The organism is Achromobacter sp. MYb9 (assembly GCF_002975275.1).
Classification (GTDB): domain Bacteria; phylum Pseudomonadota; class Gammaproteobacteria; order Burkholderiales; family Burkholderiaceae_B; genus Achromobacter.
Map to the genome: position 1 here is coordinate 55,654 of NZ_PCOQ01000011.1, position 57,671 is coordinate 113,324.

General features: G+C 61.5%; 48 protein-coding genes. 47 read left to right on the top strand and 1 reads right to left on the bottom strand.

The features are described 5' to 3' along the window. Nucleotides 1-115 precede the first annotated feature (115 nt). Nucleotides 116-1,144, top strand: coding sequence for a glycosyltransferase family 9 protein (locus tag CQ050_RS17095; RefSeq protein WP_233214124.1), 1,029 nt, complete (start codon nucleotides 116-118; stop codon nucleotides 1,142-1,144). Nucleotides 1,145-1,285: 141 nt separating this feature from the next. Here the strand turns inward: CQ050_RS17095 and CQ050_RS17100 are convergent, their stop codons facing one another. Further along, nucleotides 1,286-2,200 (bottom strand): LysR substrate-binding domain-containing protein, encoded by a 915-nt coding sequence (locus CQ050_RS17100; protein ID WP_105558026.1) that lies wholly within the window; start codon nucleotides 2,198-2,200, stop codon nucleotides 1,286-1,288. Nucleotides 2,201-2,335: 135 nt separating this feature from the next. Between CQ050_RS17100 and CQ050_RS17105 the strand changes: the two genes are divergently transcribed. The 46 genes from CQ050_RS17105 (at nucleotide 2,336) to CQ050_RS17340 (ending at nucleotide 57,484) form a co-directional block, all read left to right on the top strand. Next, nucleotides 2,336-2,923, top strand: a complete 588-nt coding sequence (locus tag CQ050_RS17105) for a cysteine dioxygenase family protein (protein WP_105558027.1) — start codon at nucleotides 2,336-2,338, stop codon at nucleotides 2,921-2,923. Nucleotides 2,924-2,944: 21 nt separating this feature from the next. After that, nucleotides 2,945-4,144: a cystathionine beta-lyase gene (metC, locus tag CQ050_RS17110; RefSeq protein ID WP_105558028.1), complete on the top strand. Its 1,200-nt coding sequence runs from the start codon at nucleotides 2,945-2,947 to the stop codon at nucleotides 4,142-4,144. Between the two features lie 178 nt (nucleotides 4,145-4,322). Further along, nucleotides 4,323-5,933, top strand: a complete 1,611-nt coding sequence (locus CQ050_RS17115; RefSeq protein ID WP_105558146.1) for a rhodanese-like domain-containing protein — start codon at nucleotides 4,323-4,325, stop codon at nucleotides 5,931-5,933. A 115-nt stretch (nucleotides 5,934-6,048) separates the two neighbouring features. Continuing rightward, nucleotides 6,049-7,062: a tripartite tricarboxylate transporter substrate binding protein gene (locus CQ050_RS17120; protein WP_105558029.1), complete on the top strand. Its 1,014-nt coding sequence runs from the start codon at nucleotides 6,049-6,051 to the stop codon at nucleotides 7,060-7,062. 38 nt (nucleotides 7,063-7,100) lie between these two features. Continuing rightward, on the top strand, nucleotides 7,101-9,422 hold the full coding sequence (locus tag CQ050_RS17125; protein ID WP_233214129.1) for a molybdopterin-dependent oxidoreductase: 2,322 nt from the start codon (nucleotides 7,101-7,103) through the stop codon (nucleotides 9,420-9,422). A gap of 87 nt (nucleotides 9,423-9,509) precedes the next feature. After that, nucleotides 9,510-10,487, top strand: a complete 978-nt coding sequence (locus CQ050_RS17130) for a tripartite tricarboxylate transporter substrate binding protein (protein ID WP_158266054.1) — start codon at nucleotides 9,510-9,512, stop codon at nucleotides 10,485-10,487. 57 nt (nucleotides 10,488-10,544) lie between these two features. Further along, complete coding sequence (locus tag CQ050_RS17135; RefSeq protein ID WP_105558031.1) at nucleotides 10,545-11,555, top strand: M14 family metallopeptidase; 1,011 nt, start codon at nucleotides 10,545-10,547, stop codon at nucleotides 11,553-11,555. A gap of 459 nt (nucleotides 11,556-12,014) precedes the next feature. Next, a complete protein-coding gene (locus tag CQ050_RS17140; RefSeq protein ID WP_158266055.1) occupies nucleotides 12,015-13,493 on the top strand; it encodes an integrase arm-type DNA-binding domain-containing protein in 1,479 nt (492 codons plus the stop codon). Nucleotides 13,494-13,708: 215 nt separating this feature from the next. Continuing rightward, on the top strand, nucleotides 13,709-13,984 hold the full coding sequence (locus CQ050_RS17145; RefSeq protein ID WP_105558033.1) for a hypothetical protein: 276 nt from the start codon (nucleotides 13,709-13,711) through the stop codon (nucleotides 13,982-13,984). Beyond that, nucleotides 13,968-14,294 carry a hypothetical protein gene (locus tag CQ050_RS17150; RefSeq protein ID WP_050445763.1) on the top strand — a complete coding sequence of 109 codons (327 nt, stop codon included), beginning with the start codon at nucleotides 13,968-13,970 and terminating at the stop codon, nucleotides 14,292-14,294. Before CQ050_RS17145 ends, CQ050_RS17150 begins: the two co-directional genes overlap by 17 nt. 597 nt (nucleotides 14,295-14,891) lie before the next feature. Continuing rightward, entirely contained in the window at nucleotides 14,892-15,626 is a 735-nt protein-coding gene (locus CQ050_RS17160) for a toxin co-regulated pilus biosynthesis Q family protein (protein WP_105558035.1), read from the top strand. A gap of 24 nt (nucleotides 15,627-15,650) precedes the next feature. Next, nucleotides 15,651-17,339, top strand: a complete 1,689-nt coding sequence (locus CQ050_RS17165) for a type II secretion system protein GspD (RefSeq protein ID WP_105558036.1) — start codon at nucleotides 15,651-15,653, stop codon at nucleotides 17,337-17,339. A gap of 1 nt (nucleotide 17,340) precedes the next feature. Then, nucleotides 17,341-18,699, top strand: a complete 1,359-nt coding sequence (locus CQ050_RS17170; RefSeq protein ID WP_105558037.1) for a hypothetical protein — start codon at nucleotides 17,341-17,343, stop codon at nucleotides 18,697-18,699. Beyond that, a complete protein-coding gene (locus CQ050_RS17175; protein WP_146121040.1) occupies nucleotides 18,683-19,204 on the top strand; it encodes a hypothetical protein in 522 nt (173 codons plus the stop codon). The genes CQ050_RS17170 and CQ050_RS17175 overlap by 17 nt, the downstream gene beginning before the upstream one ends. Beyond that, complete coding sequence (locus tag CQ050_RS17180; protein WP_105558039.1) at nucleotides 19,201-20,994, top strand: ATPase, T2SS/T4P/T4SS family; 1,794 nt, start codon at nucleotides 19,201-19,203, stop codon at nucleotides 20,992-20,994. Before CQ050_RS17175 ends, CQ050_RS17180 begins: the two co-directional genes overlap by 4 nt. Next, nucleotides 20,991-22,091 (top strand): hypothetical protein, encoded by a 1,101-nt coding sequence (locus CQ050_RS17185; RefSeq protein WP_105558040.1) that lies wholly within the window; start codon nucleotides 20,991-20,993, stop codon nucleotides 22,089-22,091. The genes CQ050_RS17180 and CQ050_RS17185 overlap by 4 nt, the downstream gene beginning before the upstream one ends. A gap of 61 nt (nucleotides 22,092-22,152) precedes the next feature. Beyond that, nucleotides 22,153-22,779 carry a prepilin-type N-terminal cleavage/methylation domain-containing protein gene (locus CQ050_RS17190; RefSeq protein WP_105558041.1) on the top strand — a complete coding sequence of 209 codons (627 nt, stop codon included), beginning with the start codon at nucleotides 22,153-22,155 and terminating at the stop codon, nucleotides 22,777-22,779. Between the two features lie 66 nt (nucleotides 22,780-22,845). Next, a complete protein-coding gene (locus tag CQ050_RS17195; RefSeq protein WP_105558042.1) occupies nucleotides 22,846-24,123 on the top strand; it encodes a type II secretion system protein in 1,278 nt (425 codons plus the stop codon). A 60-nt stretch (nucleotides 24,124-24,183) separates the two neighbouring features. Beyond that, nucleotides 24,184-25,014, top strand: a complete 831-nt coding sequence (locus CQ050_RS17200; protein ID WP_105558043.1) for a hypothetical protein — start codon at nucleotides 24,184-24,186, stop codon at nucleotides 25,012-25,014. 15 nt (nucleotides 25,015-25,029) lie between these two features. Continuing rightward, nucleotides 25,030-25,641, top strand: a complete 612-nt coding sequence (locus CQ050_RS17205; RefSeq protein WP_105558044.1) for a TrbM/KikA/MpfK family conjugal transfer protein — start codon at nucleotides 25,030-25,032, stop codon at nucleotides 25,639-25,641. A gap of 3 nt (nucleotides 25,642-25,644) precedes the next feature. Next, nucleotides 25,645-26,343, top strand: coding sequence for a lytic transglycosylase domain-containing protein (locus tag CQ050_RS17210; protein ID WP_105558045.1), 699 nt, complete (start codon nucleotides 25,645-25,647; stop codon nucleotides 26,341-26,343). A gap of 76 nt (nucleotides 26,344-26,419) precedes the next feature. Continuing rightward, the gene (locus tag CQ050_RS17215) at nucleotides 26,420-26,749 is read left to right on the top strand and encodes a TrbC/VirB2 family protein (protein ID WP_105558046.1); all 330 of its coding nucleotides are present in this window, start codon (nucleotides 26,420-26,422) and stop codon (nucleotides 26,747-26,749) included. After that, on the top strand, nucleotides 26,749-27,150 hold the full coding sequence (locus CQ050_RS17220) for a type IV secretion system protein VirB3 (RefSeq protein WP_105558047.1): 402 nt from the start codon (nucleotides 26,749-26,751) through the stop codon (nucleotides 27,148-27,150). Before CQ050_RS17215 ends, CQ050_RS17220 begins: the two co-directional genes overlap by 1 nt. Then, nucleotides 27,147-29,633, top strand: coding sequence for a VirB4 family type IV secretion/conjugal transfer ATPase (locus CQ050_RS17225; RefSeq protein ID WP_105558048.1), 2,487 nt, complete (start codon nucleotides 27,147-27,149; stop codon nucleotides 29,631-29,633). The genes CQ050_RS17220 and CQ050_RS17225 overlap by 4 nt, the downstream gene beginning before the upstream one ends. A 2-nt stretch (nucleotides 29,634-29,635) precedes the next feature. Then, nucleotides 29,636-30,385, top strand: a complete 750-nt coding sequence (gene virB5 / locus CQ050_RS17230) for a P-type DNA transfer protein VirB5 (protein WP_105558049.1) — start codon at nucleotides 29,636-29,638, stop codon at nucleotides 30,383-30,385. Next, nucleotides 30,385-31,278 carry a type IV secretion system protein gene (locus CQ050_RS17235; protein ID WP_105558050.1) on the top strand — a complete coding sequence of 298 codons (894 nt, stop codon included), beginning with the start codon at nucleotides 30,385-30,387 and terminating at the stop codon, nucleotides 31,276-31,278. The genes virB5 and CQ050_RS17235 overlap by 1 nt, the downstream gene beginning before the upstream one ends. Before the next feature lie 628 nt (nucleotides 31,279-31,906). Next, complete coding sequence (locus CQ050_RS17240; RefSeq protein WP_105558051.1) at nucleotides 31,907-32,602, top strand: virB8 family protein; 696 nt, start codon at nucleotides 31,907-31,909, stop codon at nucleotides 32,600-32,602. A 5-nt stretch (nucleotides 32,603-32,607) separates the two neighbouring features. Next, the gene (locus CQ050_RS17245; RefSeq protein WP_105558052.1) at nucleotides 32,608-33,195 is read left to right on the top strand and encodes a hypothetical protein; all 588 of its coding nucleotides are present in this window, start codon (nucleotides 32,608-32,610) and stop codon (nucleotides 33,193-33,195) included. Further along, complete coding sequence (locus CQ050_RS17250) at nucleotides 33,192-34,010, top strand: TrbG/VirB9 family P-type conjugative transfer protein (protein WP_105558053.1); 819 nt, start codon at nucleotides 33,192-33,194, stop codon at nucleotides 34,008-34,010. Before CQ050_RS17245 ends, CQ050_RS17250 begins: the two co-directional genes overlap by 4 nt. After that, nucleotides 34,007-35,173 carry a type IV secretion system protein VirB10 gene (gene virB10 / locus CQ050_RS17255; RefSeq protein WP_105558054.1) on the top strand — a complete coding sequence of 389 codons (1,167 nt, stop codon included), beginning with the start codon at nucleotides 34,007-34,009 and terminating at the stop codon, nucleotides 35,171-35,173. Before CQ050_RS17250 ends, virB10 begins: the two co-directional genes overlap by 4 nt. A 117-nt stretch (nucleotides 35,174-35,290) precedes the next feature. Continuing rightward, the gene (virB11, locus tag CQ050_RS17260; protein ID WP_105558055.1) at nucleotides 35,291-36,310 is read left to right on the top strand and encodes a P-type DNA transfer ATPase VirB11; all 1,020 of its coding nucleotides are present in this window, start codon (nucleotides 35,291-35,293) and stop codon (nucleotides 36,308-36,310) included. Nucleotides 36,311-36,699: 389 nt separating this feature from the next. Beyond that, complete coding sequence (locus tag CQ050_RS17265; RefSeq protein ID WP_105558056.1) at nucleotides 36,700-37,380, top strand: hypothetical protein; 681 nt, start codon at nucleotides 36,700-36,702, stop codon at nucleotides 37,378-37,380. After that, complete coding sequence (locus CQ050_RS17270; protein WP_105558057.1) at nucleotides 37,364-37,849, top strand: hypothetical protein; 486 nt, start codon at nucleotides 37,364-37,366, stop codon at nucleotides 37,847-37,849. The genes CQ050_RS17265 and CQ050_RS17270 overlap by 17 nt, the downstream gene beginning before the upstream one ends. A gap of 155 nt (nucleotides 37,850-38,004) precedes the next feature. After that, a complete protein-coding gene (locus tag CQ050_RS17275) occupies nucleotides 38,005-38,274 on the top strand; it encodes a hypothetical protein (RefSeq protein ID WP_046804256.1) in 270 nt (89 codons plus the stop codon). A 64-nt stretch (nucleotides 38,275-38,338) separates the two neighbouring features. Next, the gene (locus tag CQ050_RS17280; RefSeq protein WP_146121042.1) at nucleotides 38,339-39,388 is read left to right on the top strand and encodes a helix-turn-helix domain-containing protein; all 1,050 of its coding nucleotides are present in this window, start codon (nucleotides 38,339-38,341) and stop codon (nucleotides 39,386-39,388) included. Nucleotides 39,389-40,121: 733 nt separating this feature from the next. Further along, nucleotides 40,122-41,000 carry a hypothetical protein gene (locus CQ050_RS17285; RefSeq protein ID WP_105558059.1) on the top strand — a complete coding sequence of 293 codons (879 nt, stop codon included), beginning with the start codon at nucleotides 40,122-40,124 and terminating at the stop codon, nucleotides 40,998-41,000. A gap of 44 nt (nucleotides 41,001-41,044) precedes the next feature. Further along, a complete protein-coding gene (locus CQ050_RS17290) occupies nucleotides 41,045-41,473 on the top strand; it encodes a hypothetical protein (RefSeq protein ID WP_105558060.1) in 429 nt (142 codons plus the stop codon). Nucleotides 41,474-41,482: 9 nt separating this feature from the next. After that, on the top strand, nucleotides 41,483-42,190 hold the full coding sequence (gene stbB, locus CQ050_RS17295; RefSeq protein ID WP_105558061.1) for a StbB family protein: 708 nt from the start codon (nucleotides 41,483-41,485) through the stop codon (nucleotides 42,188-42,190). A gap of 8 nt (nucleotides 42,191-42,198) precedes the next feature. Beyond that, nucleotides 42,199-42,606, top strand: a complete 408-nt coding sequence (locus CQ050_RS17300) for a hypothetical protein (protein WP_146121043.1) — start codon at nucleotides 42,199-42,201, stop codon at nucleotides 42,604-42,606. A gap of 64 nt (nucleotides 42,607-42,670) precedes the next feature. Continuing rightward, nucleotides 42,671-44,299 carry a type IV secretion system DNA-binding domain-containing protein gene (locus CQ050_RS17305; RefSeq protein ID WP_105558063.1) on the top strand — a complete coding sequence of 543 codons (1,629 nt, stop codon included), beginning with the start codon at nucleotides 42,671-42,673 and terminating at the stop codon, nucleotides 44,297-44,299. A gap of 55 nt (nucleotides 44,300-44,354) precedes the next feature. Beyond that, nucleotides 44,355-47,225, top strand: a complete 2,871-nt coding sequence (mobF, locus tag CQ050_RS17310) for a MobF family relaxase (protein ID WP_105558064.1) — start codon at nucleotides 44,355-44,357, stop codon at nucleotides 47,223-47,225. A 714-nt stretch (nucleotides 47,226-47,939) separates the two neighbouring features. Next, on the top strand, nucleotides 47,940-48,323 hold the full coding sequence (locus tag CQ050_RS17315; protein WP_105558065.1) for a hypothetical protein: 384 nt from the start codon (nucleotides 47,940-47,942) through the stop codon (nucleotides 48,321-48,323). Beyond that, nucleotides 48,320-52,462, top strand: a complete 4,143-nt coding sequence (locus tag CQ050_RS30735; RefSeq protein WP_146121044.1) for a calcium-binding protein — start codon at nucleotides 48,320-48,322, stop codon at nucleotides 52,460-52,462. The genes CQ050_RS17315 and CQ050_RS30735 overlap by 4 nt, the downstream gene beginning before the upstream one ends. 23 nt (nucleotides 52,463-52,485) lie before the next feature. Then, a complete protein-coding gene (locus tag CQ050_RS17330; protein WP_105558067.1) occupies nucleotides 52,486-54,675 on the top strand; it encodes a type I secretion system permease/ATPase in 2,190 nt (729 codons plus the stop codon). 5 nt (nucleotides 54,676-54,680) lie between these two features. Beyond that, entirely contained in the window at nucleotides 54,681-56,105 is a 1,425-nt protein-coding gene (locus tag CQ050_RS17335) for an HlyD family type I secretion periplasmic adaptor subunit (protein WP_105558068.1), read from the top strand. Then, nucleotides 56,105-57,484 carry a TolC family outer membrane protein gene (locus tag CQ050_RS17340; RefSeq protein WP_199196849.1) on the top strand — a complete coding sequence of 460 codons (1,380 nt, stop codon included), beginning with the start codon at nucleotides 56,105-56,107 and terminating at the stop codon, nucleotides 57,482-57,484. The genes CQ050_RS17335 and CQ050_RS17340 overlap by 1 nt, the downstream gene beginning before the upstream one ends. Nucleotides 57,485-57,671: the final 187 nt, after the last annotated feature.

Below are 57,671 nucleotides of genomic sequence, written 5' to 3' on the forward strand. Positions count from 1 at the left end.
GCGCGCCGTTACTCCGCAATTGCATTTGTAATACCCATTGACGGGGAGGCCCTTTTTTACAGGAAACTAGGCACCAGGATGTAGCGTCACCCCTCACCACGTATAGACAAGCGATATGGAACAGTCGACTCTGGATGGTTGCACGCCAAATAACCCCGCTATCTACATTTCCGGCGGGATCGGCGATGGCATCCTCAATATGGTCTTCGCACGGGCCTTGGCCGAACACGCCGGAACCCCCGTCACGCTTCTCATGACGCAGCCGGAGGCGTCGCTGGCGCTGTTTCGGGCCCAGTCCTATGTAAAAGAAGTTGTCCCGCTGAAAGAAATCAGCAAGTTGGAGGGGCGGGCACGCATCGCCGAGGCCAGCCGCGTTTTGGCGGCAGGCGCCTACGACGCGCTTTTTCTGTTTACTTTCCGGTCGCATATCGCGGCGGCGGCTCGTCTTGCGGGCATCCCGCAGCGCGTCGGTTATCTGCGCTGGCATCATCCGCATTTTGCGCGTTGGCTCACGGACAGGGTCTGGGTTCGACGCAAAGGGACACCGCATCCCGATACCCACACCTGGCTGCCGGAGGTGTTACGCAAGGTGGGCTGCCCCTACGAGGCACGCTACCCATCGCTCGATATCGCCCCGCGCGCCCTTGATATCGCCGGGCAACTCACCGAAGGCCTGCCGCGGATGGTCGGCTTTGGCCTGAACGCCTCTGCCCCTACACGGCGCTATGCCGCGCAGGCCTATGCGCAGGTCGCCCGAATCTTGCATGAACGCGACCCCGACCTGGCGTTCCTGCTATGCGGCGCCAGCGATGTACAACATATCGCAGAGGAGCTTCGCGCCGCGTTACCGCCGTCGATCCGTGTCCTCGACATCACGCAAGGCAACACGGACATTTGCGTGAGCCAGGCGCTGATCGCCCGGACTTTGGCCTTTGCGACGAATGACAGCATGGGGATGCACATCGCCGTCGCCCATGGCGTGCCGACGATCGGACTGTTTGGATGCAGCCCCGTCATGCGCTATGCGCCCTGTCTGCATCCGCTTGAACCCTCGGACGGCCCGGGCATGGACGGGATTTCGCCTGCGGTCGTGGCCGAGGCCATCTGGCGCCAACTACCCGGCACGCCTCGCGCATCGACGTGAAACGGAGCGCCCCGGCGTTGTCGCCATGGCGCGGGATGACAAAGGCCGCCAGTGTGAACTGACCCCCGCAAATTGGACAGTTCAAAACTGGAGAGAGGCTGCCTCTTGAACCGCCCAGAGTTTCTTAGACAGTCCCGTTCATCAAAAAGTAGCGGCGTGACCTTCCCCCGACGCCGGGCCGTCGGCCTGCGCAGAGGCGGATTCGTTCAGCCCCATCTGCGCAATCAGCATGTCGTACACATGGCGAACCAAGGGGTTGATCAGATCGTCGCGTATCCACAGGAAATATGTCACGTCGGGCAGCATCGGCAAGCCGTCCTTCTCACCCAGTACGCGCATGTCCGGGCTTAGGAACTCGACGCTGCGCGCAGTGATGCCCAGCCCCGCGCGCACCGCCGCCCGGATGCCGACCAGGTTGGGCGCGACGTAATTGGTGTGCCACGGCAGGCGCGCCTGTTCCAGTGCATTGAGCGCCATACGGCGAAAGATGCTCGGCTCGTCCGCCAGCACCAGCGGCAAGGGCGCGGCCGCATCGTGTACATAGTTGGCCGAGCCTATCCATGCCGTGGGCGACGTCCGCAGCACGACGCCTTCCAGGCGCTGGTCGAAGCGCGTAGATATCGTCATGTCCAGGTCGCCCGCGCGCAGCGCCGTCATCAAGGTCGGACTGCGGTCGACGCGGATCTCCAGGCGCACTCGCGGCGACCAGCGTGCGATCTGTGTCAGCACCGTAGGCAGGATGGTATCCGCCACGTCATGCGGCGCTCCCAGGCGCAGCTCGCCCTCCAGTTGGCCGTCCTGCATTGCGCGCAGCGCCTCGTCGTTGATGGCCAGCATATGGCGCGCATAAGCGACCAGCTTGCGACCGTGGGTGGTCAGCAGCTTGTTGCGGCCGTGCTTCTCGAACAAAGGCAGGTCCAGCAGATCTTCCAGGCGCTGCATCTGCTGGGTCACCGCGGACTGCGTCTTGTGCATGCATAGCGCCGCGCCAGAGAATGTCTGTTCCTGGGCCACGGCGACCAGCGTGCGCAAAAGGTCCAAATCAAGGTTTTTCATGAACGGCTCAGCATACTCGCGTAATCCCCACCTATTAGGATCATTTATGTTTTTTTAAATGAAATTAATTTGTCGTTCGAGAATTCGGCTCGTAGAGTAATGGAAATACCGCAGTTTACAAGGGAGTTTTCTCTAATGAGTTCGCAACACCCGCAACAGGCGCGGATCTCCGATGCCATCGAAAGCATTAAAAATACTTTAGAAAAGCAGGGGCTGAACCGGCAGAGCCTGGCCAGCGTCCTGGACGAGGTGGTCGGTCTGGCCAGCCACCGCGACTGGTGGATAGCGGACCGCTACGCCCCCCCGGAAGGTGACGAACGCCAGGCCCGCTACCTCATCAGCGAAACCCCGGATCGCGAATACGCGCTCTATCTGAACGTCATGCGGCCCGGCAAGAAGATCGTGCCGCACAACCACACCACCTGGGCCTGTATCGCCGCCGTGGAGGGGGTTGAGTACAACTACGTCTATGACCGCCTGGACGACGGCAGCCAGCCTGGCGTCGGCCGTCTGGAGAAGACTGGCACGGTGGTGGTGGAACCGGGCAGCGGCATCGCGCTGATGCCCGACGATATCCATGCGGTCGAGATCCAGGGTGACAGCGTGATCCGCCATTTGCACATGTACGGCCGCGCGCTGGAAACGCTGGACCAGCGCCTGGGCTTCGACCTGGAAGCGGGTACCTGCAAGATCATGCCCATCGGCGTGCAGACCCGCCGCTGAACGGCCGCCCGGACAAGCATCATGGATGAACACGACAAGCCCGCGGGCAAAGACGCCGGCGGCTACCACGCCGGCACCCGGCTATTGCGCGCCGGCCGCCCCCACAGTGGTTGGGTGAATACGCCGGTCACGCGCGCCAGCACCTATATTTTCGACAACGTGCAACAGTGGCGCGACACGCGCTCGCGCCGCGACAAGGAACGCCTGATTTCCTACGGCGCACGCGGCACGGACAGCACCCACGCCCTGGAAGACGCGCTGATCGAATTGGAGGGCGGCTACCGCGCCAAACTCTATCCGACCGGACAGGCGGCCATCGCCATGGTGCTGCTGGCCTATCTGAAGACGGGCGACCACGTGGTGATCACCGACGCGGTGTACGAGCCGGTGCGGCGCTTCTGCGCCGAACACCTTACCCGCCTGGGCATCGAATACAGCTACTGCCTGCCCGACGGCAGCGACCTGGCCACGCAATTGCGCCCCAACACGCGCATGATCTACGCCGAATCCCCGGGCTCGCTGGCCTATGAAATGATGGACCTGCCGGCCGTGGCCAGGCTGGCCCGCACGCATGACTGTTGGCTGGCGGTGGACAACACCTGGGGCTCCGGCCTGCTGTACCAGCCACTGGCGCTGGGCGCGGACATCTCCATCATCGCCGCCACCAAATACCTGGGCGGCCATGCCGATGTCATGATGGGTGTGGCCATCACCAACGAGCGTGCCTGGGCCCCGCTGGAGCGGGCCAGCGTGGACTTCGGCCAGACGGTGGGTGCCGACGACGCGTACCTGATCTTGCGCGGCATGCGGTCCATGCCAGCCCGCATGGCCGTGCACGGCCGCAGCGCCCTGCGCATCGCGGACTGGCTGCAATCGCGGCCGGAAGTCGCGCGAGTGCTGTGCCCGGCGCTGCTCGGCGACCCCAGCCATGCCCTCTGGCGGCGCGACTGCCGCGGCACCAACGGCCTGCTGTCGATCGAGTTCGCGACAGGTATCGAAGACGCCGACGTGGAGCGCATGATCGATGCGTTCAAGTTGTTCGGCCTGGGCGCGTCCTGGGGCGGCTTCGAAAGCCTGGCGGTGCCCGCCTATATGCTGCGCGCCCGCACGGTGGCGGACTGGAAAGGCCGCGGCGCGGTACTACGCCTGCACATCGGGCTGGAGGATACCGAGGATCTCATCGCCGACCTGGAGCAAGCCATGGCTGCCCTGCGGCGTTGAGATACACGCCACTGAAATACCGGCCGCTGAAACACCAGTCCCCTGAGATACCAGCCACCGTGTGCCGATGCCCGTCCCCTGCACGCCTTGTTGAACCATACGCCCCGCGCGGCACCGTCTTGCCGCGCCATCCCGGCCCCTTTATCCCGCGGAACCCTTGCCTTACACGATGACCACCATGCAAAGAACCTTGCAACCGCTGCCCCCCGTAGACGCCATGACGCTCAAGCGTTGGCTGCACGACGGCGACGAGATCGCTTTTCTGGACGTGCGCGAACACGGCCAGTACGGCGAGGCGCATCCCTTCTACGCCACCACCCTGCCTTATAGCCGCCTGGAGATCGAGGTATCCCGACTCGTTCCGCGCCGCTCGACTCGCATCGTGCTGCTGGACGAAGGCGATGGCGTGGCGCAGCGCGCCGCCACGGCGCTGCGGGATCTGGGCTATGACGATGTACGCACGCTTGATGGCGGCATGCCGGCCTGGCGCGCGGCCGGCCTGGTCGTCTTCGCTGGCGTCAATTTACCCAGCAAGACCTTCGGCGAACTGGCCGAACATCTGCTGCACACGCCACGCATCACGGCGACGGACCTGGCCGCGCGACAGCAACGCGGCGAGGACCTGATCGTGCTGGACGGCCGCCCCTACACCGAGTACGGCAAGATGAACATCCCGCACGCCATCTGCTGCCCGAACGGCGAACTGGCGCTGCGCGCGCAGGCCCTGGCGCCCAGTCCCACGACCACCATCGTCATCAATTGCGCGGGGCGCACGCGCAGCATCATCGGCGCGCAGACCCTCATCGACTTGGGCATACCCAACCCCGTCGTCGCGCTGGAAAACGGCACGCAGGGCTGGTATCTGGCTGACCTGCAACTGGAACATGGCTCACGCCGCAAGTATCCCGAGTCCATAGACCCGGCTCAGTTGCCCGTGCTGCGTGAACGCGCGCAGCGCCTGGCGCGCTCGCTGGACGTTCCCACCATCGACGCCGCCCAGGCCAGCGCATGGCTGGCCCAAGGTGACCGCAGCACCTATTTGTGCGATGTCCGCACGCCGGAAGAATTCGCCGTCGGCTCCTTGCCGGGCGCGCAGCATACGCCTGGTGGCCAATTGATCCAGGCTACCGACCAATACGTCGGCGTGCGCGGCGCGCGCATCGTGCTGTTCGATGACGAAGGCGTGCGCGCCCCGGTGGTCGCCGCCTGGCTCATCCGCATGGGTTGGGACGTTTACGTACTGGCCGATGGACTACGGTCCGGCGTGGCGGCGCCTGTTGCGACGGGCACTGGCCGGGCCGCCCCTGCGGGCGTGGAATCGATCACCAGCGCGGCGTTGGCGGGCGCCGTGCTAGAAGGCGCCACACTGGTGGACGTCCGTCCCAGCATGAGCTACCGCAAGGCGCACCTGCTTGGCGCGCGTTGGTCGATCCGACCGCGCCTGCATGCGTTGGCGCTGGCGCCGCGGGCCGAGGTGATCTTGCTGGCCGAGGACGCTGCCGTGGCCGCGCTGGCCGCGCGTGAGCTGGACACCCTGGGCGTGACCCGCGTCCGGGTCAACACCGACAGCCCGTCGGCCTGGCGCGATGCCGGTCTGGCGGTCGAGGCCAGCCCCGCCGAGCCCACCGATGCCGACTGCCTCGACTATCTGTTTTTCGTGCACGACCGCCACGACGGCAACAAGGCGGCTGCCCGTCAGTACATCGCCTGGGAAACCAATCTGGTCAACCAGATAGATGCGCAGGAACGCGCCGGCTTCCGGCTGCCGGAGGACCGCAAGACCAGCTGAAACCGGCGGCTTGCCGCTGACGCGTCCCGCAGGGAACGCCGTCGGCAAGCCGCCTGATCCTCGACGAGCCGGACATACGATCCAGGCCGTTAACTCAAGGTTCAAGGGGAACCGCATGACACTCGCTTTCAAGCAAGCAGCCCGAGTCTCGTCCACTGCCGCCCACGCGCGGCGGGGCCTCGCCGCCCTGACGGTCGGCATGAGCATCGCGACGGCGGCGCTACCCGCGCACGCCGCCTATCCCGAACCCGGCACGCCGATCCGCCTGGTCGTGGGCTTCCCGCCTGGCGGCGGCGCCGACGTCTTGGCGCGTGCGGCCGCCGTCGGCATGTCGAAGGCCCTCAATGCCAACGTCATCGTCGAGAATCGGCCGGGCGCGAGCGGTATCATCGCCACCGACTACGTCGTGCGCGCGCAGCCTGACGGCTACACACTCTACATCGGCACCCCAGGTTCGCTGACCATCCTGCCCAATCTGCAGAAAGTCCCTTATGACCCGGCCACAGGCCTGACGCCCGTATCCGTGCTGGTGACCATGCCGAATGTGCTGGTGAGCAGTCCGAATTCAGGCATCAACAGCGCGGCCGACCTGATCGCCCGCGCCAAGTCGGGCAAGGACGTCACGTACGCATCCGGTGGCAACGGCACCATCGGCCAGATGGCGGCGGAGCAGTTCAACATGCTGGCCGGTATCAAGATGCGGCATATCCCCTACAAGGGCACCACGCCTGCACTGACCGACGTGGTGAGCGGCCTGATCGACGTAACCTTCTCCGATCCCTCGGTGCGCACCTTGACCGAAGGCGGCAAGCTCAAGGCGCTAGGCGTGACCACGGCGGGCCCCTCCAACGAGTTTCCTGGCGCGCCTCCCATAGGCAAGAGCATCCCGGGCTATGAATTGACCAACTGGTATGGCGTGCTCGCGCCCGGCGGGACGCCCAAGGCCGTCGTCGACACGCTGAACCGCGCGTTCGCCAGCGTCATGAAGGAGCCCGCCGTGATCAAGGTGCTGGCGGCGTCCGGCATGACCGCCACGTCCAGCACGCCAGCCGAGTTCGGCGCGCTAATGAACAAAGAGCGCGTCAAGTGGGCGGATCTCATCCAGAAATCCCACATCACGCTGGACTGACCCGACGCTCCGTACAGGACAGCACACAGGATCGCATCATGACGATTTCCTCACGGCCTGAGCCCGATGACCAGAACCGCATGGCGCCAGTGCGGGAGCAGCGCTTTCCGCAACTGGCCCATTGGGGAGCCTATACGGCCGTGGTGCGCGACGGACGGCTGGTGGATTGCGATCCATTCGGCCAAGATCCCAACCCCTCGCGCCTGCTGGAGACCATCGCGCCCATGGTCTACTCGCCACGCCGCATCGCACGGCCGGTGGTGCGCAAGGCCTGGCTGGAATCGCATGGCGCGCGTGGCCGCGAACTGCGCGGCCGCGACGAGTTCGTCGAGATCGACTGGGACACCGCGCTCGACCTGGTGGCCGCTGAAATCGCCGAGACGCGCGCGGAGCACGGCGCGCAGGGCATATTCTCTGGTTCCTACGGCTGGTCCTCCGCCGGCCGCCTGCACCATGCCCGCTCGCTGATCCGCCGTTTCTATTTCGCAGGTGGCGGCGGCGTTGACCAGGTAGGCAACTACAGCTGGGGCACGGCGCAATTCCTGCTGCCGCACGTCATCGGCACCTATAACCCGCTTACCGGCCGAGTCACGTCCTGGCCCAGCATCGTCGCGCATGCCGAGGTCTTCGTCGCTTTCGGCGGCCTGGCCTTGAAGAACGGTCAGGTGTCCTCCGGCGGCGCGGCCGAGCACACCCTGGAATCCTGGCTGCGCAAGCTGGCGGCCAGCGGCGCGCGCATCATCAACATCAGCCCGACGCGCGACGACTGTCCGGATTTCGTGCAGGCCGAATGGATACCCATACGGCCCAACACCGACGTGGCACTGATGCTGGCCCTGGCTTATGAAATCCGCCGCCAGGGCGGCCAGGACGACGCCTTCCTGGCCAGCCATTGCGTAGGCTACGCGGCGCTCGAAGCGTACTTCCAGGGCCGCGAAGACGGGGTGGCCAAGACGCCCGAATGGGCCGCCGAAATCACCGGCATTCCCGCCGCGCGCATCCGCGCACTGGCGGCACAGCTTTGCGGCAAGCGCAGTTATCTCACCTGCTCCTTCGCCGTACAGCGCGCCCAGCATGGCGAACAGCCCTATTGGATGGTGATCGCGCTGGCCGCGATGCTGGGGCAGATAGGCCTTCCCGGCGGCGGCTTCGGCTTCGGCCACGGCTCCATGAACGGCGTCGGTAATCCACGCGTCGCGACACCAGGTCCGGAGATGCCCGTGGGGCGCAATCCCTCCGGCCTTGCCATCCCGGTGGCGCGCCTGACCGAGATGCTGGAAAATCCCGGCGCGCCCTACCCATTCCAGGGCCAGACGCAGCACTATCCGGATATCCACCTCGTCCACTGGGCCGGCGGCAATCCATTCCATCATCACCAGCAGTTGCATCGGCTGATGCGGGCCTGGCGCGCCAAGCCCCGCACCATCGTGGTCAATGAAATCTGGTGGACCCCGGCGGCGCGCAACGCCGATATCGTGCTGCCCATCACGACGTCGCTGGAACGCAACGACATCGGCGGCTCCTCGCGCGACCGCTACGCGCTGGCCATGCATCGGGCCATCGATCCCGTGGGCCAGGCGCGCGACGACTACGCTGTCTTCACCGACCTCGCCGAACGGCTGGGCTATCGCGAACGCTATACCGAAGGCCGCGATGAGATGGCCTGGATCCGCCACATCTACGGCCAGTTCGCGCAGGCGCAGCGCCACGCCGGTATCGACGTGCCGGACTTCGAGGCTTTCTGGGACCAAGGCTACGTGAAGCTGCCACCGCCGTCGTCGGACTTCATCCTGTTCGAGGACTTCCGGTTGGACCCTCAAGCCCATCCCCTGCGCACGCCCAGCGGCCGCATCGAGCTTTACAGCGAAACGCTGGAGGGTTATGGGCTGTCCGATTGTGGCGGCCATCCGCGCTGGATTCCGCCGCGCGAATGGCTGGGTGCGGACATCGCGCGCGACTACCCGCTGCACCTGCTGACCATACAACCCGCCGACCGCCTGCATAGCCAGATGGACGCCGCGCCGCTGGCCCAGGGCAACAAGGTGGCCGCGCGCGAGGCCCTGCGCATGCATCCCGACGACGCCCGCGCGCGTGGACTGCGCGGCGGCGACACCGTGCGGCTATACAACGCGCGCGGCGCCTGCCTGGTAGGCGCCGTGCTGGACGACGGCGTACTGCCGGGCACGGTGGTCATGGCGACCGGCGCGTGGTACTGGCCCGCCGCCGACGACGACGCCCCCGAACGCGCGGGGACGGCCAACGTGCTCACGCTGGACATCGGCACGTCGTCGCTGACCCAAGGGCCCAACGCCATGAGCTGCCTGGTCCAGGCGGAGCCTTGGCGCGGCGCGGGCGCATAGATGAGTGCCAGACCGCGGCCATGCCTCCTGGTGCGCCGCGGCAACGACAACCTGCTTTTATCTTATCGAGACCAAGAGGTTATGCATATGTACCTGTACAAGAAACTCGTCGCGGCGTGCCTGGCCGGTGTCGCGCTGGCCTGCAGCGCTCCCGCCCTGGCCGCTTATCCCGACGCCCCCATCACCTTCACCGTGCCCTTCCCGGCCGGCGGCGGTGTCGACCTGGTCGCGCGGCTCTATGCCCAGCACATCGGCCAAGCCACTGGCGCCAACATCGTGGTGGAAAACCGCGCCGGCGCCGGCGGAACCATAGGCGTGGGCATGACCGCGCGCGCGCCGGCCGATGGCTATCACATCGTGCTGGGCAGCCCCGGAAATATCAGCATCGCTCCCAGCGCGTACCGCAACCTGCCCTATAAGCCGCTCACCAACCTCAAGCCGATTGCCATGGGCGTGCAGATGCCCATCCTGTTGCTGACCCCTCCAGGCGCGCCCTTCACCAGCGTGGCGGATCTGATCACGTACGGCAAGGCCAACCCCGGCAAGCTCAGCTATGGCTCGGGCGGCGCCGGCACCTCGCAGCATCTGGCGGGCGCGATGTTCGCGCAGAAGGCCGGCATCGACGCCGTGCACATCCCCTACAAAGGTACCGCTCCGGTGCTCACCGACCTGATGGGCGGCCGCCTGGACTACACCTTCGGCGACACCTCCATGATCCCTTCGGTGAAAGCCGGCAAGCTAAAGCTGTTGGGCGTGGGCGGGGCCAAGCGCTCGACCCTGCTGCCCGACACACCCACCATTGCCGAAGCGGGGCTGCCAGGCTATGCCGCCACCAACTGGTACGGCTTCTTCGCGCCCGCCGGCACGCCCGACGCCGCCGTGGCGTGGCTGGCCAAGCAAATCCAGGCGGCGCTGGACGATCCCGCCTTCGCGCAACAGCTCAAGGCGCAATTGCTGGAAGCACCGCCGCCGGGAATGGACAGCGCCGCATTCACGAAATTCGTCGCGCAGGACATCGACCAGTGGGCCACGCTGATCAAGTCCATCGACCTGCATCTCGATTGATGTAACGCGTCCATCGCATCTATCGCAGCTACACCCGAACAAATACAGGAGCCAGATATGGGAATTATCGGAAACTTCCTTGCGGATCACGCGGGCCCAGCCCGCCAGACCAGCACACTCGCCGTCGGCAGCATGGCTTCGGGCATGGCGGTCGGCATGCCCTATGTCGCCGTGCGCGGCGCGCACCCAGGCAAGACGCTGTGGCTGCACGGCCAGGTCCATGGCGATGAAATCAACGGCATGGTGGCGGCGCTGCGCTTTGCCAACCAGCTGGATCCCGCGACGATGCACGGCAATGTCGTCGTCACGCCGACCGGCAACCCACAGGCGCTGGACAGCCGCCGCAAACGCAATCCCTATGACGACCTGGATCTCGACCAGTGCTATCCCGGCAACGCCGGAGGATTGATCTCGGAACGCCTGGCGCATGCCCTGTTCGCCGAAATCCGCGGCACGGCCAGTTTCGTCATCAACCTGCACACCATGAATCCACTGTTCAATTCCAAAGCCTATGCGGTGTACAAGCTGCATCCGGGCAGCGGGATCGAGGAGCAGGAACTTCTGCGTGCCATCGCGTTGTTCGAGCCCAACGTCGCGTGCCGCATGGACGTGGGTGGCAAGGGCGAACTCCCCGGCAATATCGCCGGCGCGCTCGACTATCAATGCCTGGCTGCGGGAATCCCCGCCTTCATGGTGGAACTGGGCGGCGGCAGCCGCTACGAAGCCCACAACGTGGCGCTGGCCGAACGCGGCTTTGCCCGTCTCGCCGGTCACCTCGGAATCTTGCCCGGCGGGGCCAACTACAGTGTACAGACCGTACGCCGCGTGACGCGGCGCGGCTGGATCACCTTCACACAAGGCGGTCTGTTCGTGCCTGAGGTTGAGGCCGGTGCTACCTTGAGGGCCGGCAGCGTGCTGGGTAAGTCGATGAACCTGCACGGCGAGCCGTTGGAATCCATCCGCTTGGCCAACGACGGAATCGTCATTGGCCTGCGTGGCGACCCTGTCATCCATACCGGCGAACGGGCCGCGTTCATTGCCCATGAGTGGGACGAATTCCCCCTGTGACCTGCCCCCAGACCTGTTCTACAAAGCGTTGCCAAGGCACTTCGCTCCTCTTTACGCTCTTGTAAGCTGCGTAGAGATTTCCCACCGTGATCTCCTGCAACTCATCCAAGGTGTACGGATGCCGCTTCATCGAGTTCTGATCACGCACGTCTCATCTCCGTCCTAAAGCCTCCGAAGCCTTCAGGGGGGCAAAAGGTGGGGCGAAATCTGCGACAAGCAAAAGGCCTTACAGAGCATTCTCTGTAAGGCCTTGATTTTATTGGTCGGGGCGGTGGGATTCGAACTCACGACCCTCTGCTCCCAAATTGGTTGCGCATGGAAGGGTGCGGACAACGCTGGAAAACTAACCCTTCAATTTCAACAGCTTACAGCGCACAAATTTCCATTATCATCCACCCACATCCGCCGCGATCCGCGACCGGGTGTACCTATGGGTGTACACAATATGGGAATAAGTGCATGACGCGTTACCCGAAAAAAGGCCGAGGTCACAAATGGACAATTCGGGAACTTGAATCCATACCGACTGCTTGGGCGAAAGACAGTATCGCAGACGGCGGAGGCCTGACTGGAGAAGTTCGTGTGTCGAATGGAGCTGCGGCGGTGGCATTCCGCTACGGATTCAAGTGGGAAGGGCGCAAGGCTTGGTACTACTGTGGCAACTGGCCGACTGTCGACTTGGCCACAATCCGAGAACGGCGTGACAACGCGCGGGAACTCGTCGCAAATGGCGTTGATCCTCGGCGCCAAAAAGTCGCCGATAAGATCGAGGCCCAACGCAAGGTCGACCAGCTAATAAGCGAAGAGAGCCAGCGCCGCGCCCAAGACCTAAAGTTCAAGGACCTATACGACGCCTGGATAGAAGAAGGGGTTCGCCGGTCTGACGACAATGCCGAACTGAAACGGATTTTTGGCAAGGACGTATTGCCGGTTATCGGCGATTCCGTCCTCCGGACTATGTCCGAGAGTGACATAAAGAAGGTCCTGCGCGAAGTGATTGGACGAGGCGCCAATCGTCTCGCAGTGATAATTTTCGGCGCTATAGGTCAAATGCTTGGATGGGCAGAGGACCGGCAGCCTTGGAGGCGTCTCCTCATCGAAGGAAACCCCGCAAAGCTCGTCGACCTTGATCTGTTGTTGGACGATGAGTACGACCCGGAAAATGTGCGTACACGAGTATTGCTAGACACCGAGATCGTGGAGCTGGCAAAACGATTCAGATTCGGCGAAAACGAGTACGAGCAGGCACCCAACAAACGTGTCGCTAAGTTACCGGTCGCAGCCGCGACCCAACATGCCGTGTGGATATGTCTGAGCACTCTTACACGGATCGGTGCATTGACAAAAGCCGAGAAGGCGCACGTCAACCTTCCTGAACAAACTTGGTTTATACCAAGGGAAAACTCGAAAGGACGCCGCCGGCAGAAGCAAGACCAGATCGTCCACCTTTCAGAATTCGCAGTGCGCCATTTCGAAGCCGCTATGGCACTCTCGGATTCGCGTTACGTCTTTCCAGCTCGAAACGGCCTCGGGCCCCTTTCTGGGCAGACTGTGACGAAGCAAATCGGAGACCGCCAGACACGATTCAAGGCCTCTGACCGAACGCCCCTCGCCGGTCGCCGTAACGACGACACCCTCGTCCTAGGTGATGGAGCGAATGGAAAATGGACGCCTCACGACTTGAGGCGGACGGGCGCGACGATCATGCAAGCTCAAGGGATCCCGGAGAACATCATTGACCGCTGTCAGGGTCACGTCGCCCACACAGGAAGAAACAAGATTCGGCGCCACTACCAGCTTTATGAATTTGCCGACGAAAAGCGCGCCGCGTGGCAAAAACTCGGCGAATATCTGGAGCAGCTTTTACCTTTGGATCTGACTCTCCCAAAGACGCGTATCGAAAAATCGCCGAAAAAGGGACGATCCGCGAAACAGTAGCCCGACTGGCGGCATTGCCAAACACCGCCTGTCCTGTGGTTTCGGGGCTGATGCACTCCAAGGCGTGCGGCTTGACCATCAGCCTCTTGTCCAAACTGAGCGCCCAATCAATTTGATTGCGGCCGTCTCACTCCCCACTTCCGTACCTACCTTTCGGAACGCGCCCGCCGATCACGCCGGGCGACCCCCCATAAAGCTCAATCAAGGATCCCCGCATGGCCTATCCGCCCGCGGCCCGCAGTGCGGCCGCATCTTTTGAATTTCCATCCACGGCGCGGGCAGCCCGGCACGCCGCCCGGACTTGGTTCGAATCCGCGCCGAATCTGCCACCGGCGCAATACCGCGATCAGCAATTTCGCGAGCACTGCGCGGACAAGACGGACTCGCCCCTCGAACGAAGAATCCGGCGGGACGCCTTCAAACAGGCGTTCGCCCAGGCCATAGGCCACATCGTGGTAGAGGAGGCCCGGCTTCATGCGCTCCCTGCTTGAACGCCCGATTACGTTTCGACTGTCCGACGCCGCTCGCCGGCGGTACGAGCAGGCCGCTGCGGAACGAGGTATGACGCTTTCCGCGTATCTGCGGGATAGGCTCGAAATCGACGACCAGGTCGCCGAACATGTCTCGCAACTGCGCCTCACCCTGCTGGACGGCGGTGTTGGGGGGCAACCCGGCGAGTCTCTACTGCCCCTTTTGGTGGAAATGCTGTTGCTCACACGGAGGATTACCTCCCCGGGAGACCTCCGCGCCGTTCACCTAGAACTGGACCGTCAAGGCGTCACGCCCTGGACTGCCCCGTAACCCCTGAAAACCCTTCGGTCTATGAAAACTGCTTACGCTGCCTTCCGCCTGTTCTTACTTTCGATCTTCCTTCTGCCACAGACCGTACTGGCGGAGCCTGTACTGGATTTGCCTACGATCCTCCCACGTCCGGCGGACCTTGTTCGTCGTCCTATTCCCCCATTGCCTCCTCTTCCGCAGCGCATAGGAGAGAACCTCGACCGCGATACTTGGTCCTCGGCCGACGGATTGGATTGGGGCATCAAGATTGCTGAAGATGACGACGACTATGTCGTGATGTACCTATCGTCGTCGGCATGTGAACGCTGGCAGCGAGAAGGCAAGCGGTTGAAATTGCGGACTCTATATATAAACGGAGAGTCGACGGAGACGGCCGCGTGTCGCCCCGGCGTCAACAAGGCTCAGTACATGAGCCCCCCGCTGGACGCGAAGGACTCTGAGGCAATCTTGTTCAAAAGCCGCCCCGCGCCTTAGCGCAAGCTGAGCGGCTCCTGTCGCCAGGCCTCGTCTGTTCGCTGCCAATTCGGCATCGCTTCTTGGCAGGCGCGACCATCCCCTTCCCGGCGAACTCGCCAAGCTCCCTACGGAGTATTCCCAATGCAAGCTTTCCATTTGGCGGCCGTGTTCTCGGCGGCCTGCCTCCTTTCGGCCTGCGGATTCGTTCCGCCTGCGCCTCCGACACCTCCGGACTCCGGACGAATCCTCATCAACCACGCGGATCCGCGCACCGTTCTACCGGGTAAATCGCCGACAGCCCTGGCCTCGGCAGACATTCCCCCAATTCCCGTGCCTGAAGCGCCGCCCAAGCTTGAAAGCCCCACACCCGTGGGCAGCACGCCATCGCCGGCCACTACAGGCGCAACGCCTGCAACGCCCAGCGCCAGCTCCACCGCGCCGGTAGCGGCAAGCGAAGCGATCGCGCCACCAACCGCTGCCGACGCAAGTCCACAGCAGATCGCTGCGGCGCCCGGCCCGGTCCTCACCGTGGAGGTCGCTTCGACGGAGCCTGTTGCAGAACCGGAAGTCGTGGAACCGCCTAAGCAGATTTGGCGGATCAGCCCGCAAGACGGGACGGTCCGTCAAGCGCTCGCGCGCTGGGCGTCGGACGCCAACTGGACCTTCGGGCCGGATCAGTGGGAACTGAATTTCGACATACCGATACAGGCTCCGGCCGAATTCGAGGTGGCTTCCTTCCAGGAGGCCACCCAGGCGCTGTCCCAGGCGGTCGCGATGAGCGAATCGCCCATCCGCCCTTGCTTCTACGGCAACCGCGTCCTGCGCATGTTGCCCTTCACCCGCAGCTGCAACCGATCCCCCGCCACGCAATCCTAGCCGTGGCGTTGACCAGGAAATCCAATGAATGCTTACCGTACCGCACTGACGGCGGTCATGCTGGCTGCCCTCGCTGGCTGCTCGGCCCTGCAGGCAACCGACCGAGTCGAATCCCGCGCAGCCCTCCGTCAAGCCGACGGCACCCTCGCGCTGGACCACTTCAAGCTCAAAGCCGGTGACATCGACCGCGCAAAGGGCCAGGTCGTTGAGCTGCCATGGATCGCCGGCCGACCGCAGCCGCTGGCCCGCGAAGTCACCCTCCCGCCGGCGCTCCGCGCAAACGTCAATACGACGCTGCTCTTTGAGAACAACTCCGCCGATCTCAAGACACTGGCAGACAGGATCCAAATCGCCACCGGCATCCTGACGCAGGTCACTGCCGACGCCCTGCTCCCCGCGGAATACTTCTTGCCGCGCCTGGCCGGCGATCTTGGCACGGTAAACCCGCTAAACCTGGGAGCCAGCACCGCTGACACGCTGGTCCCGGCCCTCATCCCCGGCGCGGCGGTAGATCGCATTGCAGGTCCGACGTTGCCTACAGGGGTGGCTCGTACAAAGATGACGCCCCTGCCAGCCGGCCAGGCCCCGCTCGCCTCAGTCCTGGACGCCATCGCATTGCGGCTGGGCGTGTATTGGCGCTACGACGACAAGATCGGCGCACTGCGCTTTTACCGGACGGAGACCAAGAGTTACGTCGTACGCACGCCCACCCAGGCAGCCGAAGAAAACCTGCAGCGCGATATCAAGTCGGCCAACTCGATGCTGGCAGACAGAAACAGTGCGGGCACAAAGGACGAAGCGCGCGAGCTGGCGGCGGTCGTCAGCAAGGTCAGCCAGTTCCTTAGCCGCGCCGGCGTGATCAAGGCGGCAGACGGCGCGTCGAACACGATCGTGGTGACGGACACCAAGGAAGCGCAGGACCGGATTGGCGAATTCCTCGATGCCGAGAATCGTCAGATGACCCGTCGCGTGCGCCTGGTCTTCGAAGAAATCACGGTGCAGAGCGACCGGATCAACCAGGGAAGCGTGGACTGGGGCATCCTGTTCAACAGCCTCGGGCGCCAAAACACGGCCTCTGCGATTGGTGTCGCACCGATGCTGGACGCAGCCAAGGCCGCCGGCAGCGTGGGCGCCACGGTCGGAAGCGGCCCGTTCGCAGGTACCAACCTTGCACTGTCAGCGCTCTCGCAATTGGGCTCGATCATCGACCACAAGAGCATCCCGCTCTTGATGCAAAACCGCCGCCCGGGCAAGTACGACACGCGGCGCACCTTCGACTACATCAAGGATCTGCAGCAGACGCAAAGCACATCCGACACCTCGTCCCCCACCGTGACGGTCACGCAGGACACAAAGACCGTCGGTACGTTCCTCACCGTGGTGCCCGATGCGCAAGACGACGGCCAGGTGCTCTTGACCATTGCCTACGACGACAGCCGGCTCATCGAAATGAAGAAAGAGCCAGTTGGGTCCCGCGATGATCAGTCCTTCGTCCAGCAGACCGATATCGGCGGTCAGGGCCGGGTGCAGCAGGTGATGGTCCGCCCTGGTGAACAAGTTGTCATTGGCGGCTACCAGCAGTCCGCAGACAGCTCCACGCGGCGGCGCCTGGATGACAAGGCGCCGATGCTCGCTGGCGGGTCGGATGCTTCGCAAGAGAAGCAGATGCTAACGGTCGTGCTGGTAACGGCCATTCCCGAAGAAGGATTCTGACGTGGCAAGACGTGAGAAGACCCCGCGGCGGCTGAGTTATCGGCTCGTCGCCATCCCCGGCACATCGAATCAGCTCGTCCTTGGCATTCGCTGGCAGACGGTCCTAGGTGAGGATCTGCCGAAAGAAGCGCTGCGCCTGGCACGCAAAGTGAAGGCCACGCACTTTGTTCACAGTGATGCCCGAAGCCCTTCCGTGGGGCTTCTCGTCGCCAAAGGCAAGGAGCGCCGCGCAAAAACACGCGCCAGTCTGTTCTCGGCGGCGTCAGCGTTTGCACAGATGCACCGCCACGGCACGCACATCGTGGCGCTCAATCTTCCGGACAAATCCGTATGGATCGCCGTCATTGTCGCCGGTGTGGTCCAGGCCGGCGGCGACACGGTCTTTGCAGATGCCCAGGCAGCTCAACGCGCCCTGGACGAGGCGCTGGCGCGCTACGGCGAGGCGCAACTGCACGGAGACCGCACGCAATCGAGACCGTTCTCCCTGCAACAGCTCGCCGCTCATACGAACCAGCAGTCGTCCCTGCGCAGGGCCGGTTTCAGTCTCGCGATGATCTCGCCCTTCTGGTGGACCATCCTTGGCCTATTCCTGGTGTACGAGGCGTGGGACATCAGCATGGGCCTCTGGGATGATCGACAGGCACGAATTGCCCAGGAAATGCTGGCTGCGCAGCCCGAGATTGACCCAGCCACGCTGTGGAAAAAGGCCATTACGGCCTGGGCAAAGACTGCTCGGACACTCGGCGAGCCGGGGCTAACGCCGCTGCTCCAACAAGTGGAGTCCGTGCCGACCGAGCCCGGCCGCTGGAATCTCATCGAGGTGGACTGCCGACCGCAGGCACGCAGCTGCTCGGCGAAGTACCAGCGCACGCGGCTCGCGGACAATCGCACCCTGCATGCGGCCTTGCCGTCGACCTGGAAGATCGACCATCCCGATCTGGAAACGGCAAACGCCTCCTGGACCATCCCTGGCGCGCTGGCGTCGCAGACCCTGGTGCTTGCAGACTTGCCCGACGCAAAGGCGATGCGGCAGGCCTGGGAGCCGTCCTGGCAGGCGTTGCGCCCGGCGCTGCAAGACCTGTCGTTGTCGCCGCCGGGACAAGTGGCGATCACGGTGCCAAACATCAAGCTATCGAACGGGCTGGAACAACCTGTGGTCAGGCCCAAAGAAATCAAGCTTCCGGCAACGCGCGCGCTCGTTATCAATGCGCCGCTGCGATCGCTATATGGCCTGGCGCTACCGCGAACCACCGAAGTCACGCAACTGCAGATGCGCTTTATGCCGGACACAAGCCCCGGCCTCACGACCAGCGCATTCGTGACAACGCTCAAAGGAACCATCTATGTTGAATCGCAATGAACGTAAGTGGCGAAGCCAATTCATCGCCGCCGTCACCACGGCGGTCACTCTATCAATTCCCCTATCTGTGTCGGCGCAGATTCCAGTCTTCGGCGTAGATGCCGTCAACATAGCCCTGCCGATTCCACGGACCGTACAAGAGCTCCTGGAGCTTGATGCCCAACGCGCACTCGAGGAGGAAAAGCGCAAGGCGCAATCCGCAAATGGCGGAGGTGCGCAGCTAGCCGCTTCCGGCGCGCCTGCCGCCCAGCCCGCCAAGCCAAGCTCTGAGTCCGCACCCGTTGTCGCCCCGCCTCGGCTTCTCGCCATCACCGGCGTGGGCAAACAGTTGACGGTGATGGTCGACCAGGCAGGTCGCAGGGCGCATTACCGCACAGGCCAAGCCGAGCCGGTGGCTGGCGCCGATCTCGGGCTGCGCCTGCAGGCCGTTTCGCAGCCTTGCGCAAGCTTCGTTGACCAGTCGCAGGATGTGGTCACCTATTGCCTCAACCGGGGAACGCCATGATTTCACGCCTCCTTCAATGGGTTCGGCGGCTCAAACGCACGGTGCATGTCAGCCTGCGCGAACAAGACGAGATGCCGGTCCTGGACATGCACGCAGCGACGTCGGCAATCTCCACCACTGCCGCCCACCAGCACATCGATTCATTCGCGGACATTGCCCAAATGCACCCGGCGTTCAGGACGCTCAAGGTCGATTGGTGCGGTTCGACATCGGCAGTCACCGCGTGCGTGGCCGAGCTCGAGGGACCTCGCTATGTGGTGTTCGTCAAGCCGCGCGAAATCGACTCGGACATTTTTCGCGCCGTTGAGCAGCGTGCCGCCGACGCGGCAAAAGGGCCGGTCCAGATCTATACGATCAACCCGGTCATTCTGCTGACCCTAGTCCGAGAGCGGATGCAGGGCCAAGACGTGATCCAGCGAAGCACGCGCATTCGCGGCCAGAACGAAAGATCTGCGGTCCGCCAAGGGTTCTACGACATCGTGTCCTGGGCGGTTCGCAACGACGCGAGCGATCTGCATCTGAATATCGACACGACTGCGGCGACTTCGCGCATCAGTGCCACCATCGACGGCCAGTACACCACGCCCGAGCAGTTGGCGATGCCCACGCAGCAGCTCGTTGACATGGCCAGCGTCGCTTGGCTGGATGTCAGTGGCGGCAGTGGCCTATTCCTTGACATGGCCAACGAACAACAGGGACGCCTCTACGAGGTGGTGGACGAGCGCAGCTACATGCTTCGCTGGGGTTCATTCATTGCAGACAAGGGGCCGTCCATCACACTGCGCTTACTCGACGTTGACTCCAAGGTGCAAAAGGTTGACATGGCAGACCTTGGCTACCTCCCGTCGCAAATCGCGCAATTTGAGCGTGCGACGCGCAGCATGGGTGGCGCCATTGCGATGGGCGGCATACCTGGCTCCGGCAAGACAGTGAGCATCGCCCAACTAATCGTGCGCCTGCCAAGAACGCGCAAGACCATGTCCATCGAAGACCCGGTGGAACTCATCTTGGAAGCGGTGCTGCAGGCGAGCCTCTCACGGTCCCTCGATGGTTCGGATCGCGACACCATGAAGTCCAAACTCATGGCTCTGAAGCGTGCTGCAGCCAGCGACGTATTCCTTGGTGAGATTCGCGATGTCCTCACGGGTGCGGCGTTTCAAGACATCGTGCTATCGGGAAGCAACCTTTACTGCACGACGCACGTGGGCAGTGCCCTCGCCATTCCACAGCGCTTTTCCTCGAGCGAGATCGGGATACCACGCGGCACGCTGGGCACGCCTGGCGTGTTAAAGCTGCTTGTTCACCAGTCCCTGATGCCCAAGCTGTGCAGTTGCGCCCTGCCTGCTGTGGCGCTTTTGGACGGTGCCGAGGACCGGATGGGCGTCAAACGGGATAGGACAACCTGGCAGCGGTATTTGGCCGACATCGAGACCCTTTACGACATCGGCTCCGAGCCGATCAAGGTCAGGAATCCGGAGGGCTGCGAACACTGCCGCAAAAAGGGCATCCCGGAACTCTTCGGCTACGCGAGGCGGACTGCGGTAGCAGAACTTTTCGAACCCTCCAGCGACCCGGACGCACTTCGCGCCATTACGAGCGGCGACGAGATCCGCCTAAGAGAGATCTTCGCCAGCCAGCGCACCGCCCGGTATGACGAGCCCGACATGCAAGGCAAATCCACCATGGAATGCGCCGTCTACAAGATGAGCCAAGGCATGATTGATCCGCGGGACATTGAGCCCCACTTCACGGCGTACGCGACACTTTTGCGCCAAAGGAAAAAGGGATGAAGATCCCCTTCTACTTCACGCGGGTAGGCCAGGCCGCTAAGAAGTTCGCGCGTGCCCGCGCGGACTGGTATGAATACTTGGCGGACATGACGGAGGACACCCAGGGGCGCCGGACATTTCTCAGCATTCTCGACGCCGACGCACAGCGCTACGGAAGGAGTGCCCGTGGAGTCCTGTCCGCATACTGGGCGCATCGCATTGTCGAAACCGGCGAGCTGGGCACTACCTTGCACCGGACCCTTCCTCAGCGAGAGGTTGCGGAATTTGTTTCCCTGCAAACTCAAGGTCAGGCGGTTTTCGCGGGAGGGCTCCGCGACATGGCCGCAGTCGTACGTCTGACGGCAAAGCTGCGAGGCATCCTTGTCGGAACGCTGGCAGTGGCTGCACTGATGCTGTTCTTAGTGTGGGCCATGGTGATGCTCGCCGTTCCCTACGTCACTGCGCCAATGCTGCAGGATGCAATGCCAGACATACGGTTTGAACTGCTCAGTCCATCCACGCAGGCATTCTTCGACTTGGCACATTGGATCCGGGACAAGGGTTTCCGCCTCTGGCTGGTGTCAATAGCCTTCGGCGTTGCCGTCCATTTCTCATTTCCCTACATGGACAACGCACTGCGCCGGTGGCTCGATAAGTGGGGGCCCTACCGCCTCTACCGCGACGTGCAAGCCATCGCCGTAGTGAGCACGGCAGCAACGGCTGTAAAGCCACGAGCCGGCAAGGTCATGCAAATCCGGCACGCGATCGAACTGCAGCTACCTGGATCGACGCGCTGGCTTACCCGTCGACTGCAGGCTGTCCAAAATCGGCTCGACGAGGCGAAAAAAGGAGCAGAAATCTTCGACGTCGGGCTGCTGGACAGAGAGATTTACTGGTACCTCGAAGACCTCACCAACACGCGCGGCCTAGACACGGCGCTGCAAATGACCCGGGCGCGCATGGAGACCACCATCCTCAAGCGCGTGGAAGGCCGTGCCAAGGCCCTTCGATGGGTGGCACTTCTTGGCGCTGTCCTGGTCATGGCAGGTCTCTTCTTTTGGCACCAAAGCGTGATCATGGACATGCGAAACGCAATCATGATCGACGCCATGTCGTGAAGAACGAAAGGCAGTCGCCTGGCGATTCACACAAACTCAATCGGATAAATCGGAACCCATAATGCAACAACAGAACACAGCAAATCGCCGCGCCATTCAGCGCACTGCGTCCAATAACCTGCGTCGTCAAGGCGGTTGGACCTTAATCGAGGTCGGCGCGGTAATCGCTATCGTGATCTTCCTTGTGGTAGTTAACTATCCGTCCATCAAGGGGTACTTCATTCAAGGCCGGGTGCCTGCAGCAGCTGGTGAGCTGCAGCGCTTCATGTCCACGGCCAGGATCATGGGTGAAGGCGACACTGCAACGCCGTACGCATCCATCAACAACGCGCAGAACCTGGCACCTTCAATGCGCGAATCCACTGTATTCAAGGTGACGGGCAGTACGGTGGCGCATCGGCTGGGCGGCACGGGAGTCGGTTCGAACGGCACTATCACCATCGCCCCGGCTGCGCTGGGCGGTGGCGCATCCGGAAGTGCCTTGTCCCTGACCGTCACGAACGTGAACCACCGCGCGTGCCCCGTTCTCGCTTCCATCATGAACGGCGTCTCCGAGATGATCAGCGTTAATGGCACAGTCGCGAAGACGCTGGGAGCGAACAACGAATCGGGTTCCTTCAACGCAGTGACCGCTCAAGATCTCTGCGTGAACGGTGACAACAACACGTTCGTCTTCGCCACCCGCTGATCGCCCGAGAACGGGTCAGGGCGTGTCAGCAGCACGCCCGATAGGGCTTCCGAAGGAAACGAACCCATGAAACTATCCCAAACACGGGTGCGCCGAAAAGCGCACTCGCAAGCGGGCTTCACCTTGGTGGAGGTCATGGTCGCCGTGGCGATCGTCACGCTCCTGGCCGTACTTGCCGCCCGAGACCTCAGACGCCAGGGCGACGAGAGCGCTGCCGAAGCCACCGGTCGGTATCTGATGCAAGTTCGCGGCGCAGTCGTCGACCTGCAGCTAAAGCACGAGGCGTGGCTGCGTGGCGAAGACCTGACCGGGTTGCCCGCCGGTTCGTATCCCCCGCCTCCGGCTTTGACCTGGGCCAGCGTGGCCGGCGCGCAGGTCGCGCGGGGCGGCATGGCCGACCTAACGGCGTTGGGGCTGCTGCCAGCGACCATCCCGCGATATCCTGCCTTGGGCGACGTAGCACGGTTCATCCTGGTCCGCCAAGGTGCCTGCCCAGGCGATGAATGCCGGACGAGCGCCTTCGTCTACGCCTGCCATCCCATCAGCGCAGTGCGCAGCCTGCGGCAGAACGGCGAATGCACACCGCCTACAGTAAACCGCAGCGTTTACGACCAAACCCTCTTGAGCAAAGTGGTCCTGGCTGCTGATGGCTACGGTGGCCACGACGCGCGCGGGTCGAGCAATGTGCGCGGTCCACTGATGGATATTCCGCGTGCCTGGTTTGATTTCGGTACGCAACCGGGGCATGCGGTCATCGCTGCAAGTCTGGACGCCACTCCCTTCGGCCAGTTTGTCCGCCACGGAGAAACCAGACCAGTCACGCTCAACAACACCCTGACGGTGGCCGGCGCGATTCAGACCAATACGGGCCTACTGCTCAACACGGCCGTTGCACCTGGCTCGGCGTGCACGCCGGAAGGGTTATACGCGTCTACCGCAACCAAGCTGCTTGCCGTTTGCACCGGTGGCGTGTGGTTCGCCCAAACCGGCCACGTAATCACGGGCACATACGGCGATCTTCCCAATGACGCTGCAATCCCCGCTGTCACATGCCCGGCAGGGCTGTCACCCTGGCGGCATGTCGCGCTACAGGCGGTCGACGCTACGGCACGCGGCGGAGACATCAACATCGGTGGCGCGATCGGCGGCAGCATTCAAGGCTCTGGCTACGTCAATGCCGCCGGCGCCGTGTCGGTCGGCGGTTCCTTCAGTGGCTCATTTCAGAACTCTGGAAATAGCTACGTCCGCATGGCGCAGCGCGCCAGCCTCGCCGGTGACCGCGTCGTGATTTCACCCCCAGACATGGGCGCCCGCGCCTCGGTGATCCAAGGCTGCAAGAACTAGCTCCTCCAGCAGGTCTTTCCCCAGGCCGCATATCGAGCGGCAAATCTATCGGAGATATCCATGTTCCTTCCCTCCACGCGAGGACAGGGCCGGGCTTTGCTCGCCCTGCTGTTCGCACTGCTCCTGCCCACGGTCAGCCAGGCTTCCACCGCGAAGCAGGCAGACGTTCAGTTGCAGACCGATCTGAATACGATGGTCGTCCGTGTCGATCAAGGTGCGCCGCTACCGCCTGGCGGCTGCGTCGGTGGCTATGCGTGGCACACGACCTACGGCGGGTGCCGAATCGCGCAGACGCAGGCCGAGTATTCGCAGTGCCCTGCCGGGTACACCGGCAGTCAGGTCCGCTATCGGACCTACTACGTTCTGCAAGCCAACGCGAACGATGTGGCCTACGAAGGATGGGGGCCGTGGCAAGACGGTTGCACAGCATCCCGCGCCGGCGGCGTCCTCGATGTCGTGATCGCGAAAGCCCGTGGCAACGAGACGGGCGAGACGTTCGACAACAGTTTGGGCGGAACGATAGCCGCACAGATGCAGGTCAACTACGGCACGATGTTCGGCGCCACCATCTATCGCCCCACCGCCGAGCTGAACTGCATCCACGCTTCAGGCACGACGTCGGGGGACACCGCGCGGGTCTGGATGGGCCAGCTGATGCCGCCCGGCACTTCAGTGACCAAGGGCGTGTCCGGCTACTGCCAGCTCTCTAACGGCAACCGGACCGCCACCTTGTTCGGCAGCTGCGACACAGGAAGCGGTGGTGACGCTGACGTCTGCCAGGGCGCGACACGCGTGGTCAATATCACGGCTGTTAGCGGCTGCACGGTGACAACCGAGACTCGCTTGCGCGGCCAGCTCATCGATGTCGGCAACTACGGCATCTGCAACTAACTAGGGAGAACCAATATGCGGTCTTTTCGCTGCCTGCTGACAATATTCCTCGTGGCGCTCTACCCTGCGCTTCCTTCGGTTGCGAGCGCGCAGGGGAATGGTGATTTCGATCTGCTTGAGGGTGACAAGAGGCTTGCTTGCGAGGCCTTGATTTGCCTCTCCAGCGGGAATCGGCCCTCGGAATGCGACCCCGCACTGTCACACTTCTACGGTATCAAGAAGAAGAAGCTCTCCGACACATTGGATGCTCGGCATGACTTTTTGTCGCTATGCCCCTCATCCAATCAAACCAAAGAAATGGCATCTCTTGCCGATGCCATTGCTCGGGGCGCGGGCCGCTGCGATGCGGCCGCTCTAAATGCGGGTCTGGGCGCGTGGCGGGGAACCGGCGACGATGGGTACCCGATCATTAGCAACAAGCGACCGGGGTACTGCAGCGTCTACGCCTCTCATGAGTACACAGCCTTTGATGACGACCTGCCCCGCTATGTGGGCACGCCGGAAGAGCACGGCTACTGGGTCGAAGCGAAAGACTACGACCTGGAGCTGGTCAAGTACGAAAAGGCACTCGCCGAGCGCAAGAGGCACGAGGAGTGGCTGGCCGGTTCGGGAAGCGGGGGAAATTAAGCGATGGACTTTCCTACGCTCGCCCGGCAATGCGCGCCTGACGTGCATATCAGTACGCTGAGCGCTGTAGTGCGACACGAGTCAGCCTTCAATCCGCTCGCCATTGGCGTCAACGCCAAGCCGCATGTAAGCATCCGCCCGAAATCCAAGGAGGAGGCAGTCCAGGCGGTGCGGGATCTGATGGCTAAAGGTGTGGACTTCGACGTCGGCTACGGCCAGATCAACGTGCGGAACTGGAAGTGGCTCGGTGTCACACCCGAGAGCATCTTCGACCCGTGCGTCAACCTCGCATCTGCCCAGCGCGTCCTCGTCGATTGCTACAAGCGAGCGGCCAAGCTGCACGGCCCCGGGCAGAACGCGCTGTATGCGGCTTTCAGCTGCTACAACACGGGCAACCTGACCTCGGGCTTCAGGAATGGGTATGTCGGCAAGGTCATCGCCGGCGCTGGCCTGGCGGTACCGGCCATCGTGAAAGAGGGCGGCGCGCCCGTCAATGCTGACACCAAGACGCGTAGCCCCCCGCCTCCGAAGCCGTCCAAACCCGATGCCTTTCAGAAGCCCCGCGACGACGCTTTTGTGGCGCCCCGCAAAGACGCATTCGAACCGCGCCCAGATGCCACATTCGGCAGGCCGATCCCAACGCCGTCCTCGCGCCTGCCCGGCGCAGTAGGAACGCACCCCTCGCCAGTGTTTAGCCGCTAAACACCGGCCCTCTCATCTACCTCAGCGAATGCCGCCCCGCTTATCAGCCGGGTGGCATCACCCATTGGAGTTTCAAATGACCGCAGCATCCAATATTTCCCGTGTCGACGCGCAGCCCAAGAGCCGCCGCACGCTTGTCGCCCTGGCATACGCGACCCTTGCAGTGCTCCTCCTGCTGCAACCGGAACTGGCGATGGCGCAGTTCGAGAAGGCCACCACTACCGTGCAGAAGGTCAAAGACTGGCTGTGGCTCATCATCCCCGTCATCGGCCTTGTTTCCGCCGGCATTATCGGCATCCTTTATTCGTTCGACGTGATTCGCAAGGAAACCGCCTATCAGTGGGCAGTGGGTATCGTCTTTTCCGGTGCCATCGCTGGCGGCATCATCAAGCTGGTCTTCGGTTGATGGCCACCTCGCCCAAGCAAAAGGCCAAAGCCCCAGCTGCAGCCGCCCCAGTCGCGGTGGGGTCAGAAGTGCCGCCCAACCGCTTCCCCCTTTTCAAGGGCGCCACCCGCGTCGCCACCGTCCCCGGGGGAGTGCCCACACGGGCATTTGCTGGACTGGTCTTTGTGACCGTCACCGCCGCTTCATTCACGCTGTGGGGCTGGCTGCTCTTTCCCGTCCTTTATCCGGTGATGGCCATTCTGAGCCGCCATGATGACCGCGCCTTCTGGATCTGGGAGCTTTGGGTCAAGACCAAGTTCTTGGCTAAGAACAAGCGCTTTTGGGGTGCGATATCCCTCACGCCAACACCCTACAGCCGGCGGCGCCCATGGGCCCGCTGGCCCGGAGTTCACGACCGATGAAACAACAATCCATCGTGACGCTGCCGGCGTATGAGCCGCCGGTCAGCACGTACGTTCCCTACTCGCACCACGTCACGCCCACCATCATCGCAACCCGCGACTGGGAGTACCTCTCGGTCTGGCGCATCGACGGGCGCACCTTTCAAGGCTACAGCGATGAGGAGCACTACCGCTGGGTCGAGGAGCTCAACAACGTGTTCCGGGCGTTCCCAACGGGATTCGGGATCTGGTCGCACCTTGTCCGTCGCAGGGTGTTCGAGTATCCCGAAAGCGACTATCCGGACCAGTTCTCCCGCGATCACGATGCCGCGTATCGCAAGGTCTTCGCTGGTAAGCCGCCGATGATCAATGAGATGTACTTGACCGTGCTGACACGGGCGCAGATCGATCCCGCCCTGCGCTTGCTGTCCAACTTTGAAAAGCGAACGGCGCGCTCGGCGCTTGCGTGGCAACACCAGGCGATCGAAGAGCTCGATGACGTCAACCGCAAACTTCGCGGATCGCTCAAGCTCTATTCACCGGAGCTGCTAACCATTGTCGAGCGGGAGTCTCCGCACGACATGAGCGACGAGGAGTCTCCGCAGGACATGAGCGGCGAGGAGGCACCGCGCCGGAAATCGCGGTTCTCGGAACCGGCCGAATTCCTCGGCTTTCTGCTCAACGGCAAGATGCAGCCGGTGCCGTTGGTGAACGCGCGCCTGTACAACTATCTGCCCACCAGTCGTCAGTTCTTCTCCACGCATGGCGAACTCGCCGAGATGCGGGGGCCTGACTGGACACGCCGCTACGTGATGCTGGAACTTCGGGAGTACTCCAACAACACCAAAGCCGGCCACCTGAACTGCCTGCTCAACCAGCCGCACGAGTTTGTGCTGTCGCAGTCCTTTGGCGCGATGTCCAAGCCTGATGGGCTCAAGGCGCTTTCGCGTCAGATCAAGTGGCTGCAAGACTCGGGCGACTACTCGGCGTCACAGATCGAAGACCTGAAGAAGGCCCGCGACGAGCTGGCCGCGGGTCGCTTTGTCATGGGAGACCACCACGCCACCATCCAGGTGTTCGGCGAAGACAGCGAGAGTGCCCTACGGGCTGCTGCGAGCATCAGCGGTGCGCTGGCTGACGAAGAGATCATTGGTCGTCTGTGTGATCGGTCTTCCTTGGCCGCCTGGGCCGCCCAGTTCCCCGGCAACTGGAAATGGCGCCCTCGCCCGGCGCCGATCACCTCGCTGAACTTCTTGAGCTTTTCCTCGATGCACAACTACCTCTTCGGAAAGCCCGCAGGCAATCCGTGGGGGCCGGCGGTCACGATGCTCAAGACGACGGGCGGCACGCCTTACTACTTGAACTTTCACGCCTCGCTTCAGGACGTTGACGAAACCGGCAAGCGCCGCCTCGGGAACACGTCCATCATCGGCCAGTCCGGCGCCGGCAAGACGGTCCTCTTGGGTCATCTGATCACACAGGCACGCAAGTTCAACTACACAGGCATCGTGTTCGACAAGGATCGCGGCATGCAGGTGACTGTCATGGCGATGGGCGGCAAGTATTTTCCGCTACGCCTGGGCGTAAAAACCGGCTGGAATTACCTGCAACTGCCGGACACCGCGTCAAACGTCGCATTCATGGCCAGCATGACCAAGCTTTTGGGGGCAAATGGGGAGGAACCCCCCACTGCTTCCGAGCAGAAGCAGATCGCCATGGCCGTCAACCAGGTCGTGGAGCACATCGACCTGGAGGATCGATGCCTGTCCAACTTGGTTAATTTTCTCCCCGCCGCGCCGGCACCTGAAGGTCAACTGAGCCTGAAAGAGCGCCTCAAGCGCTGGTGCGCGGGCGGCGAGTATGGCTGGATGTTCGACAACCCCACAGACGAACTTGACCTGGCGGCTAACAACCTCTTCGGCTTTGACTTGACGGAGTTCCTCGAACAAGGGCCCGTCCGTGACGCGGCAATAACGTACTTGCTTTATCGAACGGACCAGATGATGGACGGGCGGCGGATCGCCCTTTTCTTTGACGAAGTTCAGCACCCTCTGAAAGTGCCCTACTTCCAAGCGTCGATGCAGGACGCCAGCCGCACGGTCCGTAAGAAAAACGGTGTTCTGGTCTTCGCGACGCAGGAGCCCGCCGCGATCCTGGAGAACCCTGTAGGTCGCTCGCTTATTCAGCAGTCCGCGACCGCCATGTTTCTCGAGAACCCCAAGGCCACTGCTGAGGACTACATCGACGGATTCAAGCTGTCTCCCGCTGTTTTCAAGATGGTCAAGGATCTGCCGCCGTTCAGCCGCCAGTTCGTCGTCAAGCAAAACGAGTCTGCCGTCACGGCCGAACTGGACCTCGCCTTATGTCCCGAAGCGCTGCTGGTGTTCTCCGGATCCGAAGACCTGGCCGAAATTGCAGAAGCGGCAGTTGCCAAGCATGGTGACGACCCTGCCCTCTGGTTGCCCCACTACCTCAAGCTCGCCCGAGAGGCGACAAGGAGCTAAAAATGTCCCAGACGCACACCCCAAACGACCGCCCGAGCCACCGCTGGCGCGTGCGGTTCACCGCAACCCTGGCCGCTGTGCTTTTCTCCAACGCCATGGCGCCCGCCAATGCCAGCGGCATTCCGGTAGTGGATGCGGCAAGCATCGCCGACCGGGCCATCAAGCACGTCGAAACGCTGGCCAAGTATGCCGAGCAGATTGCTGTCCTCAGGGATCAGCTTGAGAGCCAGAAGCGTCAGTTGGAAGCCCTAACCGGGACACGGAACCTGGGCGATATCCTGAACAACCCGGCGATTCGCGATGCACTGCCGGCAGACGCACGGGATATTCTTCGCGCCTCCAATGGCGGGCTGGGCGGGATCTCGGACGCTGTGGAGCGCATTGAGCGCGAGGAACGCTTAACTGGCAACTACGAACAGGACAAAAAGAACCTGGACGCCCGTGCCGAAAAGATCGCCGTTCGCAGTCAGGCGATGATGGAGCAGACCCAGAAGGCGATGACCGCCCGTGTCAAGCAGGTGGACCAGCTCCAGGCCAAGATCAATCAGGCCCAGGATCCGAAGGCCATCGCTGACCTGCAGGCCCGGCTGCTCGTCGAGCAGGCAAACATCCAGGCCGACCAAACCCGGGCGGACATGCTCACCCGCCAGATTGAGGCCGAGCAAGCCCTGATGGAGCAGCAAGCCGAAAAGCTGGCCGATAGCTCTTTCAGCCTTGGTGCAATCCGCGCGCCGCTTCCTGGAGCGAGATAATGGCCACCACCGCGGTCAGTCTAGCCAGTCTCGGCGGGATCGCGAACTGGATCGACCAGTCGGTGACTAAGATGCTAACGAGCGTCATCACGCCGTTGGTCGCGTCCGTCACCGCCAAGCTATTGCCGTTCGTGTCCGTTTCTTTGTCCGTCGCGCTCGTCTGGTACGGGTGGCTCATCTGCTCGGGCGCCATTCAAACTCCGGTCCTCCATGCGTGTCGGCGTGTAGTCAATATTGCAATCATCGTGAGCATTGCCAGCGCAAATGGGCTGTACCAACAGCAGATTGTCGGCGTGATGCTGGACTTACCGACCTCTGTGGCTCAGCTGTTCACGGGCACCGTCAAAACCCCATCCGAAATGATGGACGACGCGGCGAACAACGGCGCAGAAATCGGCACACGGTTGCAGGAGCGCGCACCGAGCGGTCTCAAGAAAATCGCGCAGGCCTTTGTATTTGTGGTTGTCTCGGTCATCATCACCATTATCTCAGCGGTCATGAGCGCGGTCGGGATGCTAGTGCTGATCACGGTAAAAGTTGGGATGGGCTTAGTCGTCGTACTAGGACCGCTTTGCATATTGGCGCTGCTGTTCGACCAAACGAAGGACTTCTTCAAAGCGTGGGTAGGTCAGGCTGTCTACTATGCCATCTATGCCGGTCTTTTCATGGTGGTTTTCATGTTCATCATGGGAATGTTCGGTATGTTGCAACAAGGCTTGATTGATCTAACAAAGGCAGACCAGATCAATATTTTCTCCATGCTTACTGCGATTATTTTCTTCATGATGTGTTCAAAATTCATGCTAGAACAGGTTTCCGTAGTTGCCACTAAGATAAGCGGAGGCGGCAGTGGAGGCGGGATTTCAGTTCCCTTCGTTGGGAAGATTGGCTAAAATTGAAGTTCGAATAGCCGTCCTCCCTGACAAGCACTAAAAATCGCGAGGATTAAGATGGATCCGTTGAAGCCGCTGGGAAAGGCCCTTTCTCAGAACCCCTTGCTGGGCAATGACGTGCCGTTATCTGCACCGCCCGGCGCTGCCCCCGAGCAGCCGATTTCTGCATTCCAATGGGTGAGCCTAGCTAAGGCGACGTGGACTTGGATTCTGCGACCCATCTGGTACTTGTGCTTCCAATGGCCCGCACAGCTGTTGGGCATGGGTATGGCCACACCAAAAGGTGGGCGCGACGACAGACGTTCGAATTGGCAGAGAGAGCATGAACGCCAATTGCACGAAAACAGGATTGCCGAATGGAGACGCAACACTAGCCAAGATTGACTCGGCAGATCTGTCGTTGGCCTCCGGCCCGCCGACACCGTAGTATTTAAAGCACAGGGCACAGCAATCGCTGTGCCTTTCTTATTGCGCTGCGTATTAGCCAGCGCCGTCTGATTTAAATCCCCTAGTCTCTTCGGAGAACCGATGAAGCACGCCATTCTCGCCGCGCTCGCCGCGGCACGCACTTTCACGCCCGTACGAAACGTGCGGCCCCATCATCTCGCTCGGAAATCGGAGGACCGACATGTCCTTTGAAGACCCAAAGCTTTCGCTTCAGCAAGAGCTGGACAGAAACCGGAGCCTGGACCGGGACTTCCTCACGGAGGTCCTTTCATCCAGAGCGAAAGCATGGCGCGTGGCAGTTGGCTCATTCGTGCTGGCGTTCCTCGCGGTCGGCGCCCTGGCCTCGCTGTTGCTGAGCTACACGCCCCAGCCACCTTATGTCGTGCGGGTCAACGATGCGACCGGCGAGGTGGAAAACGTTTCCCAGCTCGGCGACGCACAGGAGGACTATGGCCCTCGGATCGCGCGCTACTTCGTCACTCAGTACGTGTTGTCCTGCGAAGGCTACGACTGGCGCACTCTGCAAAACATGTACGACCGCTGCGGGCTGTTCAGCACGCCGGACGTGCAACAGCAGTACCACGCTAAGTTTGAAGACGACCCCAAGACTGGCCGTGAAGCCCTGGACAAAAAGTATGGGGAACAAACACGCCTGGTCATCAACGTCCGATCGATCACTCCGGGACCCAACCAGACCGCCACGGTCCGGTTCACGCGAAGCGAGATGGGGCCCCAGCGCTCACCCAACACCGAGCAGTTCATCGCCACCATCGCCTACCGGTTTGTCAACGCGCCGATGTCGGAAAGCGTCATTCGCGACAACCCGTTGGGCTTTCAAGTCATTTCCTACTCGACCGCTGTCGAAACGCTGAGGTAATCGTCATGCAAAAAGCACAAATCAACGATCTCGCGCGCCGCCTCGAAGATGCAGGACGCATGAGCAACGCAGAGCGCACGGCACTGCTGCGCGACATCGAGCGGTACGCGAAGAACGATCTCTACGGCGCCGCGCGCCTTTGCAAGGACCATCTTCACATGGACGCGAACCTTCGTCTTCCCACGCCCGTTTTGGCGGCAGATCGTATCGGCAAGCACTTTGAAGAGCGCATCCGGGAAGCGCGCCGGCCGGTGGAGCTGTACGGCGAGCAAGACCGGCAAATCCGTCAGCCGGAAGATGGGCGCGAGTACAAGGGCCCGATCGTTGGTACGACGCCGAACTGCTTGATCCAGCGTGACAACGAAACAGGGGACCTCATCGTCCATGCCCGCAACACGCTGAACCGGTCCTTTGAGATGACCGGCCAGGAAGCGGCGCTCGCCATCAGCTACCCCTTCAAGGCGGTAGGCGGCGTAGGCCTTGTGCGCGACGCTGACCACGACAAGCAGGCGGGGATGGGGATGGACCATCAACGTACGCACGAGTCGGCGCGCCAACGTGAAAGCAACCTCGAGATGGGACACGCCCGATGAACATCCGCTTCAGGCCTTTGGCCGTGGCGGTGCTGTCGGCCGCGCTTTGCGCGGCCGCAGCGCCTGCCTGGTCGCTCGACCGACCTGCAGCTTCGCCCAAGGATCAGCGAATCCGCTGGACGGACTATGACGCAGCCGACGTCATTCAGGTCGATACAACGCTTGGTGTGGCCACTCAAGTCCAACTGAACGATGATGAGGACTACGTGACGCACGCCTTTGGCGATTCGGCGGCGTACGACTTCCAGCAAGTGGGCAAGCACCTCTTGCTCAAGCCCATCGTCGAGCAAGCCGACACCAACCTCCTTTACATCACCACCAAGCGAAACTATTCGTTCCTGCTGAAGTATGAAAAGGCGCGTAAGAGCGGCGGCGTCTTTCGCGTGGTACTGCGTTATCCCGAACTGGAGCAGGCAAAATCTGCGGCCCAGGAGGAGCGCGACCGCGTGCAGCGCGATCTGGCCACTGCCGACGTCGCGATCAACTGGCAGGCCTATTCGATGAGCGGCGACACCAGTCTGGCGCCGGTCGCCGCATGGGATGACGGCGCGCAGACATGGCTTCGGTTTTCTCCTGGCCAGGATCTGCCTGCGATCTATTTCGTAGACGCTGACGGCCAGGAAGTGATCGTGAACCGGCATATGGAGGACGAGCAGACTGTCGTGCTTCATCGGGTCGCTAAGCGCTGGCATTTGCGTATTGGAAACCAGGTCTTGGCCGTCCACAACGACGGGGCGCCCGTTACACGCAGTCTGGCCACCGGTACTGTCTCGCCGCAGGTCGAGCGCGTCATTCGTGAGGAAACTGCGCCATGAATTTCTTCAAAAGGCGAAAAAAACCCGGTCAAACCATAGACGCGGTGGCGGAGATCGAAGAGCACCAGGCGCAGATCGAGGGCCGCGGCCGCCCGGACCTGTCGGGTACTGCAAGGCCGATGCAACAGGGTGCGAAGGCCTTCATGTGGCTCATCTCGTTGATGGCGTTGATGGTGATCGCCACGATGGGTTGGCGAGCATTCAATACGCCTGCCGCCGAAGAGGCCGCACCGGCGATGCAAGCCAAGATCGAGAACGTGCTTCCCGGTCTGAAGCTTCGACCCGATCCACCACCACCCCCGCCAGCCCCGCCAGAGCCGCCTGAATCGGCGCCCAAGGTGCCCGGGCCGGAAGGCAAGACGGAGCAGAAAGGCACGCTTTCAAACCTGGCAGAGACCGTTGCTGTTGATGCTGTCACACAACGGCGCCTTAGCAGCGGGCTGCGAAACACCAAGGGAGAGGGGGACCAGTCCTCTGCTCAGCAAAGCTCATCCCAGCCGGAGCCTCGCGAAGCGGACAGCGGCCCGATGGCCGGCAAGCTCACCCCGATGAAGCTCTCCGCTTCTCGGGCTGGCCTGGTTGGCAATCGAGACATGTTGATCACGCAAGGATCAATGATCGATTGTGTGCAGGAAACCAAGCTCGTGACTGCGCAGGCGGGCATGCTCAGCTGCTTTGCGCCGCACGATATCCGCTCGACGAGCGGCCGCGTGGTGCTGATCGACAAGGGGACGCGATTCATCGGCTATCAGCAAGGTGTATTGGCACAAGGCCAGCCGCGTGTCGGCGTAGTGTGGTCACGCCTCGAAACTCCCAAGGGCGTCGTCATCCAGCTAGATTCTCCGGGCACGGGCCCCCTGGGCGAGGCAGGCTTGGATGGCTTCATCGACACGCACTTCGCTGAGCGATTCGGCGGAGCCATCATGGTCAGCTTGATCAGCGATTTGGGTACGTGGGCAACCTCGCGTGGCAGCAGCGACAACAGCCAGGTCCAGTTCAATACCACGGGCGAAGCGGCCACAAACGCAGTAACCACCGTGCTCGACAACACCATCAACATCCCGCCGACGCTTTACCGCAACCAGGGCGGCCGGCTGGGAATTTATGTCGCTCGAGATCTGGACTTCAGCTCGGTCTACACGCTCAGATCCGTCGCTCGTTAGCAGCACGGTCGTGCGCCGCTAACGACGCCTCGCGCACAGACACCTCTTACTCGACCAAGCGCCTGGCCCCCCTGACCATTCGGTCGCGCGGGCCAGCGTTCATTGACTAGGCATCCCATGAAAGATTCCCACAAAACGTCGCCCATCGACTCGGACGGCCGTGACACCGCGTTACGCCAGATGATGCGACCCATCTCCGGCTACATGGCAGATGACGCCGTCCGTGAGATCACAATCACGCGGCCTGGCGTGATCTTTACGCGCTCTCACGGGCAATGGCACGAGCGTCATGATCCGAAGCTGACGTTCAGCTTCCTGGAAGCGCTGGTGTCAGCCATGGCCAGCTATAACAACGTCAACTTCAGCCCCATCATGTCGCTGCTGCTGCCCGACGGTGAGCGCGCTCAGGTGGCCCAGCCGCCGGCCGTGATCGACGGCTCGCTTTCGATCAACATTCGCAAGCACAGCAGCGTCGTGAAGACCTTGGACGAGCTGGCCGCTGAAGGCGCCTTTGCTAACTGGATCGATGTGAGCGGCCCCGTGGGTAACGCCGACAATCTGACCGAGCACGACAAGGAATTGCTCGACCTCATGAAGGCAGGGGACATCCTTCAGTTTCTTCGTCGTGCAGTCACTCAATGCCGCAACATCATTGTCGCGGGCAAGACCGGCTCAGGAAAGACGACGTTTGCACGCAGTCTCATTGACTGCGTGCCGTTCTTCGAACGCCTCTTGACCATCGAGGATGTGCACGAACTCTTCCTGCCAAACCATCCCAACCGCGTGCACATGATCTACGGCAAAGGTGCTGGCCGGATGTCGGCCACAGAGTGCATCGAGGCCACCATGCGCAGCTCGCCCGATCGGATCTTCCTGTCCGAACTGCGCGGCCCCGAAGCGTGGGACTACCTGAACGCTTTGAACACAGGCCACCCTGGATCAGTGACGACCACCCACGCTAACAGTGCGCGCGATACGTTTGAGCGCGTTGCGCTTCTCGTGAAACAGTCCGCGGCCGGCAACCAGATGGATATCGACACGATTCGGCGCTACCTGTTTTCCACGCTGGACATTTCGCTGTACTTCGCCAACTACAAGCTCACTCAGGTCTATTTCAACCCTGGGCGCGTGCAATGAACAAGCGAGTAGACGTCGAACTTCCGTTCATATCGCCGGTAGGACTGCCGGGTGTTCTGCGGCTTCGGCACGAATGCAGCAAGGCGAAAACTGCACTTCTTTCCATGGAGTGCCGTGACGTGCTTGGCGGGCCGACTGGATCCGCATCCCTTACCACTGCCGACATGCACACGCTTGTAGACGGCTTGATGGACGCGATCCACGCCATCGAGCGACAAGAGCGGCTGTAAATCCAAATCTGGCGTGCTCGTGCATTTTGTTTCGCAGGCGGGCAGATCCCGCTTGTCTGCACTGTGGCCTCTGCACTGAGTCGGACGCGCGTTCCACACTCGATGCCTTTTTCCCCCTCTTTCACCTAGCGAGCGCTTTGCTCGCAGTCGAGAAAATCCATGTTGAAGAAATTCGAACCGTCCCTCTTATTCTGGCTTGGCGGACCCGCCGTTGGCCTTCTGCTTATATTCGGCATCGGGGCAGCCAGCGGCTTGTCGATGTACCCCTTTGGCATGTCTGCGGCGCTTTTCGCAATTTTTGTGTATTTCACCGCAACGCACTATGACCGCCAGCTGCAGGGGCGAATTGCGGACCCGCAGCCTTGGATCTGGCAGGTCTCAGTGAATGGCGTTTCGATTGGTGTGATCGCGGATGCGGATTACGCCGCCATCCTCCGCAGAGTCGTTCGCGATGGCAACATCGCGCTTGATCATCTGGTGGCGTCCTTGAAATGGACGATTGCCCTCGCCGCGAAGATTTTCTTCGTCTTTCCCGTGGTGGTCTTCTGGCTTCTCGCGCTTCTTGCAATGATCATTCCTGATGAAACGATGCCGTTTCTGACGAAGTTGTATGTTGAGTGGAACGAACATGCAATGAAGAGCGCAATGCTGACGAACATTGTCGGCATGATCGGCATGCTCAGCGTTTTCTTGGCTTTCCTTTCCATGCCGGCGCGCACGCTGTCCAGCTACAAGCAGACCACCGGCCGCTTGCTACGCCTGCACTTCAACACGCCTGCCGATGGCGATATATACGTCAGTCGGCTTCCCGGGGGGTGCGGTGATGCTATCGGCAAATGAGCAAGGGCGGGCTGTCATTGGCACCAAGGTGATTGTCGGCCGCTTCAAAGGCGCGCTGCGGTCTCACGACGAAGCTGCTGGCCTGGGTGTTATTGACACACGAATTCGTGGCTTGGTTGAAGCGTTCAATGTGCAGGGCGTTGTCTCGAGTGTCAGCAGCTGTGAAGGGCATCGGCTGTGGTGCCTGCCGACGCGTCGAACGCCGTTCGTTATGTTCTGTACGGACGTCGCTCGAGCCGCGCGCCTTGCGGACAGAATCCTCTTGGACTACGGGCAGGGGTGCGAGCTGCATCACTACTGGAGAATTGACGCGACGTTCAATGCTGACGGCGGCCTCGTCTTCTCTCTTCACTGCCCGGACCAACGCTTCAACCGCCGAAAGCTGGACGCTGACATCTTGCGTCTCACGCAGTGGGTGCGGGACGTCTTTCAAAACCAGCCGGCCGAGCACGCTCGCAGTCTCGACTGAGCTCGAGGCGCCAGTGCTAGCGAGCGCCGCCGAACGCGGCCGGTGCGCGCTATGTCTTCTCTGTTTCGTATTCCCAGCGCGCCTCTACTCGGGGCTAGCGCCGCCGTCGGTCGACCATTCCACCGTCCCGACGCCATTTCCTCCCGGAGACTTCCATGACCCGAGCGAACCGCCAACGCGGCGCGCAGGAAGCACGCACCCGCATGGCTTACAAGATCATGCAAAGCGTCTTCGAACGCTGCCGCGCCGAAGGCCTCAGCGCCGAACAAACCCACCAAGCAATCAAGGACGCCTACCCCTGGGGTGAGCGCCGCGCGTGGCCATACAAGGCCTGGCTGATGGCCCGCCGCGAATTCTATGAAGCACACGGCCTGCCCCTGCGGGCACGCCGCACCATCGCTGAATCACTGGAGACGGACTCGTGACCGGCACGCTGTACCAGCAAGACCCATTACCCGGTAATAACTCGCAGCAACGCAAGGGGCGAACATGAGCGTCGAAGCATCCAAATGGGCCAGAATGGCCGACGTCCAGAAATCCTCATCCAAGCTCGTGTTGCTGAACCTGGCACAGCTCGTTCGTTACGATGCCGACCACTGGACGGTTTTCGCATCGATCGACTACTTGGCCAAGGTCACGCATCTAAATCGCAAGACGGTCATCGAAGCCCTCGGCCGCCTTCGCGACTTGGGCGCGATCCAGGACACAGGGCGACGTGCAGGCGACAACCGTAGCAGCATCATTTATCGCTTGTGCCCGAATGCGGTCCCTCTGATCGATCTTGCGGCTACCGGCGCCGTCGCCGGCGGCGAGCCGCAGGCAACGCAGCAAGACCTGGCGCTGCAGGACGGCTTTGAGGTTGACGATGGAAATGCGCCGCCGGCATCTCCGGCCAACGACCGCGAGACGAATGCCAACCCAAGCGGGCCGTCAGAGCGGGATGGGGCTACAGTTGACGAGTCGCTGTATCTTCAAAAGGGGGACGCACCTTCGCCGCACTGCGGCGGGCCGGACGGGAATTTTCATTCAGCGGGCGAATCAACCGAAGCAACGGGGGCTGGCTTCGCAGGTACATGCCTACCCACCTCCCCTGCCGCAGGGCACAGGCCTGCCAGCAAGGCGCCCAGGGGAGCTAAGCGAAAGGGCCGAAAGCGCCCGCCCGAAGCGCGCGGTGCCGGCGCTGGCCCGACCAGGCTTCCAGCGAGCTGGACCCTGCCTGAGCAGTGGCGAAGTTGGACGCAGCAGCAGCGGCCGCTTTGGACGCAGGAGAAGATCGACGCCATGGCCGCCACCTTCAGCGCCTACATGCGGTCCAGGCCCGGAGAACTGGGCATGTCACCCGACTGGTTCGAGTCATGGCGGCTCTGGGTTTTCCGGGAACGCGACGCCGGAGAGACGGCGGGCATGGCCTGGCAAAACAGTTGGACCGGCATCGTGGCCACCGGCAAGAAGCTCGGCGTTGAGCAGGCTCCGAACGAGCCGCCGCCCCATTTCAAGGCGCGCGTATTCCTCGCCGCCGGACTCGTACCATCCCATTAAAAGTTGTCCACAGCGTGGCCCCATATCGGAACCAGTCCCAGTTTTGGGCCTAGCCCGAAAAGTGCTTTTGCCCGTCCCAATTTGTTCGTTCGCCAGTACCAAAAACGGCTTTTTGCCAGTACCGAAAACGGTACCCAATAGGTATATATAGGTTTTATAGGTTTTAGAGAGAGTCGCGCGCGAGGCGCTGGCTCGTCGCGAACGCCGATCCGCCTACCCTCCGGTCGCTACGCTCCCTCCGCCCCGCCGCCTGCGGCGCCGGCCTGAACCCCTTAGCTTCAGTCCCCCTCCCCGCCGGCGCAATGCGCCGCCAGGCGGGGGAAAGGCATCCCCCCGGGCGTCGCGGGCCGTTGGCCTCGCCCCGCCCCGAGCGCCACGACCTGCCTGCTGAACACCGTCAACGCCACACCACCGCTGCAGCCCACCGAGGCTGCGCCGGTGTCTGCCGTCTGGGAGACAAGGTCCGTCCCCTTCCCGGCGAATCCGCCGGGTGGGGATCGGCAGGCCCCAAAAGCGCGGGGGCTGCTGCCCCCCTGGCCGGCCGCCTGGCGGCGTCCGCGCTTCCGACCCCCCGGGGAACCGCAACGGTTCCCCCGCGCCCGCTCACGGGCGCGGCTCCCCCTCCTTCAACCCCACCGTTCCCCAGCAGGAGGGACGCCACCGCCAGCGTCAACTTAACCCCACGGTGCGCGGCCTGGACCGTTTCGCACCATCACACACCCGAGGAAACCTCATGAAAATCTCCGATTGGAAATCCAAAGTCCAAGCGCTGTTTCGCCCCGCCCAGCCCGACCGCGCGGCCGTTTCAAACGGCCCGCGAGCTCTCTCCGCCGCCAGCGAACGCAAGCCGGTTGAAATCTCGATCATCGGCACCGGGGAGCGATTCATCCATGCCCCCTCGCTCGGGGCGGCCGCCGAGTCCCGCGCCCTGTCGCCCGACCCGTATCACGACGACCTCGAACGCGCCGCGGCCGATGGGCTCAAGCGCTGGGACGGCAATTCCGTGCGCGACATCGACACGGAACGCTTCTACGACCATCCGCATCTCGAGACGCACTCGGCGCTACAGGCCAGCGTGCCTGTGACGGCACGAGGCGAGTTCTGGAACCCCACGCCGCAAGACCCAGCCTATCGGTCCAGCATCACGGTGCTTGCCGTCGACCAGTTGGGCGAGGCGCTCGTCAAGGAATACGTGGTCGATGATGCCCGCGATGCCGAAGGCTGGTCCTATTCCGTCATGTCCGCCGACCGAGCCGCCCAGCTCCTGCGGGATTGCGGCGCGGCCGCAGATCTGACGCTCGACGTAGCAGATGACCTTTGGGACGGCTCGCTTCCCGTACAGCCCGCAGAGATTGGCGCGACCTATCGCGGACAGATCGTCTCGATCCATGGCGATATCGCGTGTCAGATTGTTGGTGATGAGATCGCAATTGAACACAGGATCGGCACGCTGGCCATTTCCGACCCCCAGCAATACGTGGGCAAGGTAGTGGAGATCAGCTACCCGTGCGGAAAGGTCGGCCTGGTGCGCCAGGTCGACACCCTGGCGATGGCAACGACCGCTTTGCAGAAGCCGGGCGCTGAGAAGTCCGCAGGTGCCTTCGAGCGCTAACCCGGCCTGCCGCGCAATCTACCGAACCTGGGGAACGCCCCTCCATGCAACAGAATCACGCCCCGCCGGCGAATAAAGCCGAGATCGTTCAGCAGCTAAACGCGCTGGATGCCACCGACCAGCGCGCGCGGTTTCGCGCGCTCCTGCCGTTGATAGACCAGCTCGTTCGACGAGGGGTCACCCATGCCAAGATCGTTGAATCGCTGACCAACGCTGGCGTGCCCGTGACCATCCTGTCGTTGCGGCAGGCCCTTTACCGATGGCGTAAGCGGACCGGGCCTGTGCCGATCGACGAGAACCGGCCTGACGTCCGTTCAACGCCCGGCACAGCAGCAGATCTGCCCGCCGCAGCCCCCGTCGCCAGTAGCTCGTCGACAAGCGGCATCCAAAGCAAAGCCGACCTGGTTCGACTTCGCAGAGCTTCAGCTCCCATTGACCTCAATGAACTGGCCGAACTCGGTCGAAAAAAATAGGAAACCCGCATGAAAATCGCAACCGTCAACTATTCCGGCTCCGTCGGCAAAACCGTCACGACGAGCCACCTGCTGGCGCCCCGCATTCCGGAAGCCGAAATCATCGCCGTTGAGTCGACCAACGAAAGCGCGGCAGATCTCGGCCTGGATGTCGAACAGATGCGTGGAGGACAGTTCGGCCGTCTTTTTCGCAAACTGCTCATGGCAGAAGCTGCAATCGTCGACGTCGGTGCCTCCAACATTGAGGACTTCCTGGCGGAGCTGGTGAAGTACGACCAGGCGCATCTCGAGATCGACTACTACGTGCTGCCCGTGGTCACTTCCGGTAAAGCGCAGCGGGAAACGATCAAAACGATCCAGGTTCTCGCGCAGATGGGTGTGCCGCCAGACCGCGTACGCGTGCTCTTCAATCGCGTCGATTCCGACGTGCGTGAGGAGTTCGCCGCCATCTTCGGATACGCCGTGCAGTCCGGCGATTTTCGTGCCAATCCTGAAGCAGCGATCTTTGAGAACGAGGTGTTCGATCTGCTGGCCAACAAACGCACAACGATCAAAGAGATCCTCGCTGACCCGCGCGACTACCGCCAGGAGTTGCGCCAAGCTGATCGTGACGACGTGAAGCTCGTCAGCCATCTCAGCGACATGCACGCCCTACAGTCGCTGGCGCGTCCTGTTGACCGGCAGTTGGACAAGGCATTCGACGCCCTCTTCATGTAGGAGGCACAGTGACCGCAATTCCGCCCGAAAGCCCGGCCTCCTCCTCTGCTATCCCCCGCAGCAGGATGGAGCTTTTATACCGCGACATGCTGCAGGAAAGCGCCCAGCTCGTCGGGCTGATCGAGCAGCTGACCGCTCGTCAACAAGAAATCGCGGCAACGATGCAGGCGGTTCCGACCATGGTGCGTCAAGCTGGCATGGAGGCGGCGGCCAATGCGGGCGGTCAAGCCGCCCGCTCGCTTCTTGAGGCCAGCCGCACTCTGGCCAAGTCGACCTCAGACGCCCGCATTGCGACTCGCGTTGCCACCCGAGCGTTGCCGGCGGCCGCGTGGCGAGCTGGCGTGCTGTGCGGGCTCTGCGCGCTCATCGGCAGCGGCATCGGCGGCGCCCTTGTGGCGCTCGTCCTTCAACAGTAGCCCTTGTGGGCCCGGTTTCAATGGCGCCGCTTGGGCGCCTTCTTCATATCTTGAAAGGACTTTCATGGCACCCGACATACGCCGGCGAATCATCAAGTTCGCCCTTCTGGTTTTTCCGCTTTGCGCTTGGCTTCTTACAGCCAAGGTGCTATCCGGCCTGCCCTTCTCCCACATCACCTGGACGATGCTATCACACTGGGTGGTCTCCACAGCCGACTACCCATCCCTGATCGCCGCGCCCAGCATCGCGTTCATCTTGGCACTCGCGCTCTCGCTCACGCTCAAGAAGTACTCGACCAAAGATGGCTTCGACGGAGCGGGGTACAAGAAGCACATACGCGGCACCGAGGCGGTGCCGATTAGAAAACTCCAGAAGGTTTGCACAGAGCGAGACAGGCAGCAGATCGATGTGGCCGGCGTCCCGATGCCGACTAGCATTGAGAACCTCCACATCCTTCTTAACGGCGCGACAGGCAGCGGCAAGTCTGTCCTCCTACGAAACCTCGTCTATTCGGCCCTCCGCCGGGGCGATCGCATGGTCGTAGTCGATCCAAACGGCGACCTCTATGGCAAGTTCGGCCGTGAAAGCGATGTGCTGCTCAACCCATACGACCAGCGTACCGAGGGGTGGTCGTTCTTCAACGAAGTCCGCGCTGATTACGACTGGAAGCGGTTGGCGCTGTCAATTGTCCCGCTGGGCAAGGACGCTAACGCTGAAGAGTGGAACGGCTACGCTCGTCTTCTTTTGCGAGAGACTGCCCGCAAGCTCAACGAACTGGGAACGCCTTCAATTGACGAACTTTTCCGATGGACCACTATCGCGTCGGACAAGGACCTGCGCACCTTTCTGGCGGGCACGCTGGCTGAATCGCTATTTGCCGGCTCCTCCGAGGCCAGCAAGGCCCTGACCAGTGCCCGCTTTGTCCTTTCCAAATACTTGGCAGAACACGTCACCATGCCCGCCGGCCAATTCAGCATCCGCGACTGGATGGAAGACGGCCACGGCAGCCTTTACATCACTTGGCGCGAGGACATGAAGGAGGCGATGAAACCCCTCATCTCCGCGTTCGTTGACGTCTTCTGCTCGGCGCTGCTCTCGTTGCCGGAAGACCAGGCCAGACGCTGGTGGCTCGTAATCGACGAGTTAGGCTCGATGGAAAAGATGGCCAGCCTCGAGGACTTCCTTACCAAGGGTCGCAAGAATGGCGGGCGCGCACTGGCCGGCCTGCAGTCCGTATCGCAGATGGACGATATTTTTGGAGAGAAGATGTCGCAGACGCTGCGGGCTAGCTTTCGCTCGCTGGTGGTGCTCGGCGGATCAAAGACCGACTTTGAAACCGCCGAGATTATGTCCAAGTCACTGGGCGAGCACGAGGTATTGCGGCCCGACTACTCCGACAGCCGGAACCCCGGAAAGACGGCCAACACGACCGAGCGCATGGAGCGAAAGGTCGAACGCGTCGTGACGGCCGCTCAGGTTCAAACATTGCCTGATCTCACTGGCTGGGTCGCATTCGCCGGCGATCGACCAATCGCGAAATTCCTCCTGAAGCCGAGGAATTTCGCCATTCGCAACGCACCTTTTGTGGAAGCGAAGCGAGCCGGTGCGCAGAGCATAGCCAATGCTCCCGCCGACGGCCCCCAACCCTGGACCGCGGTGGATCTGCCCGAAGATCCAACCATGGCCGCATAACCATTTCACGCCGGACCGTCACCTTGCAGGGCGGTCTGCGCGTCTTGGGAATCTAATGATCTCTTTGAAATCAATCCATCGGAGCGCCGCCACAAAGGCGTCGCATTACTACGCGGACCAGAAAGACGATTACTACAGTCGCGATGGTACGGCCGCGCAATGGCAAGGCAAGGCGGCCGACGCACTAGGGCTTACCGGCGCGGTTCAACAGGAGGAATTCCTGCGTGCGCTGCGCGGTGACTTTGGTCCAGACGTCAAACTATCGCGTTCTATCAGGTTGGATGCTGAGGCACGTGCGGCACTGGATATGACGTTCTCTCCGCCTAAGAGCGTCAGCATCCAGGCGCTTGCCGGCAAGGATCCGTCAGTCATCGAGGCCCACGACTACGCGGTGAGCAAGGCGCTGGAATTTCTAGAACACGAGCTACTGCGTGCGCGCCAGACGGAGCAGGGAATAACGACTACGGAGCGAACGGGCAATGCTGTTATCGCGAAGTTTCGGCACGAGACGGCCAGGCCCACCGATGGTGCTTATTCGGATCCCCAGCTGCACACCCACGCACTGTTGATGAACCTCACCCGACGCGCCGATGGGCGCTGGGTCGCAATATCGAACGACGAAATTTATCGATTGAAGTCCATGATGGAATCGGTGTACCACGCCGAGCTGGCCAGCCGCCTGGAGAAGTCCGGCCATCAGATCCGCTACGAGGGCAAGAGCTTCGAACTCGCGCATATCTCTCGGGATCACATCGAAGGGTTCTCCAAGCGTTCGCAGGACATCAACGCCGAACTGGCGGCATTGGGTGAAACCCGCGAATCTGCGAGCAGAGCGCTCAAGCAAACTATCGCCCTCAAAACTCGCCTGGACAAGGCTCCCGAAATTTCTCGCGAAGAACTTCAGCGTGACTGGGAACGACAGGCAACTGAACTCGGCATTGATTTCAATGGAGCAAAGCAACCACTGGAAAAGGAAGCCGAATCGGAAAGCGGCAAGCCGCCCCGTCAGGAATTGACGCCGGAAGCGGCTGCTCTGATTGCCGACGAGTGTCTTCGGTGGGCGATCAAGCACCACACCGAACGCGAATCCGTGATGGACGGAAAAGAGATGCTCAAGACCGCGCTGCACCGTTCGCACGGCATGGGCATAAAGCTGGGCGACCTCAAATCGGCCGTCAAGCGCTCACTTGATAAAGGCCATCTGATCCTTGGGACGATTCAGTACCGGCACGCGAAGGACAAAGACGGTGCCGGCGAATCACGGTCGGACTTGGTCGCCGCCCTAGTCGTCGGTGGCATGAGCAAAAAACATGCGGAAGAAAAAATCCGCATTTCGATTGCTCGAGGCGAGCTTGTTCCGACCGGCGCAAGGTACACCACACAGGTGGCACGGGAGCGCGAAAAGCGAATCCTCCAGATCGAGCGCGAGGGGCGTGACCAGGTCGCGCCGATCTTGGATATTCAAGCAGCCCAAGGCGCTATGGCTGGCCGCTCGCTGAAGCCAGGCCAGCTGGCGGCCGCCAATCTGATCCTCAGCACGCCACACCGATTCATCGGCGTCCAAGGCCTGGCTGGAACTGGCAAGTCGCACATGCTGGCTCAAGTCAAGGAGGCCGCTGAGGCAGCGGGCTTCAAGGTCCAGGCCGTGGCGTCCTACGGCAAGCAGATCGAAGCCCTGCGGGAACTCGGAATGGAATCCAGGACCGTAGCGTCCGTTCTGGAGGCACGTCAGAAAGACCGCTTCAAGCTCGACCCGAAAACCGTCCTGGTCATCGATGAGGCGGGCGTGGTCCCAGCCCGCCTCATGGAACGCCTGATGAAAATGGCCGAGGCTGACGACGCACGCATCGTCATGCTGGGCGACACGGGCCAAACCAAAGCCATCGAGGCTGGCCGCCCGTTTCACCAGTTGCAGGTCGCTGGCATGGCTACAGCCCTAATGGGGGACATCATTCGGCAGAAATCGCCTGAATTGAAGGCTGCGGTGGAACTAGCGGCAAAGGGTCAGGCGTCTGCCTCCCTTGGCGTGTTAGATCAAAAGCTGAAAGCCGTGCACACCATCAAGGACGACGGCGAACGATATGACGCGATAGCGACGCGATACGCAACGCTGAACGACGATGAGCGGCGGGAGACTCTTATCGTGACCGGCACGAACGATTCGCGGAATGCCCTAAATGAGGCCACCCACCAAGCACTTGGCCTGGGCGGCCGGGGCTTTGAGTTCAAGATGCTTACCCGACGTGACACTACGCAGGCAGAACGGCGAGTGGCAAAGTACTTCATCGCTGGGGATATTGTGCAGCCGGAGCGGGACTACAAAACCGGGAATTTGCGGCGGGGCGAGATGTACCGCGTTATTGGCGCGCTTGCCGGAAAGCCCAATGACCTAGTCGTTGAGCATATGGAAAGTAAGGTCCGGACCACCTTCAATCCTGCTCGCGCCGCCAAGTTGTCAGTCTACGAACCGGTCAAGGCAGAATTATCCGCCGGCGATTGGGTTCGGGCGACGAGGCACAACGCGGCTCTCGATTTGGCCAACGGTGATCGGTTTGAAGTGCTCGCCGTCACGCCCACAACGGTCACCATCGGCGGCAACGGCCGACGAGTCACGATGAACGCGGCAACAGCGCCGCTGCATCTAGATCGGGCCTACGCGTCCACGAGCCACAGCGCGCAGGGACTGACATGCGATCGAGCACTGATCAACTCCGAGAGTTTTAGCCGCACCACGCAGCGCGACGTCTACTACGTGGCGATTTCGCGGGCACGTCACCAAACGGAGATCTATACCAATGACGCTGGCAAGCTCGCCGACGTTGTTGATCGGCTCGAGGAAAAGACAGCCGCTCTCGATATTGGGCTAGAGACTTCTCGTCCGTGGCGGCGAAAAGAGTTACCCCATGATGCCGCCCTTCAAAAGTAGTTTGCGCTCTCCTCCTCATCCTCTGATCACGCCGCTGGCCTGCGCTTCCATGGATTAATTCTCCGTTCGCTTAGGAATGTGTTCTGCATCGTTATCCCTCGGTTTAATTGCAAAAGGCTGGCCCTGCTCTGCCATGGCGCAATCTTCATCGACAGAAATTTCGCCCCTAGTGACCGCTTTACTTCAGGTCTGCAAGTATCGGCGATCTCCAATCGCGCACGGCCTAACGAGCGGGTGAGTTGAAGTTTGCGTAATGCCTTATCAGGAAGACAGGCCGGAAGTGATGATGTCATTTTTGTGACAACTCCAATTCCAGCAGGGACATTCAGTCATCCAATTTGCATATTCTTCGAGTATTGTTACCAAAAACTAAATTGCGTATGGACTTTTTCCGTGCAGGCCATAGCTGCGCATGCACTCAGTTCCCGTTGCGTTACGCGAAGCAGGGCAACGATGAAATGGTAGGGGGACGCATTTCGCCCGTGCTCAATTTATGCAACCCGAGGGAATTTGGCCTCACCGGAAAATTTCTATCAATATTGCTTTAACAACTATCAGAACGTCAGGCTGCACATGTTTCGAAGGCTATGGGTATTCCTAACAAAAAACGACGCAATAAACAGTGGAAGACTGTTCCTCTGCTTTCTATATGTTGTGTCTTTTTTGTTGCCCTGCGCATACGCCTATTTCGCCGTGGTTCCATCTGACGCACAAATGTATAAGTCCAGAGGGGAGGCCAAATTTCTGTACACCGGAAGGACTGGCTATGCCCTGCAGATCGGGGACGCATATTTCACGTGTGGCGGACCTTTTCTTTATCAAGATAAGGACTGCTTTGCCTTCTCGAAAATTCCGGAGATAACAGGGAAGGATGTGACCGTCACTTGGTTTCATCAGCCGGTGTTCCCCCTTTCGACGAATCGGCGGGTTGCAAGGATTCAAGTAGAAGGGGTGGATTCGCTACCACCTGGATACTTGGTGGCTGCGCTTCATGAAGATAGAGAACGTGCGAAATTCGACCTGCCGTTCTCAACGATTTGGATGTTCCTTGGCTACTTACTAATCGAATTTATTTACCGAATGAGGAAAAAGAAATGAGTGCGCAATCGGTTAAAGATGCAATCTCCGCGATCGACACCATATTCGGCAGTGTTACGGTCGCTGGAACTATTCCGCCCCTTCTGCTTTCGAAAGAATCCTTGACCACGACGATTGGTATTGCCCAATTGGGCGTGGGCACTATACAAATGTTCGGTAAATCGGTTCCAGTATCGGGCGTCGCACTGGTCAATTTCGGGGCCACCAGCGCTGCCTTGCTTGACATGCGACAGGACTATCTGACGAACACACCCGGAAAGGTGAAAGCGTCAGACTTTTACTCGGCCCTGGCAGGCGTGACCGCTCTCGCAGGGGCTTTGGCCACTGTTGTATTGACCTCAGCAACGATTCCGGTAGTCGCCACGATTGCCGTGACGGCCGCCGTTTTAGGCTCTGCGCTATCGGCATTCGCAATAGGCGCGGGCGTTTCCAAAAGCACGCTTGATTTCGCGGCGGCGTTTGACAGCATGAAAAGTGCTTTCTCTAATCTTGGTAACGTCCTCGGTAGCGCCTACGATTCCCGGGTAATTCAGACTCGAGAGCATACCCTTCCCGAGTTGGCCAATCTCGTCGACATCCAAAGCGTTGACGACAAGCACGTGTCGTTCACCTCGCTGGCCGATCAGACCAAGGTTGTGGTCGACACCTCAAGTATGGTTGACTTTGGCGTAGACGAGGTGGGCCGTGCCTACATCCGCGGTGTACTTGGGGACCAGGACCCAGCCACGGGGCCAACCATCACATTCTCCAAAGACGGCGCCTCGTCCATCGTGATCAACGGCATTCAGGTTGGCTCAATTCCACCTGGCGCACAGGTCAATATGGATGGACAAAGCGTGGTCGTGGACTCGTTAGCCGGAAGCCTCCGTGGCATGGTCACAGTTACGCAAAACGGTGTGACGGTTCGCTGGCAGAATGGGGACGGCAGCGTGCTGTCCAATACCCATACGATGGTGGATTGGACGTTTTCACCTGAAAAAGGTGCATCCATTGTTGGCATGCAGTTGGGCGGCAAGAAGTTCGTATCTGGCGACGCGGTTCAGTTCATTCAATCGACCTCTGACCAGTTCGCTGCGCAAACCACATTCACCAAAGCGGCGGCAGACGCTGCTCGCATCGGCTCCCGGATGGTGACCGCTGACGGTGTCGCATCGGCGAACGACAATGCGCAGAGCTTGGCGTATCTGGCCGACCGCCTCGCGCTCGCCAACGTCAGTGACCGTTGGGCGCCCGTCGTGCTGGGCGGGACCATTCTGGACGGAAAGTATTTAAGCTGGTCTCAGTCCGGCGCTCTGAATCAAGCATTATCCTCGATTTATCAGCAGCGCTGGAACAGTATCCCTTCGAACATTAGCGTGGTTATTCTGGGCTATGGCAACGAGCCGATGCTTCCCTTCGCGATGAGGGCGGCATCATCGACTGTTGTGCCTCCTGGAATGGTGGCCAGCGGAGCAGCCGTGATTTATGCGGAGTATGTGTTCAAGGGCTATTCGGCACTGGCGCGTGGCCACGCCCAAGCTGCCGGTATGGCCCTCAACTCCACGACGCAGAATTTCTCCCCGGACCTCGCCACGCTGCAGCAGTGGATGCAGACGCAGCGCTACAAGACGACGCAGGGATATCCTAATCGCCTGCTGACGTTAGGCGACACATCGCTGATCACCATGTATACGTCGACCAACAAGAGGTTCGGCAGCACGGCAGGCAAGGACATGGTTGCCTGGATCCAAGACGCCGGCAGCGTTGACCAGTCCATCGCAACGGCCGCCACGCAGGAAGACAACGCGTTTGGAACTGCGACCGCAGCTGCGACCGCAGCCATGGTGGCTAACTTCTCAGGGCAGAATGGTCAACGTCTACAGGCCATTGCAACGGCTAAGACGGCTGCTTCTGCCTTGAGCGTCGCGGTCGGTGCTTTTTGGCAGGCACACACACAGACCCAAGCACTTACTGCTCGTTTGGAGCAACTTAGGAATGGCTTGAACGCCCTTGTGCCGCAAAATGCCTCGTACACCGGCCACCTTCCGGGAGGGGCGATGTTCCACTCGCCGGGCGATGCGGACTTTGCTTCGGCCACATTCTCGGCCTACGGCAAGGCATTGCAGCATGCTGCGGACCGCAAGGTAGTGATGGACGAGTTGCTGGCTGCTTTTGCGCAGTCATCCGGCTATACGCGAGCCTATCTCGGCCGGAATGGCGAGACCGTGGTTTTGGGCAACGGATTTAATCTGATGCTCGCAGGTGCGGGCGAGAACCGCTTCACCTTATCGCAGAATGTGGATCATCTGCTGGTGAGCGCGTCGGCGGGTAATACAGTCTTGTCTGGTTTTCAGGTGGGAGAGGCCGGTGATCAGGTGCAACTGGCCGGTTTGGACAATGCCGATACGGTATTCGTTAGGCGCGTCTCTGAGGGAATCGAAATAACCGCAGCCTATGACTCCCATTCCGTGGTGTTGACCGGAGCGGATATTACGAAATTTGATCTTTTTTCCAACTTGACCGGGACGACCACGGTCTCGTTCGCCAACGATAGCGCCGCTGGCATACGAAGCTTGGCGCGGCCATTGTTGTTTGATGGATTGGTCCACGTAAACTCGCTGGTCGCGTCGGCATTCGGTGACACGTTGATCGGCGGAGCCTGGGCGTCGGTGCTGAAAGGCGGCGCCGGCAACGATACGTTCGTGGTTACGGGAGAGAATACGCGGATCTTTGGAGAGAACGGCTTTAACACGCTGTCATACGCCGAGGCGAACCGGGGCGTTGAAGTCACGTGGGCCGTCGGTCCGAAAAAATCATACTACGACGACACAGGGGAGTATTTTGAGTGGATTGGCAGCGACAACTTCGGCTCGACGTTCGAACGGGTTCAGAAGATTGTGGGCTCCAACTTCAATGACATACTCCGTGGCAATACCACCAAGGATGTGCTGAACGGCGGCGCCGGAAACGATCTCTTGATTGGCGATGCGGGCAATGACACGTTGGACGGCGGTGAGGGCGCGGACGTGATGGAAGGCGGCGCGGGTGATGACGTCTACTATGTCGACAACGTTGGCGACAGCATCGTCGAGGCGGCCGCGGGCGGCACCGACACCGTTTTTAGTGCCCTTGCCATCAATCTGGCCACGTTGGGCGGTGGCCAGGTCGAGAATGCAGTACTGAGCGGCGCGGCTGCCGTCAACCTAGTGGGCAATGCGCTGGCCAACCGGCTGGAAGGCAATGCCGCCAACAACGTCATCAACGGCGGCGCAGGAGCCGATGTCATGATTGGCGGTGCGGGCAACGACACCTATTACGTCGACAACGCGGCGGATGTGGTGACCGAGTTGTCTGGTGGCGGTACGGATACCGTCTACAGCTACCTGTCCGCATATACACTGGGCGCCAACGTGGAACGCGGCCGCATCCTTGCTTCGGGCGCAGCCAACCTCACCGGCAATGCCACCAACAACCTGATTTATGCAGGGGCTGGCAATAATCGCCTCGATGGCGCGGCAGGCAACGACACGGTCAACTACCAGTACGCCACGTCAGGCGTGACGGTCAGCTTGGCGGTCACGACCGCGCAGGCAACGGGCGGCTCCGGGAGCGATAGGTTGGTCTCGATAGAACACCTGACAGGCAGTGCCCACGCGGACACGCTGAGCGGCAGCGCCGGCGCCAACACGATCCAGGGGGGATCGGGCAACGATACCATCTCGGCCGGCGCGGGCAACGATCTGTTAATCGGCGGCCTGGGGAACGATCGGCTCATCGGCGGGACGGGCAACGATACCTACCGGTTCGTGCGCGGCGATGGTCAGGACGTGATCGTTGAGAACGACGCGACTGCCGGCAATCTCGATGTGGCGCAATTCGACGGTATCCAGAACAACCAGCTTTGGTTCCGCCAGGTGAACGACGATCTGGAGATCAGCATCATTGGTACCTCGGACAAGGTGCTGGTGGATGGCTGGTACACCGACGCGGCGCAGCGCGTGGAGGAAATCCGCGTGGGCACTACGCTACTCGTGGATACGCGAGTTCAAAACCTTGTCGATGCGATGGCGGCGTTCTCGCCGCCCGCCAGCGGCCAGACCACCTTGCCTGCTGCCTACCAAACCGCTTTGACACCAGTCATCGCGGCGAACTGGCAATAAAGCCACCAAGCAGGAAGCCCCTAATGAAGTTGATAGAAGGCGGCCCGGCCGGGCCGTCTTCGCCCGGCTCAGCTCCGGGCGGAGACGCTCGCGCGGGTTCCTCGCCGCCAGTCCTCGATACGGGCCTGATCTGTCTGGCCATGGTTGCCCGCTATCATCAGGTCGCCGCCGACGTAGACCAGCTAGCGCATGAGTTCCGCGCGCCCGGCCAGCCTTTTGGCTACACCGAAATCCTGCTGGCGGCCGCCAAACTGGGCTTGCGCGCCCGCAGAGCCAGAGTTCGCATCACGCGCCTGTCCACCACCGCCTTGCCCGCCATCGCCAGCGATCGCGAAGGCGAATTCTTCATTCTTGCGCGACAGGACGGCGGCAAGGTCCTTATCCAGGATCCGCGCCAGCCAGGCCCCACCGAACTGTCGCTAGATGCCTTCGAACGAATGTGGTCTGGCGAGTTGATCCAGTTGGTGTCCCGGGCCTCTCTGGCCGGCGATCTGTCGAAATTCGATTTCAGCTGGTTTATTCCAGCTGTCGTCAAGTACCGCAGGTTGCTGGGGGAGGTTTTTGTCGTTTCTTTCGTGTTGCAGCTCTTCGCCCTCGTCACGCCGCTGTTCTTCCAGGTGATCATGGACAAGGTGCTGGTGCATCGTAGCTATACGACGTTGGATGTAATCGCGGTCGGGCTGCTGGCAGTGGTCTGCTTCGAGGTCGTGCTAACTGCGCTGCGTTCCTACGTGTTTGCACATACCTCCAGCCGCATCGACGTGGAATTGGGTGCGAGGCTATTCCGCCACTTGTTGAGTCTGCCGCTAGCCTATTTCCGGGCGCGTCAAGTCGGCGACTCGGTGGCGCGGGTGCGCGAGCTAGAGAACATCCGCTCGTTTCTGACGGGAAACGCCGTCACCGTCGTATTGGACCTGCTTTTTTCCATCGTATTCCTGGCGGTGATGGCGTACTACAGCGTCTGGCTGACGCTGATCGTGGCGGTGTCGCTGCCTTGCTATTTTCTGCTTTCCCTGGCGTTCACGCCGTCCTTGCGGGCTCGATTGAACGAGAAATTCAACCGCGGTGCGGAAAACCAGTCGTTCCTGGTCGAGACGATCAGCGGTGTAGAGACGGTCAAGGCAAGCGCGGTCGAACCGCAGTGGATCCGCAAGTGGGACGACCAGTTGGCGGCCTATGTCAAGGCCGCCTTCCGGACGACGGCGCTGGGTACCGTGGCCCACAGTGGTGTGACGCTTATCAGTAAACTCGTGACCGTGGCCACCATGTGGTTGGGTGCCCGGTTGGTGATCGACGGGCAACTCACCGTGGGCCAATTAATCGCCTTCAATATGCTGGCAGGCAACGTGGCCGGACCCGTCATGCGCCTGGCGCAACTGTGGACGGATTTCCAACAGGTTGGCATTTCGATGCAGCGCCTGGGCGACATCCTCAATACGCGTACCGAAGTGCACACGCCGCGACCCGCCCTGCCCTCGCTGCGCGGCGCTGTCGATTTCGATCGGGTCGAATTTCGGTACCGGCCGGGCGCTCAGCCCGCCTTGCGAGGAGTATCGTTGCGGGTGCAACCGGGTGAAACGGTGGGCATCGTTGGCCGCTCTGGCTCAGGCAAGAGCACGCTGACCAAACTGGTGCAGCGGCTATACCAGCCCGAGCACGGACGGGTGCTAGTGGACGGGGTGGACATTTCCACCATCGACGCCAGCTCGCTGCGCCGGCAAATCGGCGTTGTACTGCAAGAAAACGTGCTGTTCAATCGCAGCATCCGCGACAACATTGCGCTGAGCGACCCCGGGATGCCCTTGCAGCACGTCATGCTCGCCGCCCAGCTGGCGGGCGCACATGAGTTCATCGCAGAACTGCCGGAAGGTTACGACACCATGGTGGGTGAGCACGGCGCCACATTGTCGGGTGGGCAGCGGCAGCGTATCGCCATTGCCCGGGCGCTGTTGTCGAATCCGCGGATCCTGATCTTCGACGAAGCCACCAGCGCCCTCGACTACGAGTCCGAAAGCGTCATCCAACGCAACATGCGCGAAATCAGCCGAGGCCGCACGGTGCTCATCATCGCGCACCGCCTGTCTGCGGTGAAGGATGCCAATCGGATCATCGTCATGGACCGCGGCGCCATCGTCGAGGAAGGCCCGCATGCCGACCTTATCCAGCGCGAACACGGACACTACGCCGCGTTGTATCGCATGCAACAGGGTTAGGCAGCGTGGCAACCGGACAAACAGTCGGCGCCTGGACCGACCTTTTCAAACGCTATGCCAAGGTCTTCGCCGCCGCATGGCGCGAGCGGAAGTCCTGGGACAGCAAACGCTACCGTAGCGACGAGGCAGAATTCCTGCCATCCGCGCTGTCGCTGCAACAGCAGGCTGTATCGCCAGCGCCCCGAGTCGCCATGTGGTTGCTGATTACGTTCGCTGCGCTGACATTGCTCTGGTCTGTGTTCGGAAAGGTGGATATCGTCGCCACAGCCCAGGGAAAGTTCATCCCAAGCGCGGGTACGCAGGTCGTCCAGCCCATCGGTACAGCTACCGTGAAGGCGATTCATGTCCGGGAGGGCCAGGCTGTGCGCGCCGGCGACCTGCTCATCGAGCTTGATGGCACGGTCAGCCGTGCGGAACAACAGCGCATCGTCAACGAATTGCAAACTTGGACCTTACAGACGATCCATGCCGAAGCCATGCTGGCGGCCATTGAGTCCGACAGCCCTCCTACACTGGAGGGCACGAACGCCACGCCGCGTGCACTGGCAGACGCCCAACGCCTCGCACACGCCGAGTTCCTGGCCTTACAGGCCAAGCTTGCAGGAATAGATACTGAGGTGTCACGGCGGCAGGCGGAATACCAGTCCACTTCAGCGCTGGTACGCAAGCTAGAACGAACGGTGCCCATCGCGCGCCAGCGCGCCGACTCTCTGAAGGAATTGGCCGATGGCCAATATGTGGCCCGCAATACGTACCTGGAGCGGGAGCGGGAGCGCATCGAACAGGAATCGGACCTGATGATGCAACGCAGCCGGTTGAAGGAAATCGAAGCCAGCATTGCCGAAGCGCGCCAGCGACAAAAGACCGTACGCGCGAACGCTCGGCACGACAACCTCAACCGGCTGATCGAGGGACGCCAGCGAATGGCGCTGCTGGATCAAGACCTGGTCAAGGCCCACTTATCGGAGCGCCTGACGCGGCTAACGGCACCCGTTTCCGGCACAGTACAGCAGTTGGCCGTGCGCACGGTGGGCGGCGTGGTGACTGAGGCCCAGCCTCTGATGTTAGTCGTCCCGGAAGATCACATACTGGAGATTGAGGCTTTTCTCGAAAACAAGGATGTCGGCTTCGTGGCGTCCGGACAGGCGGCTGAAGTCAAAGTAGAGGCGTTTCCTTATACAAAATACGGCATCGTGCCGGGCACGGTGAAATCGGTTTCCGAAGACGCCATCAACGATGAAAAGCGCGGACTGGTATATGCCACGCGCGTTGCCATCGAACGGCCCACAATCGGGGTGAACGGCTCAGATATTCGGCTTGTGCCTGGCATGGCAGTGACTGTCGAAATCAAGACCGGCAGACGTAGGGTCATCGAGTATTTCCTGGCCCCGTTGATGCAATACGGTCAAGAGAGCATACGGGAGCGGTGATGCAAGGCCGGCACCTTCCGACGATCCTCTGCCGCGCGCCGATGGCACGCGTCTTGGCGGCATGCCTGCTGCTGTGCTGCGAAATACCGCAAGCGGGTGCGGCGGGCCTGATGCAGTTTTACGGCATGGCCCTGGAGCGTGACCCGACATTCGCCGCCGCGGGCAAGGAGCGCGACGCCGGACTCGAGGAAAGGGCAAAAGGCCGGGCGGGGCTGCTGCCCAACGTCACATTCCAGTATCGGAATGGGCGCAACCGCTCAGAGGTGACACAACCCACGTTCTTCGGCGACCAGACCACGGATCGCAGCTATCGCAGCAACTCCTCTTCGCTGAATCTGCAGCAACCCATCTTCGACTACGAAGCGATCTCCTCTTATTACTATGGGGTCGCCCAAGCCAGCTACGCGGATGAGCGTTATCGCAGCCGCAGCCACGAACTGGCGGTACGCGTGGCACAGGCGTACATGGATGCGCTTTACGCCATGGACCAAATAGACTTGGTGAGCGCGCAAAAGCGCGCATACCAGGCGCAGAGGGCGCAGAACGAACGCTGGCTCGCGGCTGGGGAAGGCAACCGGACCGACGTATTAGAGACGCAAGCCCGCTATGACTTGGCGCTGGCCCAAGAAATCGAGGCTCAGGACAATCTGGATGCCGCGCTCAATACCTTGGGCTCCATGGTGGGAGAGCCGGTGCAGGCCACTGACCTGGATGCGCTGGGCGCGCGGTTTCCGGTGCAGCGGCTGGATCCCTCCGGCTTTGAACATTGGCGCGGACTGGCACTCGCCCACAATCCGGAGCTTGCCGCGCTGCGATACTCTTTGGACGCTGCCGACCACACCGTCGGCAAGGCCAGGGCCGGCCATCTGCCCAAGGTCAGCGCCTACGCTAGCGCGGGCCGGGATAAATCCAGCTCGGAAAGCACGTATGGCCAGAAGTACGTGACCAACTCAGTCGGGCTCCAAGTCAGCATTCCAATCTTCGCGGGCGGAGGTGTGTCGGCAACGGTCCGACAGGCAGTGGACAACAAGGAACGCCTGCGTTACGAGAGCGACGCCAAGACACGAGAAATACTCAACGAGCTGCGCAAGCAGTTCAACCTCTACAACAGTAGCGTCGCGAAGTTGAACGCCTACCAACTTGCGGTGGACTCCGCGCGGGCGTTGACCGTGGCGGTAAGAAAAAGCGTCGCGGGCGGTGAGCGGGTCAATGCCGACATCCTCGACGCGGAACAACGCTATTTTGATGCACTGAAGGACCTTGCCCAAGCACGATATGCCTATCTCATGGCGTGGCTCAAGGTCAAACACCTTACCGGAACGCTCTCCGGCGAGGATATTCAGAAAGTGGGCGATTACTTTGTGCATTTCGCACCGTAAGCCACCTCCTGTGATCATTCAAAAAGCATAAACTGCCAATCAGGAGTCGCGCCGTTCCATGGCGACGCCATCCTAGGCTAATTCCACCGGAACTGTCCAGTTATCAACCCTTCCAACTATTTGCCAGGAGGTCAAATCGGAGCTGGTCAGGCCTGTAGTATCTCCAGCAGAGATTCAAGACCTAATG

Coding starts and splice junctions, on each gene's coding strand:
- CQ050_RS17100 (WP_105558026.1), bottom strand. CDS start 2,200: ATGAAAAACCTTGATTTGGACCTTTTGCGCACGCTGGTCGCCGTGGCC.
- CQ050_RS17205 (WP_105558044.1), top strand. CDS start 25,030: ATGCGGTCTTTTCGCTGCCTGCTGACAATATTCCTCGTGGCGCTCTAC.
- CQ050_RS17265 (WP_105558056.1), top strand. CDS start 36,700: ATGTTGAAGAAATTCGAACCGTCCCTCTTATTCTGGCTTGGCGGACCC.
- CQ050_RS30735 (WP_146121044.1), top strand. CDS start 48,320: ATGAGTGCGCAATCGGTTAAAGATGCAATCTCCGCGATCGACACCATA.
- virB5 (WP_105558049.1), top strand. CDS start 29,636: ATGTCCCAGACGCACACCCCAAACGACCGCCCGAGCCACCGCTGGCGC.
- CQ050_RS17220 (WP_105558047.1), top strand. CDS start 26,749: ATGGCCACCTCGCCCAAGCAAAAGGCCAAAGCCCCAGCTGCAGCCGCC.
- CQ050_RS17215 (WP_105558046.1), top strand. CDS start 26,420: ATGACCGCAGCATCCAATATTTCCCGTGTCGACGCGCAGCCCAAGAGC.
- stbB (WP_105558061.1), top strand. CDS start 41,483: ATGAAAATCGCAACCGTCAACTATTCCGGCTCCGTCGGCAAAACCGTC.
- CQ050_RS17290 (WP_105558060.1), top strand. CDS start 41,045: ATGCAACAGAATCACGCCCCGCCGGCGAATAAAGCCGAGATCGTTCAG.
- CQ050_RS17340 (WP_199196849.1), top strand. CDS start 56,105: ATGCAAGGCCGGCACCTTCCGACGATCCTCTGCCGCGCGCCGATGGCA.
- CQ050_RS17195 (WP_105558042.1), top strand. CDS start 22,846: ATGAAACTATCCCAAACACGGGTGCGCCGAAAAGCGCACTCGCAAGCG.
- CQ050_RS17245 (WP_105558052.1), top strand. CDS start 32,608: ATGCAAAAAGCACAAATCAACGATCTCGCGCGCCGCCTCGAAGATGCA.
- CQ050_RS17145 (WP_105558033.1), top strand. CDS start 13,709: ATGGCCTATCCGCCCGCGGCCCGCAGTGCGGCCGCATCTTTTGAATTT.
- CQ050_RS17105 (WP_105558027.1), top strand. CDS start 2,336: ATGAGTTCGCAACACCCGCAACAGGCGCGGATCTCCGATGCCATCGAA.
- CQ050_RS17160 (WP_105558035.1), top strand. CDS start 14,892: ATGCAAGCTTTCCATTTGGCGGCCGTGTTCTCGGCGGCCTGCCTCCTT.
- CQ050_RS17175 (WP_146121040.1), top strand. CDS start 18,683: ATGTTGAATCGCAATGAACGTAAGTGGCGAAGCCAATTCATCGCCGCC.
- CQ050_RS17135 (WP_105558031.1), top strand. CDS start 10,545: ATGGGAATTATCGGAAACTTCCTTGCGGATCACGCGGGCCCAGCCCGC.
- CQ050_RS17185 (WP_105558040.1), top strand. CDS start 20,991: ATGAAGATCCCCTTCTACTTCACGCGGGTAGGCCAGGCCGCTAAGAAG.
- CQ050_RS17130 (WP_158266054.1), top strand. CDS start 9,510: ATGTACCTGTACAAGAAACTCGTCGCGGCGTGCCTGGCCGGTGTCGCG.
- CQ050_RS17120 (WP_105558029.1), top strand. CDS start 6,049: ATGACACTCGCTTTCAAGCAAGCAGCCCGAGTCTCGTCCACTGCCGCC.
- CQ050_RS17330 (WP_105558067.1), top strand. CDS start 52,486: ATGAAGTTGATAGAAGGCGGCCCGGCCGGGCCGTCTTCGCCCGGCTCA.
- CQ050_RS17275 (WP_046804256.1), top strand. CDS start 38,005: ATGACCCGAGCGAACCGCCAACGCGGCGCGCAGGAAGCACGCACCCGC.
- CQ050_RS17250 (WP_105558053.1), top strand. CDS start 33,192: ATGAACATCCGCTTCAGGCCTTTGGCCGTGGCGGTGCTGTCGGCCGCG.
- CQ050_RS17305 (WP_105558063.1), top strand. CDS start 42,671: ATGGCACCCGACATACGCCGGCGAATCATCAAGTTCGCCCTTCTGGTT.
- CQ050_RS17235 (WP_105558050.1), top strand. CDS start 30,385: ATGGCCACCACCGCGGTCAGTCTAGCCAGTCTCGGCGGGATCGCGAAC.
- CQ050_RS17210 (WP_105558045.1), top strand. CDS start 25,645: ATGGACTTTCCTACGCTCGCCCGGCAATGCGCGCCTGACGTGCATATC.
- CQ050_RS17270 (WP_105558057.1), top strand. CDS start 37,364: ATGCTATCGGCAAATGAGCAAGGGCGGGCTGTCATTGGCACCAAGGTG.
- mobF (WP_105558064.1), top strand. CDS start 44,355: ATGATCTCTTTGAAATCAATCCATCGGAGCGCCGCCACAAAGGCGTCG.
- CQ050_RS17095 (WP_233214124.1), top strand. CDS start 116: ATGGAACAGTCGACTCTGGATGGTTGCACGCCAAATAACCCCGCTATC.
- CQ050_RS17225 (WP_105558048.1), top strand. CDS start 27,147: ATGAAACAACAATCCATCGTGACGCTGCCGGCGTATGAGCCGCCGGTC.
- CQ050_RS17125 (WP_233214129.1), top strand. CDS start 7,101: ATGACGATTTCCTCACGGCCTGAGCCCGATGACCAGAACCGCATGGCG.
- CQ050_RS17280 (WP_146121042.1), top strand. CDS start 38,339: ATGAGCGTCGAAGCATCCAAATGGGCCAGAATGGCCGACGTCCAGAAA.
- metC (WP_105558028.1), top strand. CDS start 2,945: ATGGATGAACACGACAAGCCCGCGGGCAAAGACGCCGGCGGCTACCAC.
- virB11 (WP_105558055.1), top strand. CDS start 35,291: ATGAAAGATTCCCACAAAACGTCGCCCATCGACTCGGACGGCCGTGAC.
- CQ050_RS17115 (WP_105558146.1), top strand. CDS start 4,323: ATGCAAAGAACCTTGCAACCGCTGCCCCCCGTAGACGCCATGACGCTC.
- CQ050_RS17315 (WP_105558065.1), top strand. CDS start 47,940: ATGTATAAGTCCAGAGGGGAGGCCAAATTTCTGTACACCGGAAGGACT.
- CQ050_RS17140 (WP_158266055.1), top strand. CDS start 12,015: ATGACGCGTTACCCGAAAAAAGGCCGAGGTCACAAATGGACAATTCGG.
- CQ050_RS17285 (WP_105558059.1), top strand. CDS start 40,122: ATGAAAATCTCCGATTGGAAATCCAAAGTCCAAGCGCTGTTTCGCCCC.
- CQ050_RS17190 (WP_105558041.1), top strand. CDS start 22,153: ATGCAACAACAGAACACAGCAAATCGCCGCGCCATTCAGCGCACTGCG.
- CQ050_RS17240 (WP_105558051.1), top strand. CDS start 31,907: ATGTCCTTTGAAGACCCAAAGCTTTCGCTTCAGCAAGAGCTGGACAGA.
- CQ050_RS17200 (WP_105558043.1), top strand. CDS start 24,184: ATGTTCCTTCCCTCCACGCGAGGACAGGGCCGGGCTTTGCTCGCCCTG.
- CQ050_RS17180 (WP_105558039.1), top strand. CDS start 19,201: ATGATTTCACGCCTCCTTCAATGGGTTCGGCGGCTCAAACGCACGGTG.
- CQ050_RS17165 (WP_105558036.1), top strand. CDS start 15,651: ATGAATGCTTACCGTACCGCACTGACGGCGGTCATGCTGGCTGCCCTC.
- virB10 (WP_105558054.1), top strand. CDS start 34,007: ATGAATTTCTTCAAAAGGCGAAAAAAACCCGGTCAAACCATAGACGCG.
- CQ050_RS17150 (WP_050445763.1), top strand. CDS start 13,968: ATGCGCTCCCTGCTTGAACGCCCGATTACGTTTCGACTGTCCGACGCC.